Below are 57,671 nucleotides of genomic sequence, written 5' to 3'. Positions count from 1 at the left end.
CCTGGCATCATTCCGAACCAGCTGGCTGAACTGATCAAGGTGGATCGTACAACGGCAGCAAGAGCGATTAGTAAACTGGAATCTGACGGATTCATTGTCAAACAGCCGGCATTGGGTAATAAGAAGAATAAGGTGCTGTATCCAACCGAGGCTGGGCTTGAAGCATGGCAGTTCATTCGCAAAGAAGGTGTGCATTCAGATCAGGTAACGTTGGATGGTCTGACACAGGAAGAGATTGAGACAGCAATCCAGTTGCTGCGGAAGATGAGACATAACATTGAGGTCGATTGGAAATTTGTTAAAAAGGGCGGTCGCCGCCCATACATGGATATCCATGATTAAGCGCACACTGTGGATAAGGCCTACTTCCAAAAATGTAAGAAGTGGCTCAGTTGCTCCGTCATATATTCCCGTCAGGAGGAATGGTGTGAAGTTTATTTTCCGAAAAAAGCGTTCATGGTACATATTACTTGCGATTGTTGTATCTGTAGCGATTGTAGTGCTATGGAGGGAGCGGTTTGTGATGGAAAAGGTATCCCCTACAGTTGCCTTTGTTAAGGAACATATGACGAATCCGAATGGCACACTTGCAACCTATTTGCAGGAAGCGGCGTCGGAGAGAGCGGACATCGTTGCTGGCCGAGAGGCACTGTCGGAGTCGCTTGGATTGTGGATGCAGTATGCTTTGGCAAGTGATAACGAAGATATGTTCGAGCAGGCCTACAAGCAACTCCAGACATACTATGTGATCAGGCCCGACATCTATATCGCCTGGAAGCTTGATCCTCAAGGGAAATCCCATGTGGCAACCAACGCGCTGGGTGACGATCTGCGGATTATGGGGGCTCTGTTGCAAGCGGCAGACAGGTGGAATCAAGGCAGAGCAGACAAACTGGCGACCGCATCGGCCCTTTCCCGAACATTAACGCAGCGAACCGAGCAACAGGGGTACTTGGTTGATTTTTATGATTTCAAAAGTGGACATTCCACGGACACCTTAAGTCTGGTCTATGTGGATTTGCTCGCCTTGGAAGCGATGAGAGACCATCAGATGCTGGATCCGGAAGTTTACAGTAGGTATGAGGATATACTGCATAAAATGCCTGACGATGGATTATTCTATCCGAAGAGCATGAATGTCAATACCAAGGCTTACACCTACGATGAGAAAGTCAATCTGATTGATCAGCTCATCGTTGCCAATCATGTGATGGAGATGGGGCACAAACCCGACAAGCTGATTGCTTTTCTGAAAAAAGAGTTCGGCACTCGGGGTAAGCTCCCCGGACAGTATGATCGTAGAACACAGAAACCAGCCGTAGATTATGAATCGGCAGCGGTATATGGTCTATCCATCCTGCTTGCTGTTCGCTCAGGTGATCCAAATTGGGCAAAGCAGCTGTATCAACATATGATCACACTGCGAGGGCAAGACACACGATATCCGGGCGGTTACGTATTTGACGGAAACACCCACCTGTTTGATAACTTGTTTCCGTTGCTTGGCGAAACTTATTTATATAATTTTCTTAAAAAGTAAATTTTTATTTATATAATCCAAGATTATATGTTACTATATTATTGTCTTTAATTGTCGATTTTTGTTGAAGTTTCGGTTATAAAAAAAGAGGTGTTGGCACCGAGTCATTCTGAAATTCGATGCAGAGAAGGAGGACTATGAGAAATAACGCACCTACCCAGCGTCTGGCCTGGGGTTACGCAATCTTGATTAGTCTCGCCATCGTACAGCAGTTCTTTGTATATCTCCACTTGTACATGAATCAAAGCTACACCAAGCTGGATGTTGTACTTAGCATAGCGTCACTAGGGGCGCTAGCCGCGGGGCTTTTGCTTCCTGTTGGTGTATCCGTCGTACTGATATTTATATACTTGGTCACTTATTTTGTGTGGCTCGTGACTTTCGCAGAACCCAATGCGCTCGTGTTTTCATGGTGGCTACTTATTCCGGCGAACACGGCAATCGCTGCTTATATCAAAAGAAGACTTGTGCGTAGTGCACGGGTGATTGAACGTCTGGAGCAGATGAAGGATCACAATCCAGAGATCGATCTGGATACAACGCTGGGCAATAAGGAAGCACTTGGAGATACATTGGTTAAACAGAGCAACCTTGCCAGACGTTATTCAGACTGCTATGGGTTCAGCATCGCCATGTTTAAGATTGAATTTCTGCCGCTTGTGCAGGAGTCACTTGGTTCAGTTCGGTATTCACAATTCCTGCTTGAGATCTCACAGTCGATTCAGAAACAAATTCGATACGAGGATCACAAATTTTTTGTGGACCGCGGACGATTTGTCATTTTGTGTCCGATGGTCAATGTGGATTACTTACCGATGTTAACCCGCAGGATTAAAAAAAATATTATGGATATGGATGTGCTCGATAAAAAGGGGAACCAGCTCCAGACCATTATCAAATCAGGCGCACTGGTTTTTCAGAAGGAACAATTCAGCAAGTATGACAATCTGGACGCTGTCCTTGCCGCGTTGGAACGAAACACGGAGACGGATTTAATCGGGGAATATATTTAACCGAAAGGAGCGAGGCTTATGGATTATATGTCCTGGTTTATCCCGATCTGTATTGCCGTCAGTTGTATTTTTGTGGTGTTTACCATTGGATTAACGATCGCCACGCTCCGATTTCGCTCTAGGGTAATTCGAAGGTATGATCGGAGGAAAACGGATGGCTGATTTCATTCTGATCTTGTCGATATTCAGTATTTGGATCGCTGTGTTCGAATCGATCGTCATTATGGCCGGGGCTATTCGTTTTATCCACAAGCAGGAGAAGAAGGGCATTCAGATTCCGGAAAATATGGATCATTATCCGAACGTCACGGTTATGGTACCTGCTCATAACGAAGGTCTGGTCATCGTGGCAACAGTGGAGCATATTTTGCGACTGAACTATCCTGAGGATAAGGTGCAGGTGATTGTCATTGCAGATAATTGCACAGATGACACAGCCGATCGGTTAAAATCGTTCCTTGGACAGACCAGTTATGTGCACCGTAACGTCACGGTACTTGAACGCAAAGGTACGGGTGGAAAATCCGGTGCACTGAACGACGGACTGGAACTGGCCACCGGCGATTGGATCTGTATATTTGACGCAGACGCTGCTCCAGAGCGAAACTCACTGATGTTCCTCGCACAAAAATCACTGGAGAATCCTGAACAGTACGGGGTTGTATTTGGCCGAAACAAAGCGCGTAACCGTGGGCAGAACTTCCTCTCCAAATGTATTAATCTCGAAATTATAACGTCTCAGCGTGTCTACCACACCGGGCTGTGGGAGCTGTTCAAGCTGGGGACCATTCCGGGCACGAATTATATTATTAAGACAAGCCTAATCCGGGAAATCGGCGGCTGGGATGTGACCGCCATTACGGAAGATACGGCATTGTCGTTTGAAATTATGAACCGGGGTCAGTTGGTGGCCCTAGCGCCGCAAGCGGAAGCATATCAGCAGGAGCCAGAGCAGCTTGGTGTATACATGAAACAGCGTGAACGCTGGGCCAAGGGGAACTACCAGGTGGTTCTGGATAACATTCATAACCTGTTCAACCGTTCCAGCTGGCGCAATAAATTGCTTGTTCTCTACTATGCGGTCAGTTACTTCTGGTTTATGTTGGCTATTATTGTGTCGGACATTATCTTTGTGGTGAACCTTGTTTATCAGGTTATCGCAATATTCAAACCGGAGGTCAGTTCTCCATTCCAGTTTGCTGGGGACGCATATGTCTACCTGGTCATTGGTTGGGCACTGATGTATTTCATCTATGTTCTACAGATCAATCTGGCACTGGCAGCGGATATCGGGCAGAGCAACACCCGGAATTTTATCTACGCATGTGTATCCTATTTCACATATGCTCAGCTCTTTATTCTGATTTCGATCCGGGCCTTCTACAATCTGCTGATGGACAAGATTCGTAAACGCGAGAGCAAGTGGTACAAAACTGAGCGATTTGGCTAGGAATTAAACAACTCAAACCAAAGTAGAAGGCTGTTTGCGGAGTGGGCTCCGGCAAGCAGCTTTTTTTATGGTGAGAGATGCTTGAATCCGGTATACTTTTACAGAATATAGCCCGCAGCAGGGTGAACCACACTAGTGTATAACTCATAGAATGGGGGTCAGTGCAGATATGAGTGAAAGAGGTTCTGATTTTTACGATAATAATGAGGTATTTGAGACGTATATGGAACGTCGGCAAGGCCAGGATAACGCCAATGATACGTTGGAGAGACCGGTTATGCTGGAGTTGGTCGGGGATGTTACGGGTAAACATATTCTCGATCTCGGTTGTGGAGACGCAAAATTTGCGGTAGAACTACTTGGCGAGAGGTATAATGGCTTGTCTTATACAGGTATTGAAGGTTCAACGAATATGGTTCGGGCTGCCCGCAAGTCCGTTCAGGGATTGAATGCCCGGATTGAGCAATCTTATCTCGAAGAGTGGACGTATCCTGTACATTCATATGACCTTGCCATTTCAAGACTGGCGATCCACTACATCGAGGATGTTGAAAGCCTTTTTCGTAAAGTGTATGGGGCACTTAAAAAAGATGGAACCTTTGTTTTTTCGGTAGAGCACCCGGTGATTACTTCAACGCTGCAACCCTCCGGAACACGAACCAATTGGATCGTAGATCAATACTTCGTCGAGGGGTATCGGGAGCAGCAGTGGCTTGGGGGTTCCGTCCAAAAAATGCACCGTACCATTGAATCGTATTACATGGCCCTGCAAGAAGCTGGATTCCGAGTGGAGCAATTGCGTGAATCAGCACCTAAGCGTGCAGAATTCGTCAATGAAGAGACGTATCAGCGCAGACGGCGTATTCCGCTTTTTCTGTTTCTCTCCGCACGGAAGTAGGCTAAGGAAGAGGCAAACATAGAATCGAAGTTATACTCAGATTGGCGAAAGTTTTACACAGAAAACCGTGGATAACACAATATATAGGAGTAGAAAACCCAAAAACTATCCACATGTGGATAAGTCTTTGGGTTTTACTTATTGTTATGCCCATATTTGATGTGCTCTTTTTCATTGGTAGGGTGTTTTTAACCTTTAGATGCTGCTGCCCGTACATAAACTCGTTCACCATGCTGATCTACTTCTACTGGGGCTTCAAAGAAATCACTTAATACGTCCTGTGTCATGAGATCAGCGGTTAATCCACACCCAAAAACTTCACCCCGACGGAGTAAAAGGCTGTGCCTGAAGACGGGCAAAATTTCCTCGGTATGATGCGTTACATAGATCAGCGAAGGTGAGTCTGAACGTGCTGTCAGTTCACTGATGCTGTCCAGTAGACGCTCTCTGGAAAATAGATCAAGCCCATTACAAGGCTCATCCAAAATGAGCAGCTGTGGATTCGCCATCAGGGCACGGGCAATGAGCAATTTCTGCTTCTCCCCCTGCGAGCAAGTGCGATACTCACGATCCCACAGATGCTGGCAACCCAGCGTTTGCATCCAGTGCATTGCCTGATTCAAATCTTCGTCTGCCAGTTTGTCGTACAGACCGATCGTAGCGTGTTTCCCACTAATCACGACATATTGCGTGCGGTCAGAAGCGTATAGTTTCTCTTGCAAGGAGGAGCTCACCCAGCCAATCGACTTTCGAAGCTCCCTCAGGTCTACACTGCCATATTCATGACCGAGTACCGAGATGTTGCCTTCCGTAGGCCACAGGTAGCCGGTAATCATATTGAGGAGCGTTGTTTTGCCAGAGCCGTTCAGGCCAAGCAGCGCCCAGTGTTCGCCTTTGTTTACACGCCAGCTGACATCGTTCAGCAGGGTGAGGGATTCTCTTTTCCAAGTCACATGCTGTATATCAATGATCATTGAACCATTCCTTCTCTCTGATAAATATCGCGCCTCCGTTTCTCAACTTATTGTATTGGAACTGTTATGGAAGTATCAATAGCTTTCCAATGTGGGTACCATGCAATATTCACGTTTGCTCCTCGGGGCATGGCGTTATAAAAATTAAAGGGTATTCCTGATTTTGTTGTTGCTAAACATTCAAGACTCTGCTAAGATGAGAAAAAGTTTATGAAAGCGTATACATTTAAATTAAAATTACAACGTTGTAATTATGGGGGATGTAAGATTTGAAAAGGTATAGTTGAGGCATGAACGAGACTGAATAAATGCAATTTTTCTTGTGATTATGCGGTATAGTATAGGTCGTTACAAAATTGGAGTTAGCCTAATATCAGATGTATTACAGGGGAACAGATTTTTTTTATCAAAAAATTCAAACGTTGTAATTTTGGAACGAAGGGGAGTGTTTACGTTGAAAAAACGCATGTCCACGCTGTTCAGTCTGATTCGGCGGGATAAGTATTTGTTGCTGATGTTCTCACCAATCTTTCTGTATTATCTCATCTTCATGTATCTGCCCATGCCGGGTGTATTGCTTGCCTTTCGCAACTTTATACCGGGTCAAGGCATGTTCAGTGGCGAATGGGTGGGGCTGCGCTGGTTTGAGCAGTTCGTCAACTCGATATACTTCTGGCGGCTATTGCGTAATACCTTTTTACTGGCCTTTCTGCCACTCTTGTTCGGTTTCTCCATCCCCATTCTATTTGCAGTCTGCATCGTAGAGATTAAGAATCGAACCTTTAAACGCTTCGCGCAAACCGTAACTTATCTTCCTCACTTTATCTCCACCGTTGTGGTGGCCGGCATTATTATCAACTTCCTATCACCAACAGACGGTATCATCAACACTCTAATCGCAAGACTCGGTATGGAAAAAATAAACTTCATGATGGATGCCAGCTGGTTCCGTACCATTTTCACAAGTTCAGACATCTGGCAGAGCTTTGGTTTCAGCTCCATCATCTACATCGCAGCCATTATGGGCATTGACCCCGAGATGTATGACTCCGGCAAAATCGACGGTGTGAATAAATTCCAGGAATTGTGGCATCTAACCCTGCCAAGCATCAAACCAACCATTGTTATTCTGTTGCTACTGTCGCTCGGCGGTATCATGAGCGTAGGCTTTGAGAAAGTATACCTGCTCTATAACGGAGCCACATATGAAACGGCAGATGTACTGTCCACTTATGTGTACCGTATGGGGATCGAGGGTCAGAACTATGGCTTCGCCACAGCTATTGGACTATTCAACTCCATTATCACCTTTATCCTTGTTTTTGCAGCCAATACCCTGACTCGCCGCCTGACCAAAATGTCACTCTGGTAAGACACACACTGATCCAAAGGAGAGCCTGTATGCAAAAATCGAGAAGTGACCGATTATTCTATGTCTTCGTCTACCTGCTGACCATTCTGGCGGTTGTAGTCACCTTATATCCATTCCTGTACGTGGTCAGCATTTCCTTCAGCTCGGTGGATGCCATCGATAAACAAAAAGTGGTGCTCTGGCCTGTGGGGTTCACTCTCTCAGGATATAAGATGGTACTGCAGTACAAGGAACTGTGGGTTTCCTTCTATAACACGGTCTGGTATACCGTTGTGGGCACGTTGTTGAACATTGTAGCAACTTGCCTGGCTGCATTTCCTTTGTCGAGACAGCAGTTTTTTCTACGGCGCAAGCTGAACTTTTTTATCGCTTTCACCATGTATTTCTCAGGTGGACTCATTCCGGTCTACATGCTGATCACATCACTCGGTCTGTACAATACTCGCTGGGTGATGGTGCTACCTGTACTGGTGATTACGTTTAACGTAATGATCTGCCGCTCGGCCTTTGAAGGCATTCCGAATGAAATTTTTGAAAGCGCAAGCATTGATGGAGCGAATGAGATGACGATGCTGTATCGTCTCGCTGTTCCGATTATCAAGCCTACACTAGCCGTGCTGACGCTGTACTACGCCGTATTCCACTGGAACAATTTTTTCTCAGCCTTGCTGTATCTAGGCAAACAGGATATGCAGCCGCTCCAGATGTTCCTGCGAAGGGTGCTGATCATGGCTTCGCCAGAAGTTATGCAGAAGATGGGTGGTACGATGACATCCGGTGCACTGGCGGTTTCATCGCTGCAAGTTCGTTATGTATCTATTGTGGTCAGCATTCTGCCGATCGTAATGATCTACCCGTTTATCCAACGGTACTTCGTTAAGGGCATTACCCTCGGAGCCGTGAAAGGATAGAGTGCATTACCAAGCACCACAGTCATTCAAGCAAGTCATTCAAGGGAGTTCAAAAGGGTTCATACCAAGGAGGAATGATGGATGAAAGTCAAAGGGGCAGGAAGAAAAAGTGTAATTGCGGCGATACTTGCGATCAGTTTGGCGGGTTGTAGCGGGGGAACGGGTGCAGGAACCGATGCGGGGAAAACACCTGAGAGTACAGAAAAAGCCTTCAATTATACCGGTGCTGGGCCGGTAACGGATCAACCGGATGCGAAGCTGTCAGTCCTGGCAACGAACGCATGGACAACCAACGTGGATCTGTCCACCGCAGCCATCGTTAAGAAAATTGAGAGTAATGCGGGTGTGAAAGTAGATTGGGATCTGATCCCTCCTCAAAACTATGCGGATGCGGTCAATCCGAGGCTGGCTGCCGGCACGGGGCTCCCGGATATCGTGTACCTGCCGGATCAGGATCAATTAATGAAGTACATTAACAGCGGTCTGTTCATCCCGATTAATGACCTGGTAGAGAAGTATGGCGTTAATCTCAAAAAAATATATGAAAAGTCGCCATCCGTGAAAGCCAGTTTAACCACGCCAGATGGTAAAATGTATTATGTTCCACAACAAACGCTGACGCGTAACTACATGCCTGTATTCATGGTGAATGAGCGTTGGCTCAAAAAGCTGGGACTATCTGAACCAACTACGCTGGATGAGTTCACAGCGATGCTGCGCAAATTTAAAACAGATGACCCGAACGGCAACGGCAAAGCCGATGAGATTCCATTGTCGATGGAATCGAAGTTTGTGCCGATGGCCTTTGGCCCAGCCTTTGGACTTGATCTATCGAACAATTTCTATGCAGATGATCAAGGCAAAGTACACTTTAGCTATTATGAGCCTGCTTACAAGGAATACCTGACTTACTTGAATGGTCTGTACAAAGAAGGTCTGCTGGGGGTGGACTACGCGAGTACCACAAGCGACCAGGTTACTTCAAGGATCTCGCAAGACGTAACGGGAGCGACGTTTAATTTCAGCTGGTATATGTCGATGGTTTACAGCCCGCTCTTCAAGGATTACAAGCCCGAAGAGCCGATCATCAAAGGTATTCTACCATTAAAAGGGCCACATGGAGATCAGTTCTATATCGGACGTACACCGGTTAGTGGTATCTTCGGCATCAGTAAAGATAGCAAAAATCCAGAACTGGCTTTCCGCTTCCTGGATTATGCAGTCAGTGATGAAGCACAGACATATTACACTTGGGGCATCAAGGATGATACGTATACAGAAGAGAATGGCGTGAAGAAATTCACGGATAAAGGTAAAGACAATGAATATATCCAGAAGCTCGGAATTGGCCCGGTCAACCTGCCAAACATCCAGTCCACGGATTCAGCGGATTCGATCGTTGCACCATGGCACGCCAAGCTGGATAAAGAATTAGAGAAATATGTGCGTGAGCCGTTCCCGTTTGTGTATGCTTTGCCGGATGAAGCGAGCGTAGAGAGCATGTCCATGCCTGACATCACCACGTATGTGGAAGAGATGAACTTCAAGTTTATTAGCGGTGATGCAAGCCTCGATCAGTTCGACAAGTACATCGAGACGCTAAAAAGCATGAATGTTGAACAGGTGATCGCAGGCAGACAAGCACAATACGATCGCTATAAAGCTGCACAGAAATAAGAGACAGGTTTCAGGCATATGAGAGGTGTTGATTCAATTTGATTACCATTAAAGATATTGCCAAACTGGCGGGGGTGAGCTACAGCACGGTATCGAAAGCACTGAATGATGATCCCCGGATCAAATCGGCGACCAAGCAGAAGGTGCTCGCGGTAGCGGAAAAACACCAATACCGGAAAAATATGCTGGCCCGGCAACTCTCCACCGGCAGAAGCAATATCATCGGTTTTGTGCTGGACGAACTGAGCAATCCATTGTTCTCCAACATTTCGGGTAGCCTGCATACCGAGCTGAAGAAGCGAGGATATCAGATGATTCTGGTTGTTGCCGATGACGGGGTGGACGTGTTCAGCCAGCTGCGTGTCGATGGTTGTATTCTGTGGGACTATGCGCTGGACAACCGGGATGCATTTTGGAAAAAGTTTGCGACCCTGAACATGCCGTGTTTTGTACTCGGTACAGATGAAGCCCCGAATTCTCCTTACATCAAGATTGATCGTAAGGAGGGGCTGTACAAGGCCGTGGAGCATCTGAAATCCCTCGGTCACAGCCGAATTGGATTCATCGGTAACTCGCAGCATGTCAAGCTGGAGGGTTATCGGGAAGCCTTGCAGCGCACAGGACTGGTTTTCAATGAGGACGATGTGTTGCCCGCGCATTCTTCGTGGGAAGACGGGTATTTCGCGATCCGGAACTATACGTTTGGCGCGGAGTCTCCCACGGCATTTATCGGCTTGAACAACCTCGTGACACGGGGAGCACTTCGGGCGTTGCTCGAAGCGGGCTACAGCGTGCCGCGTGATATCTCGATTATCGGTTATGACGATCTGCCGGATATGCAGTATGCCGAAGTAGCATTGACCACTATTGGTCCACCGCTAGATGAACTGGCCGCTCAGGCGGCAGAGCTTATCGTATCCCTAATCCGTGACGAGCAGGTAGATGTGCCAGTTGTTATCCAGCCGAAGCTGAATCTGCGTAATTCAACAGCAACGTGCCGGCAGTAATGCCGGCTTTAATAGAAAAGCGAGTGTAGCGAGTAACAATAGAAGTGCAGATAGAAAACAAGTTAATCCTAGAAAGATAGAAATTTGGATGTATGAACAAATGTAGAGCTGTCATAGAACGAACGGATGAGTGAGAGCAGTGGCTAGTAAAAGATTCGATGCATGTATTGCACTGAAACAAATACAAACTTCTAGGAGGTACCGCGATGCAGGTACAGACGCAGTTATCCTGGTCTGAGCGAATTGCAGCTACAATTATGCAGCAATGTAACGAGGACGGATTCCATGCATTCCCTTCCGGACGATGGGCATATGTGGAAGGTATGACGTTGATGGCTATGGCACGAACAGGAGAAGAATACGGCAAGCAGGAATATATCGATTTTATGAAAAGACATATGGATCTGTATGTGCATCCAGACGGCTCCATCGGTACCTACTCCCTGGAAGAATATAATCTGGATCAGATTAATCAAGGGAAGAACCTGTTTGCATTACTGGATGATGCCAAGGATGGGCGTTACGCAGAAGCTGCTCATCTGCTCGCAGCGCAGCTTGCAGGGCAGCCTCGTACATCCGAGGGTGGTTTCTGGCACAAAAAAATCTATCCGTTCCAGATGTGGCTGGATGGACTGTACATGTCTTCTCCTTTTCTCTCCCAATATGCGAAGACGTTTCAGCGGCCAGAGTTATTTGACGAAGTAGCTCATCAAATTCTGCTGGTCGAGCGCCAGACACGTGATCCACGTACCGGATTGTTATACCATGGCTGGGATGAATCGAAGGAGCAGATCTGGGCAGACTCCCTGACCGGATGTTCCCCGCACTTCTGGAGCCGAGCTATGGGTTGGTATGCCATGGCCATCGTGGATAGTGTCGAACATTTCCCGCTGAATCATCCTAAACGAGGGACGATTATTGGTATCTTTGAGCGGATGTGTAACGCTTTGGTACGAGTACAAGAGCAGGAGAGCGGACTATGGTTTCAGGTGCTGGATCAAGGGTTCCGCAAAGGAAACTATCTGGAAGCTTCAGGCTCAAGCATGTTTGTGTATGCACTTGCGAAAGGTGTTCGTTTGCGTTATCTGGAACCTCACTTCAGAACTGCAGCCGAAAAAGGGTGGCAAGGGCTTACGTCCAAGTTAATGGAGGAGACCACTGAAGGTGTTCGGTTGAACGGCATCTGCCACGGTGCAGGATTGAGTCTGGATCGTGATGGATCGTACGGCTACTATGTCAGTGAGGCCATTGTAAGCGATTCCTTCATGGGTGTTGCTCCGTTGTTGCTGGCCGCACTGGAAATGGAGCGTTTGCCATGACGGAGCAACGCTCGGCAGCGGATCTCGTGTTGGAGTCATCTGCTCCCTGTATTACGGTTGCTTCTGACGGATCAGGAGATTATACAACCATTCAGGCGGCAGTGGATGCTCATCCAGATCATGGTACTCACGGCCTTCCGATTCGAGTGAAGGCAGGCGTGTATTATGAGAAGCTGCACATGGATAAGCCGGGCATCCATCTGATTGGTGAGGGCGCCGAGCAGACGATCATCACCTATGATGACCATGCACTCAAGCGATTTCCCGACGGTTCACAGTATCATACATTCCATTCGTACACAGCGTTTATCGGGGCTGATGATTTCAAGGCGGAAGGCATCTCTTTCGTGAATTCGGCTGGGCCAGGTAGCGAGGTAGGACAGGCGCTAGCAGTCTATGTGGATGGGGATCGTGCTGTGTTCCGCGGATGCCGTTTTATCGGTCATCAGGATACGATCTTTACCGGACCATTGCCTGAGCAACCGCTGGACCGCAGTTATTTCGGCGGGCCTCGTGACGGTGCCGAGCGCAGGAAGTTAAGACAGTACTTCGAGGATTGTTATATCGAAGGGGATATCGACTTTATTTTTGGCTCGGCTACGGTTGTGTTCAAGGGTTGCGAGATCTTCACGAAGAGTCGCTTGACGGAAGCGGAGGTTGCAGAAGGACATGTTAATGGCTGGATTACAGCAGCTTCTACACCAGAGGATGTTCGTTACGGATATGTGTTTGTCGAATGTGATCTGACCAGTAATGCCCCTCCGCAATCGGTGTATCTGGGCAGGCCGTGGCGTAATCATTCCAAAGTCTGTTTCCTGAACTGCTGGCTGGGTGCTCATGTGAAACAGGAAGGCTGGCATAACTGGAACAAGATCGAAGCGGAAACCACGGTTAATTATGCCGAATATAAAAGTGCCGGGCCAGGAGCCGGACGTGCAGATATGCGTGTGCCTTGGTGCAACATATTGAAGGACGAAGAAGCAGCCGAGTATGCGTTGTCACTCGTTCTGTCAGGGGAGGATGGCTGGAAGCCATTTGAATAAGCCGAGGCTGTGTCTAAATTTCGAATCGAATTTAGGTACAGCCTCTTTGGTGCTTTTTTACGTGCTGGATAATATTTGGACCCATGAATGATTCTTAATTGGTATAGTTATGTACAGGGGATTCAACCCATTACTTGTACGTTTGTGGAGGTGTGAATGATGGAGTGTACAAATTCAATTCGAGAAAGATTGATGCAGTACATACAGGATAATCATATTAAACATTCACACTTTGCTGTGACATCAGGCATAAATTCAGGGACGCTCAGCCGTATATTACAAGGCAATAAGCCCATATCTATGAATCAACTTATAGCGATTACCGCGGGTATGGGATTACCTGAAGATTATTTTTTTGATGATTATATAGACGAGTGTTTTTCAACCCTGATCTCCATCAGACGTATACGGCCGTTTATATTTCGTTGCGCTGATTTGAATCGAGTGGATTGTATCCAGCATATCACAAACCGTATTTTAGAAGACCTTGCTTATGTTCCCGTATTATTTGAGATGGCTGAGGAGTTATTTGACAATAACAAAAAAATGGCTGCAGCAGTTTTATACCGAGGGGTATGTGAAGCGGAAAAGTATCAGCATTCTGAGCGTCTTGCACGTTGCCAATATCGTTTGTTTCTAATTGATCAAGGGGACAATATGGAAAAAAATATACGAGCGGCGACTCAGTTTGAGACATACGTGAACCGGCTGGATGAAACCGATCAGCTTGAAGCATTAAAGCAATTATCACATGCATTCGGAATGGCCCATAAATGGGAGAAAGTGAATACACTTGCCAAAGAGATGCAACGAATCGCAACGATACAATATGAATTGCAACACCGTTCTGTTCGTTCGGAAGAAGTAAAGAAGGAGACAGAAAGACCGCTTTATTATTATATTTTATACGCCTATCTGGCCCAAGCTACAGCAAGTGAGAAGTGCGGTGATTACAAAAGAGCACTGGAACTTGTAGGTCTATATGATAATGGGGAACGCTGGGTTCGAGAGAAAGACGAGCAAGCTCAGCAGATTATTGGACAATTCTCAGAATGGGCTATTGCGAATACCTACCTGTATCGTCTGATGTCAGGAGAAGTGCAGATTATAAATGAATATGCTGATTATATAGCAACTCGCGAAGGTGAGATATTCATTGCTCTATGGCACATGATCCAGGCAGCGAATATATATCATTTCAATATTGACACGATTTTGGAACGATTTGCAGGATATATACCTTATCAATCGGGAAAAGCTGAATTCGGGGAGTATAAACCGACGATAATAAAAGAAAAATACGTCCAGTTTTTAGGGGATTTGGCCGTGTATCGCTTCGTTGAAAGTAAGGATAATCACTCTGCCACAGAGCTTATGTTAGAGGGCTTGAATCTATCTATAGCTATGGGGAGTAGCACAATTCTTAATTCCTGCTTAGCTATTTTCGAAAAAATTAGAGATCGTTCAGAGTTTTATGAAGCTAAGCAAGGCTAGAGATGGCCGTGTATTCGGTCAAATTTCATATAATAGTACTCTTTTTGTGCCTTTAAATTAATAATCTATATTCTGACATCAGATTCTACAATGTTTCAGAGAGGCTAATTTGATGAGAAAAAGTGTGCTTATACATTTGAAAATGGAGCGGGCTAGAAGCCACCTGCACGAACTTGCGAAGAAATATAACGGATTTCTGCATCCTGAAGTAATCAAGCAGTCGGTGATTCTGGATAAACTCGTTGACCAGTTTAATCATAAAGAAGAAAGCAAAAACAAAGCCGATGGATGAATAATCGACTTTGTTTGATAGGTTAATGGTCTTAATTTAAAGAATTGAATTAAAAATCAAAGTTATCCGGGTCCGGACCTACGCGCACATTCTCGTTCAACGAGTTGATCCGTTCCATCTCCTTAGTGGACAGCTCAAAGTCGAATATGTCAGCATTTTCGATAATCCGATGTTCTTTGGTTGATTTCGGGATGGTCACGACACCATTTTGCAGATCCCAGCGTAGGATGACTTGAGCGACAGACTTGTTCTTGGATGTAGCAATCTCCGTGAGTACCGCGTTGTCCAGCAATTCGCCTTGCATTAACGGTGACCAGGCCTCGAGCTGAATGCCATGCTGCTTACAAAATGATTTTAAATCCTCCTGCGTTAGACGCGGGTGGTACTCCACTTGGTTGACCATCGGTTTCACTTGTGCATCCTGCATCAGATCTTGCAGGTGATGAATTTGAAAATTACTTACGCCAATTGCACGGATTCGGCCTGCTGCGTACAATTCCTCCATGGCTTTCCATGCACCCTTGTATTTGCCGGCTTTGGGCCAGTGAATCAGGTATAGATCGAGAACTTCCAGTCCCAGCTTGTTCATCGTGGTATCAAATGCGGCAAGTGTTTCCGTATATCCAAGATCAGCATTCCATACCTTAGAGGTAATAAAGAGGTCTTCGCGCTTTAACCCGTTTTCTTGCAATGCCTCAGCGATGGCCTGTCCAACTCCTGCTTCATTGCCGTAGATCGCTGCTGTGTCGATACTGCGGTAACCGTGTTTGATTGCACTTTTCACCGCCTCAATCAGTTCTGATCCCTCTTCGACCTTGAATACGCCTAGGCCAAACCAAGGCATGTGAACACCGTTATGCAATGTTGTAGTCGATTGTAGATTTTTTGCTATTGTCATGAGAAATCCTCCTTGAAATCTGTTTATATTTCTATTTAAAGTGATATTGCCAACAATTCATGATACAAAATTAAATCATACTAGATCAAATAACGTCCAACCTATATAGTAACGTATATAGTCTGTCGATATATAATATGAGGCCGGATACGGATTCGAGCGGTCTCTGATCTATAACGAGAAAGGTGCTTTTCTTCCAGATCAAACCTTAACAGGGTTTGGTTCCAACCTGTCTGAGTTTGTCGTAACTTGCTGTTCAAGATGTTGCGCCCATATCGTCAGGATTGCCGCAATAAGCACCATTAATGCACCGACCCATGTGGTATGGATCAAACCGATGGAGTCATTCACGACTCCGCCCAGATAGGCACCTATAGCAATTCCCCCGTTAAACGCAGCAATATTAAAAGCTGACGCGACATCTTTGGCTTGCGGTGCAAACTTTTCTGCGAGTGTAACCACAACGACTTGAAGGCCAGGTACATTCATGAAAGCAAGCAAGCCCATGCCCATAATGGTCACCAGTGCAGCCCATTTGAATGGAACGGTGAAATACAGGATGCCAAGGATGATCGTTTGCACAATGAACATGACAAGAAGTGACTTCAATGGCTTGCGGTTGGCTGCTTTACCGCCAATCATATTACCAATGGCAATGGCCACACCGTACAACAGCAGAATGATAGCGATCGTTTGATCCGAATAACCGCTGATGTCATGCAATAGCGGAGACAAGTATGTGAACACGACAAATGTGCCTCCATAGCCTACAGCCGTGATGATAAAAGCAAGCATCAGACGACCGCGTGTTACGAGTCTCACCTGATCCCGAAAGGGTGTACGTGTACCACGTTGTAACGTTGAGGGCACAAGCAAGAGGTTAGCGATCAGGGCAAGGATGCCAACAGCTACAATCAGAATAAAGGCTGCCCGCCAGCCAAGATTTTGGCCTACGAATGTACCAATAGGCACACCGGTTACCGTTGCAATGGTCAGTCCCGAGAACATCGTGGCAATAGCACTTGCTCTGCGGCCTTCTGGTACCAGATCAGCTGCTATGGTGGAGCCAATCGACATGAACAAGCCATGTGCGAGAGCGGATATCACCCGTGCGATAAGAAGTACAGTAATCCCGGTGGATAATGATGCCAGGGTGTTACCGGCAATAAAAACCAACATGATCGCGAGCAGCAACGTTTTGCGTGATATAGCCGATGTAAGTGATGTTAGAATCGGTGCACCGAACATCACACCCAGAGCATATATGGTAACGGTTAGCCCTGCTGAAGATACACTAATATGAAGATCATTTGCGATCAGTGGCAAGAGTCCTACACTGATAAACTCCGTCGTACCGATTGCGAAAGCGCTGATTGCTAATGCCAGTAGCGCCCAAGTGCTGTGTTTTGTCTCATGATGCATGTCCTGTTCAACTCCTAGAATGTAGATTTGCTTACCGGCAAATGCTATTATGAATTATTCGGTATGACATGAACAGTACGTACTTTTTAGTACCCTACGTACTTTTTGGTGCCTGCACATTAGCATGAACGGAAGCAAATCATAGATGCATCAGGGAGGAAGACAACGATGGAGCGCAAAAAATATAATATATCTGTTGAAGCAACGCTGGAGGTTATTGGCGGCAAATGGAAATGTGTTATTCTCTGTCACCTGACACATGGAAAGAAACGAACCAGTGATCTGAAGCGTATCATGCCCGCAATCACCCAAAAGATGTTAACGCAGCAACTGCGGGAGCTGGAGAATGACGGCATTGTAAAAAGAATCGTGTACAATCAGGTGCCACCCAAGGTAGAGTATGAATTGAGTGAATACGGCCGGAGTTTAGAGCCCATTCTGACCGCACTATGTAATTGGGGTGACCAGCATATCATCAAGGAATATGGCGACAAAGCAGCCGTGCTGGAGGATAATGGACTCAATGACTTTACTACCGACAATGACAGGGAGCTGATGAAACCGTGAAATACGAAATTCTATACGACGGCGCATTTGCTATGCTTAAGGTAGATTTACAGCGTGGAGAGCGTTTCAAGGCTGAAAGTGGAGCCATGGTGTCCATGTCGCCTACCGTTGAACTCAAAGGATCAGCAGAAGGCGGTGTGCTCGCCGGATTTGGCCGTATGCTGAGTGGAGAGAAATTTTTCTTTCAGGAATTGACGGCCGCCGGGGGAAGCGCGGAGATTTTGTTATCTCCATCAACTCTGGGCAGTGTGGAGGCTGTAGAACTGGATGGCTCGTACTCTCTCTATGTACAGAAAGACGGATTTCTGGCAGGAACAGAAGGCATTCAGGTGAATACCAAAATGCAGAATCTGAAAAAAGGTCTTTTTTCCGGAGAAGGCTTCTTTATAATTGAAATCAGTGGACGAGGCACTGTGTTTCTGTCCTCATATGGTGCGATACATCCTATACAATTGGCTGCTGGCGAAGAGATTATTGTCGATAATGCTCACTTGGTGGCTTGGCCTCATTACGTTGATTATCGCATCGAAAAAGCATCCCAAGGCTGGTTGTCCAGTGTGACGAGTGGGGAAGGGTTGGTTTGCCGTTTTCGAGGAGAGGGCACCATCTTGATTCAGAGTCGAAATCCGCAGGGATTTGGTCAATGGATAAAACAGTTTATTCCTACACGATAAATCGTTATATTATTTCATAGATGAATGAATAGAGATGCAACGGAAGTGTATTTCGAAGCGTTATTATAACAGATTCGTTATACCATGTATGATATATACATACATCTCTGTTGCACAAGATCGTACATCACGGAGGTAGAACAATGAAAAGCTCACGATACACGAATCCGCAAGATAGTCCCGGATACCTGTTATGGCAGGTAACAACGATGTGGCAGAAGGAAGTGCGCAGGGTATTAGAACCCCTTGATCTGACACAGCCCCAATTTATTTTACTGCATACTTGTTTATGGCTTAATGAGCGTGACTTGGAAGGCAAGGGAGTTACCCAGGTACAGATTGCTCATTTTGCCAATGTAGACGTTAATGTTACCTCCCAAGTGTTACGAGCCCTCGAAAAAAGAGGTTACGTTAAGCGTGAGCGTCATCAGACGGACACACGGGCTAATATCATTACGACAACGCCTGAAGGCACAAGGCTGGCGATTGAAGGCATGAATCTCGTGGAGGAATCGGATAAAAACTTCTTCGAACTTCTCGCGGATCGTAAAGAGGGTTATATGGAAATCATGCAGGAGTTTATTCGGAATAGAGCAGAACATTAATACGGATTACATTTTGATTCATCAGCGGCTTTCGTTTACATGAGTGAATTCATGATATATTTTGCGCGAAAAATGACGAAAAATGGATAAACCTCCCTAACCATGTAAGGTTGGAAGGTTTATTTGTCATTAAAATCTAATCCAGTCTGTAGGATGCGAATGGCTGGCCATAACGGAAATCCTCGCTCAGCTGATCCAGTTCAGTCAGCAATTGATCTGAAAGCTTTAGGTCAAGGCTAGCCAGATTATGCTCTAGCTGCTCCGTCTGCGTGGCTCCTACAATTACGGTGGATACGGCCGGGCGAGTTAATAGCCATGCGAGGGATAGTGTACTTGGAGAGCAACCGGCGGCCTCTGCCTTGGCACTTACCTGCTCGCTTAGCCGAATATTATGCTCCAGCAAGAAGCGGTTGAACGACGGGTCGGTATCTGCTCTGGAGCCAGACGGAATACTGGCTTGTCCATTGTATTTTCCCGTCAGGATACCTCCAGCCAGAGGGAAATACGGGATAATGCCTACACTTTGATCGAGACACAGCGGAACGAGTTCGTTCTCAGGTGTTCGATCGGCGAGCGAGTAACTGGTTTGCGTGGAGATATACCGCGCATATCCACGCATCTCGCTAATGCCGAGGGCTTTCATTAGCTCCCAGGCGGCGTAATTGGAGGCGCCGATGTAGCGCACTTTGCCGGACGTAATCATGTCGTCGAGCGTGCGCAGGGTTTCATCCAGCGGGGTATGCGGGTCAAAGGTATGGATCTGGTACAGATCAACATAATCCGTCTGCAGACGCCGCAGGCTATGTTCCAGCTCTTGCTGTAGATGGTAGCGCGAGGAACCGCGCCCATGGGGACCATCATGCCGGGGCAAACCGGCTTTGGTTGCAAGCACAGCGTTTTCCCGCCGACCGGCCAGTGCCTGTCCAATGATTCGTTCCGATTCGGTGCCAGCATAGATGTTGGCGGTGTCAATAAAGTTGATGCCACGGTCCAGCGCTGCATGAAGAATGCGGGTCGAGGCGGCCTGATCTGCTCTTTTGCCAAATGCATTTGTGCCCAGTCCCAGTGCCGATACGCGCAGACCGCTGTTGCCTAAACGTCGATATTCCATCTCTCATCGCTCCTTTGGTGTCCAGTATTTGTATAGCCGATTATATCGTAATCTATTGAAAACGTGTTATTAATATAGTTAAATGAATGAAGAAACCGCAACTAAAGGAGATATGATGGAAAACAGTGCTGCACATTTAACTAGACGGAAGCCGAAGAAACCGAAGAAAAAATGGAAGAAGCCCCTTATCATCATACTGAGTTTATTGATTGTGCTCGGAGGCATCGGATTCATCTATCAGAAACAACTCGTTGTGCTGGCATTTAACCTGTTCGCCTCAGGTACGGTGAAGGAAGCTTTGGATGATTCGTATAAAGCCGCAGGGGATAAGGATGCGCCTGTTGTTCAACATACCGATCCTTTTTCATTGTTGCTGTTGGGCATTGACCAGCGGGATAATGAGCCAAGCCGTTCGGACACGATCATCTATTCTGTCGTGCGTCCAGAGGATAATAAAGTGTTATTGTTGTCTATTCCGCGTGACTCCTACACTGAAATTGTGGGTCGTGATGTGAAGTCCAAGATTAACTCGGCTTATGCCCACGGCGAAGCTAAAATGGCGATGGATACGGTGGAGAAGCTGCTGGAGAACAAAGTGGATTTCTATGCGGCGATTAACTTTCACGGTTTGAAAGACATTGTCGATGCGGTGGGCGGCGTGGAGCTGCCGATTAAGAAAGATATTGAGAATAAAAGTAAAGCGCATGAGAAGCTGTTCGTGCAAGCTAACAAACCGATCTATAACGGCGAAGAGGCGCTGGGATATGTGCGTTATCGAGAGGATTCCGATTTCAACCGTACGATGCGTCACCGGATTTTCCTAAGTGCGTTCATGAATCGTGCGATGGAGGTCAAAAATCTGACCAAAATTCCAGACATCATCAAGATTGCCGGATCGAATTTTACAACAAATATGAAATCGGACTTTATTGTGAATTTTGCCGAGTCTCTATATATGAAGGACAGCATTCCAACCATCAGCAATTACATGCTGAAAGGCGATGGGAAAATGCGTAGCGGCACGTGGTATTATGATCTGTCTGATGAAGATCTAACCTATGTGCGAGGTATGATTACGAGCTGGCTTGACCCGAATACAACGCAATTGATTGAGCCGGAATCGGATGACAAGAAAGAGGGCACGGAGTCGTCAACACAAGATTCAACAACGCAGACGGGGAATTAAAGGGTTTAGTTATAAGTATGAACATGTACGTGGTAGTAGTGTGGGTAAATGGATATAAAACAAGCAAATAGTCTGGAAGCATAAAAGAAGCCTTGGGCAACTTTATGCTTCCAGGCTTTTTTGTGCTCTATTCGTTCAAGTGGTCAGGAGAAGCGGGATGAGTTGGGGCACCCGGCAAAGTGTTGGTAAGGTATCAGCAAAGTATCTGTTCTGTAAACCCTTTTTTGATCTATCTATAGTAAAATATAGGAAAACATCTTATGACAACCAATGGAGGAAGTCCATGAAGGAATTTAAGGAGCGGCTTAGGCAGGTTCAGGAGCAGCAGAGGCAACTCGCTAAGGACTATCAAGCCTTACTACAGGAGTATCAGTCCGATGACCTTACGGTTCGCAACGAACAGTTGCTGGAGCAGACGGAAACGCAGCAACTTAAACTGCAACAACTGGAACGTCGTGCACGCCAGATGGAAGAAGAGAATGCGCGTCTTCGCATGGCATTGTCCGAGCAGATGCTGGACGAGAAGCTGAATCTGATCCGGGTATCGCGGGAGAAGATGGAGACCTATTTTCAAGGCAAAACGGCAGTACATAACGACCATATCAGCGAATTGGAGCATCGAACCAAAGCTAATCTGAATACTATCTTCAATCAGGCTTCCCAGCATCTGCAAGAGGATGCGGCTGAAATGAAGGAACGGATTGCCTACCTGGCAAACGAGGTGAAATCACGGATCGAATCGCACAAGCAGGCTGTGTGGGAGAGAGCTGAGGCAGTTCGCGGCCAGATGCAGCATGGTTATGAGCAGATGGCAGAGGAGGAGCTGAGCGAGGAAACGATCCAACGCCGAATCAAGCAAAATCGGATGGAGATGCGGATCGGGCTGAGCTGGATTAACAAGGTAGCGATACTGCTCCTGATTCTGGGAGTCGGCGCAGCCTTTCGATACTCCTATTCAACGTGGTTTAGCGATGAGATGAAGGGTGCGGGCTTTTTCCTGCTTGGCGCACTGATGCTAGCAGGTGGGGAGTGGCTGTTCCGCCGGAAACAAAAAACATTTGCCATGGGACTGCTTGGCGGAGGCATATCTGTGTTATTTGGTTCGATATTCTACAGTTATTTCCTGCTGCATATTATCGGGCTGTACACAGGTTTGGGTTTATCTGTGCTGGTGTCAGCTGTGTCCGTCTTGTTGTCTTTAAGGTATCAGTCCAAGACGATCTGTTCCTTTGGTCTTGTGGGTGGATATTTGCCATTCTTCTCTTACCTGTTCACGTTTGGGCTGGAAGGCACAGCGGTCTATACCGCAATGATCTATCTGTTGCTGCTGAACGGCATCATTGTGTTTATTTCCTTTGGGCAGCGTTGGCCGGTAGTGCACTACATCAGCTTCCTGTTCCACACGCCGTCCATGCTGATTCTGTTGTGGCTGTCGCCGAGTGAACAGGTGGGGATGCTGTATTCTGTGGTGACTTTTGCCCTGTATCTGGGTATTACGCTTGCGTATCCGTTTAAACATCGGGTGAAGCTGACTTGGTTGGATTTTGCCTTGTTAGCAATGAATACGAGCTTGAGTTGTCTTGTTTTATATGTATTGCTTGATGCGGCGGGCTGGAATGGTGCGCAGGGCTTGCTTGCTGTTATTTTTGCACTCGTCTATCTCGGACTTGCGAGGTTTGTTCAGCGGCATATGGCGCAGGAGAAGCAGACCATTTTACTGTTCTATCTTACGTCGCTCACCTTTACCATTCTGTTTGTTCCGTTCCAGTTTGGTTCGAAATGGCTGTCGATGGGCTGGCTGATTGAAGGCGTGTTACTGGTTACGTTTGGACATTTCAGAAAATTTAAGGCAGTCGAGCGTGCGGGCTGGGGCATCGTGCTTCTATGTATTACATTCTTTGTGCAGTATGATTTGTTATCATTATTCTTTGTGGGGGAACAGTCGTATTTTATGTTAAAATACTCCAGTCTTACGCTGGGAACTCTGCTCATTACGCTTTATTATGCTTGGGCAGTACGCGGAAACGCCACCGAAGGAAGGGGAAGGAGCCTCAGCTATGCCCCGTGGGAGCGTGGTTTCCTGGAAGGTTTCAGGTACGTGACCCTTGTAAATGTATGGTTATACGTGCTCTATGAATCGAATGAACTGTATGTCAGAGCTATGGATGAAACGTTCTTCTTATATATGTTCTACAAGTTGCTTATGTTTGCGGCGTTGACTATTGCTTTGGCGTATGGACTGGGCAAAGTGAAGTTGCTTCGTGATCCGTTCCTACGGGGATACACACTCTTCCTGCATGGCGTTGGGTGCTGTATTGCACTGGCTGTTACCTTGACGATGCCGGCATTGCAGGCAGGTGTAGAACAGCATACGGCAGCCGAAATTGTCGGACTGGTTGTCCTGATTATTTTCAACGTGGGTGTATTCTTCGCGGGGCGAGACTTACTCATCGCGGGTATCCGTGGTCAGTTCAAAAGTGTCGAGTGGTATCCCGTTATTGCGGGCATCTACTTGCTCGGCGTCATCACCGTGTTCCTGACCATTCAGTTCCAGTGGGGTGACATAGGACTGATGTTCAGCTTGATCTACCTTGTGCTGGCTATTCTCTATATTGCGTACGGGTTCCGTAGAAAATATGTCATGATCCGGCGTCTCGGTCTGGGCCTGACGTTGTTCGCAACTGGCAAGATGGTGTTCTACGATGTCAGTCTGTTGACGGCAGGCAGCAAAATCATCGCGTATTTCAGCTTTGGTCTGCTGCTACTGGGTATCTCGTATCTGTATCAGAAGGTGTCCAGCCGGATGGAGGAGATTCAGGCGAAGGTTGAGGGTGAAGTTCAGAACATATCCACTACAGCGGATACAATAAATCCAACAAATCAATCAACGCGATCCAATGAATCTGAGAAAAGTACCTCAGGTACATCCGAAGAAACAGATAATGAACAACATTGATGTAGGCTTATAACGTCGTCAAAGGACTCTGGAATTAAAGTGATTTCAGAGTCCTTTTTAGTGCAAAAAATGCTATGGGATATCTTCGTATAGCTCAGTCATGAGGTCTGCCACTTCGCCCTGTGGCTCGATTGGCTGATGATTTATATTGGTAGGTGTCATATAAAATACGACGGTGTCCTGTTTGAACATGGTCATATGAAATAACACACCTGTTGTGTCTTCTGCGTCTGGATGCTCGACAATTTTTACATGTCGAATCTTTTCAATCCAGTCATGGATCAACTTGGGATTGGTCGTTCTTTTTGTAGAACCGTCACTGCCACTCATGATTTCAATTGAATCTACTTCAGTGATGTTATCTGGATAGAAAGACCCCAGCTCTCGTGGAGTTTTATTTAATTCCGCTGGATTGGGCAGATCAGAGCTTTGACAACTGCTAAGGATCAAAGCAGCAAAAAGAGCGCATGTGATTGCGTGAATGGTATTTCTTTTCACTGTAATTCCTCCCCTTATATTGTGGAACGAAGGACGTGCTACAAATGTTTCGTATAGATGACATTCGTGAAACGTTTTGTACAGGAGTCGCGTTTATAATAGAGTAGCTGCCACATTTAAGGTTGATTGTTCATTCGAAGCCATGAGATTTCGGAGGCCGATGTCCCCTCTGGTGATACACCGCCATCGTCACTCACGCGTGACAGCACGGTTAGGGTGATCGATAAAGCGAAGGCAAGCAGCACGTATATCAAAATGGTTTTTTTCTTCATGGGAAATACCTCTCTTGTTGAATAAGCTAAAGCGTCCGTCAGGGCGTTATGAGAAAAAATGCACAACGTCTGGTATAGTTATAGAATGAGTAAAGAATGTTTAAGCCTGTTTAAGTCTATGGTGTTCCTGTATATCACTATATGAAATGGCAGACATGCAAACAATGGAACAAATCTGATGAATTTATCAGTACTCGAATGAAAAGATAGAGATCGAGTGACATTAAAGGTGGGGAATAACATGCGGGAGACGGCAAAAATCGTCATTCGTACGCCGGGACAGGAGAGCGATGGTTCATTCGCCTATGTGAGCCAGGGCCGCTCGATTACGGTGGGGCGTTACACAGGTGTCAGTGAACTGGACTTGTCCATCTATAATCAGATGATATCGAAGCGGCATTGCCGCATTCATTATGACACGAAAGAACAGCTCTGGATCGAGGATCTGGATAGCAAAAATGGAACCGAACTTAATGGGCAACGCCTCGTCCCATATGAGAAATATCCGTTTGGCGAAGGCGACAGCCTGACACTGGTCAACGGTTTGATTCACCTTCGGGTGGAAGGTGATCTCGGGGAGACGAGAGAATATCGTATATCAGACTTGCTCGGCGAGGGTGTGCGTTTACAGGATCATCTGCAGACGGTGCAGGTAAACGAAGATGAAATTCCGCTGTCCAAGAAGGAATACCAATTGTTCAAGCTGCTGTATAGTGAGCTGGATCATTTTGTAACGAGGGAGCAAATTATTGCTCAGGTGTGGCCGGAACGAAGTATGTTGGAGAGTGATCCGGTGGGTATCGACGAGATTAACTCGCTCATCTACCGCACGAATCGCAAGCTGGGCATTCATTTTACGATTAAATCCGTTTACAAAAAAGGGGTATACATGAAATCTCATGTCGGGGAAACTGGCGAATAGTCACATCACTTCCTCTAGACAGAATTACCAAGTAATATTAAGTAATGATGATCAGGTCTTTTAAAAGAATATAGACATAGGAGAGGGAAGCTTCTGCGCGGTCATAGACCGCCGAAGCTTCCCTTTGTTATGATGAGTTCATGATGATTATTCAATTAATTCCATGGCTGATTGCCGTGTTAACTTTGATTGCCGTTGTATGGATCGTAATCGTAAGTTGGAAAAATGGAATCTCGCCCATGCCGACATCCCGCCCGGTCAGGCAGGTAGTGATACAGGAGGTCAATCGAATAACGGGTTATGCAGATATTATGGAGGCGGGTTCGGGATGGGGAACACTTGGCATGGATGTGGTGAAGCATTGTCCTGGCAAAAGACTGACGGGCATTGAAAACTCACTTATCCCACTGTGGACTTCTCAATGGCTGACATGGCTAAGTATATGGCTCCACCGCGCTAGAGGACAACAGCATTCGTTCAAGGGACGTCTGCGCTTCATCCGCGGCAACATCTATACATGTTCCTATGCTCATGCCGATGGTGTGATCTGTTATCTGTTTCCGGGTGCGATGACTCGGCTCGTGGACAAGTTCCAACGCGAGCTGCCGCCGGGGGCGAAGGTAATTAGCATCTGTTTTGCATTGCCAGGCAAAGAACCGTTACGCACCATCACCTGCCGCGATGCGTTGCGAACCAAGGTGTATGTGTATGCTTTTTGAGAGTAGGGCAGGTTGGAATTCTCTATAGCTGTAAAATGGTTCCCTCCTTATCCTTGATTTCGTCTCAGCTAACTTCTAACGATCACCAGAGACGTTATTTGGCTGGATTTAACCATTCTTAAAATCTAACGATCCCCAGCGACGCTATTTCGGTAGAAAAGCTATATTTTGGCCGTTTTCTGGCATGTTTCTTGGAAATAAGCTTTGTGGAGATCGTTAGAAAACCTTTAGAATATATATCCATATTCGCGTTAGGCTTACAGGTTCCTGTTGGATGACCTATCTTCCCCATGTGAAAAACAAGCAAAGTCCGGCTCTGATTTCACCTTGATTGTGAAATCAGAGCCGGACTTTTTAAATTTGTGTAGGTCAGGGCAGGCTTGCCCTTTCGGCTCACAAGTACATCATCAGTTACTTTGCCGAATCCGTAGTTCCAGTTGTGCTTGTCGTACCCGTTGTATTTGTAGATGTACCGGATTGTGAACGATTTCTTCCACCGCCGAATCCGCCTTGTCCATTGCCACCGCCAAAACCACCCATGCCGGAGCGCGCTGTTGTTACGCCTGATTCATTCACCCAAGTCACATTACTTGTGGATTGGAAGGCAACGATTTGGGTTCCGCCGCTATACGTACCATCGGTATAAAGTCCATCTACCGCTTTGTCTGTCGATGTTCCGCCAGAGTAAATGACGTAAGAGCCATCTTTTTTCAGGTCTGGTGAGCTAACGACTACGTTTTGGTAGTCTTTGGCTGGTGCAAACGTCAGAATATTATTTCCTTTGCTGTCCTGAACATGAACCAGTGTTCCAGCTTTTTGTGTCTCAGGGAATGTCATCACGATTGCATTTTGCGTTGAATCATCGGAAGTGCCTTGCGCCATGCCAGAGCTTCCCGCAGCCACCAGATATCCGCCACTGATTACAAATGTGCCGTCATAATCCAGTGCCCCATTACCGTTATTCGTTGGGCCATTCACGATAACCGTTCCGCCCGTCATTGTGATGGAGCCATTGGAATCCAGACCATCACCACCAGCATTTACGGTAAGGGTTCCGCCGTTGATGTGAAGCTCGTTATTGCCTGATGATTCGCCTGCCATACCGCCAGGGCCACGGGTTTGCTGGCTTGCGTCCGAACCTTGTGCCGACTGATCTGACGTGGATGTGGTACCCGTCGTTCCAGTGGAGTTAGCAGTGTCTGTATCTGCTGATTTGTTTGTGTCGATAGCAGAACTGCTGTTATTTGTAGCTTTTCCCGTTGTAGTTGCTGTTGTGCTGCTCGTTGTTGCCTCACCACCAGCGGCATTCACCCCATCATCTGACGCCGTTACGTCTACATCCCCATCATTCAGGGTGATAATTGCCCCTTCGAGCCCTTCATAACTTTTCGTAATTTTGATTGTTCCGCCGTTAATCGTCAGCGCCTGATCGGCGTGAATGCCATCATCTCCAGACTGAATGTTGAAAGTCCCATCGTTTACTGTCACATTGCTATTGCTGTGCAAGGCATCATCCATAGAATCAATGGTGTATGTTCCACCATTCACCGTGAGATCAGTTCCTGCTTTAAGTGCTTTGGCGCTTATAGATTCTTCCTCTGTTGTCGTCGTTGCATTGTCTGCATCAGCGTTGGATTCAGATGATGTTGCTGTAGTGCTAGCCGCACCGGTATTTGCCGCCTTCGTGGAGTTCGTTGTTGTACCGCTGTTTGCATTGCCATTTGGCATCGCTGGCATATCGGCAGGTGGTTCACCATCCGGTGGGGTGCCCATATCGGTTGGAGGTGTGCCGCCATTCATTGCACCATCACCACCGAAGCTACCGCGGCCTCCGCCAAAGCCGCCACCGCCGGGGCCTTCTTCGACCTTGGCAGGTGCATTTGTACTGCCGCCAGCCGTCACGATGTTATACGTACCGCCATCGGTGACAAGTGCGGTTTCCGCCTGAATGCCGTCGTTGCCGCTCTGAATGTTAAAGGTACCGTCTGCAATCGCGACAAACCCTTTGCTGGCATCCGTATCATTGGTTGATTTAATTCCGTCACCTGTTGCATCAACAGTAATGGTACCCGACTGAATGGCAACCATATCTTTGCCTTTAATGCCGTCGTCGGCTGCCTTGACGTTAATGGAGCCGCTGATGATTTTCAGATCATCTTTGCTTGTAATTCCTTCATTATAGTTGCCTGTGACGGTCAACTGACCTGCACCGTTAAACGTAAGATCGGCTTTGCTAAAGATGGCCGCATCCGGCTCATCGGTGCTGCTGTCTGCATATACGTATGTTTTACCATCGGAAACGGCGTTTTGGGTTCCTTTTTCAAGCGTAATCACCGCTTTGCCTGCCTTTTGAATGTAGATTCCTGCACTGTCATTGTCATGAATAGTTGCGCCGTTCAACACGAGATGTACCACACCTTTATCGGCAACATTGACCACGATCTGGCCGTCGGTTAGCTCACCGCTCAGCACATAAGTGCCTGCTTCCGAGATGGTAACTGAACCGCTCGCTGCCTTTGCACCCGAACCTGTAATTGTTGCTGACGTACTGTTCAGCTTGATCATGGTTGAATCCGCTTCAGTCCAGCTGACATTCGTATCATCGGCATCCAGGGAGACCAGATCGGCATACTTCACGGACGTAGACTCGCTGACGGATACGATTTTGGTTGTTCCTGTTGTGGAGACGGCTGCATTGGCTGTGTTGCTTGTCGTTGCCGGAGTACTGCATGCCGCGAGCAAGCTGGTAATCATGGCGATGGACCACAGTTTGCTGCCTGTAATGATGTTTTTACGTTTCTGAGTATTTTTCTTCATATATATCGTTCCTCTCCAAATCATAATGGTGGGTAATCGAACAAGCGAGCGAACTATTCTTCCAAATTTTAATATTCTGTCGTTGGACTCATCGTTAACGAGATATCCAGATTGCCGTTCCGTGTACGGATGGCATCGAGGAATTGCTTCTGATTCACGCTCTCGTGAATCGTGACGTTATAGACCAGTTCGTACAGGCTACCGAGTTCGGTCGTTCTGATTTTTTTCAGATCAAATGGGATATTAAAGGTATGGAATACTTCGTTCAGAGCTTCTTCATAACTCAAATTCTCGGGAATGGTAACCTTGAGCGTCTTCTGTTGACTCTTTTTCCCGCCAAAGTTAAATCGGTTCAGTACAAACATCAGCACGCACAGGATAACGGTGAACAGAACAGCGTAACCAAAAGCCCCTACACCACAAGCTAGACCGGATGCCATCGTGAACAAAACGTAAGCAATGTCTTTCGGATCACCAGGAGCACTGCGGAAACGAATGATGGAGAAGGCTCCTGCCAAGCTGAAGGCCCGGGCGATATTGCTACCGATCAGCAGAATGATGATGGCAACGATCACGGGAAGCACAACCATAGTCAGCGTAAAACTCTGTGAATAAGTGGCCTGATTGGTTTTCATATAGGTAAGGCTGATGATAAGCCCCAGGAGAATGGCAAGTCCAATCGTGATGACAGCACTGCTGAAACTCAAGGTTGAATCGTCTAGGGCGGAACTGAAAAGGGCATCAAGCATAGAGTACACGCTCTCTTTCTCTAATTAATTTCTCTTGTGAAGTAACCGGGGCCGCATCGTTAGGATTAAAATCAGTACCCGGGATAAGTTCTCGTTCGTTCTGATAATTCAGATTGGTGGTTCTCACCAGATGTCTGTATTCATTGCCGTATTTGGAAAATCCGGTCCGGTACAACCTGTGCTCCGAAAGTAATTGGGACAGCCACATCGGAACGGTTTTCTCGGCTTTGACTTCCATCAGCCAGCGCCCGTCTTTCACGAGCGGTTCACCGTAGTCTCCCTGTTCCAGCTTCAGATCATATCTGCGGCTGCGGATGTTGGTGTCAAAGGTAATGCGAAGATCGCGGCTGTTCTTATCGAACAGTGCCTTACGTTCATAGGCCAGATACACTTTGGGCTCAAGGTCATAGAGCCTGAGAAAATATTTGATCTCTTCCAGCACCTGCGGGTTCATGTAGTCGGCCAGCTCTGGCGCTTGTCCCGAGCGGACAAAATCGTAAGCTTCATCCAGCTTCAGCGCAGTTCTGCGTTTGTTGACGAGGCCGAACACTTTCTTTTTGATCTCCAGATATACTTTCGCATTCTCTTCAGGTACACCATAAGCTCGCAAACGCAGCTTTTCCTTGTATTTCGGTTTGGACAAACTCGCTCGAATCAGTGAATCCTGCGGTGTATCGAAGTACAGATTACTGATGGAGTAAAACTCATGTTTTTTGTTGTAGGCATCCAGTTCCATGTAGTGGAGCAGATCGTTGTAAAAGTGTTGGTATTGCTCATCGGTCAGCAGGTACTTGCTCTCATATCGGTTGAATACTTCAATCGCCACGACGGTTCAGTCCTTTCGGGTATGGATAAGTTGGTGTATGTTTTAATTATGTTTGGTTTGTTGTGTGTTGCTGTCATGTCTGTATCTTAGCGAAGCAACCTTGAATGAATCTTAAATCGTTTTACATTGCGTTAACATTTCTTTTCCTTCATCTATATCGTGAGGGTGTTCCAATTATTAAGGTTGATTCAAGGTTTAATTGATAGAATGAGAACATACAAACCATCGTGAGCAGAGGATGAATAGAGGATGAGAATTTTAATTGCGGAAGATGAGGTTCATTTGGCAGAGGCCGTATCTCAGATTTTGAAAAAAAATAACTACTCCGTGGACATGGTCCACGACGGCAGGTCAGGACTGGATTATGCGCAGAGCGGCATCTACGACCTGTTACTGCTGGACATTATGATGCCGGAGATGGACGGCATAACGGTGCTTAAAACGCTCCGCGGTGAAGGAAACCATACTCCGGTTATTTTACTCACAGCCAAAGGAGAACTGTCGGACAAAGTATCCGGCCTCGATTACGGTGCCGATGACTATATTGCAAAGCCTTTTGCCACGGAAGAATTGCTTGCCCGGATTCGGGCGGCCTTAAGACGTAAAGGAGAAGTGATCCCCGAGGATGGGGTGAAGTTTGGTGATATCGAACTGAATACCACTCAGTTGAAGCTGAGTGCACAGGGCAAAGAGATCAAATTAAATCTAAAGGAGAACGAGCTGCTGGAGCTGCTGATTACCCGCAAACAGGCGATCACCTCCAAAGAGCAGATCATTGAGAAGTTATGGGGATTCGACTCAGATGTCGAGTACAACAACGTGGAGGTCTACATCTCTTTTTTACGCAAAAAACTAACCTTCCTGAATTCGGCTGTCCGCATTAATACGATTCGGGGCGTGGGGTATGTACTTGAGGTGATGAGCTAATGTTCAAGAAACTCCGTAATCGGTTCCTGATTGTCAATCTGGTATCGATCTCGATTATGATGCTGGTGGCTTTTGTAACGATTTACACGATTACGTACCAGAATGTGCAACGCGAGACGAATATGGAGCTGTATAAGGTATCTGATTTCTACCATAACCCGTTTGGTTTGGGTGCTCAGCAGTCACGAGGTGAAGGGCAGAGTGGGGGAGCAGGAGTAGGGACAGGAACGGGAACGAATTCCGGATCGGCAACTGTACCCTCTTCTCCGAGTAGGGGCGGGGGCAACAACAGTAACGGCATGAACGGTGGAAACTTTGGTGGGTATCGAGGACCGGGTGGAGATCTCGGCGCACCTCCTGCCCGATCGGTTTCTTTTATGATCCAGACCGATAAGCAGTGGAAGATTACCGATACCCATTCGCGGTTTGATATGGAGGACTCGTTTTACACACAGGCTCTGCAAAAAGTAGATCAGGAGAAAACCGGTCAAGGTGACAGTAGTCGGTGGACTGGACAATTTGCACTGGATGGCACGGACTGGGCCTATGTGGTTGATCCAAGCGGGGACGGGCACATGATCGTATTCATGGATGTGACTGCGCAGCAGGGTATCCTGACCAATCTGATTTACACTTTTACAGTGGTTGGACTGATTATGTTGATCGTCATCTACTTCCTAAGCCGTTATTTTGCCAACCGTTCCATTGCGCCTGTGCGTGAAGCGTTTGAGAAACAGAAACAGTTTATTGCCGATGCCTCCCATGAATTGAAAACACCTCTGGCAATCATTAATACGAACACGGATGTCTTGCTGGCGAATCAGGATGAGACCATTGAGAGTCAGGCCAAATGGCTTCACTATATCAAATCAGAAACCGAGCGGATGTCTGGACTAACGAATGATCTGTTGTATCTGACTCAGATGGAGGACTCACGTTCCACCCTGATCCATACCAGGTTTAATATGAGTGAAGCAGTGGAAAGTATTATTTTACCGATGGAAGCTGTGATTTTTGAAAAAAATATCTCCCTTGATTACAGCATTGATCCTGATCTGATGGTTCATGGAAACCCGGAGCAGATCAAACAGGTGGTTCTGATCTTGCTCGATAACGCCGTGAAATATTCCGGGCCAACAGGGGCTGTGAACATTATACTTCAGAAGCAAAACCATGATGTGATGCTGACCATCTCCAATACGGGTGAGGGGATCGCGCCAGAGCATCTGGAACGGATCTTCGACCGCTTCTATCGCACGGACGTATCAAGAGCGCGTAAACACGGCGGACATGGCCTCGGTCTGGCGATTGCCAAATCTATTGTAGAGCAACATAAGGGAGAGATTTACGCCAAAAGTGTGGTGGGTGAGGGGGCTACATTTTATGTGCGGTTGTCGTAGGGTCGATGCTAAAGTAGCGAATGGCGAAATTGAGTACCTTATCATAAAGGTGCCGCAAAAGGCTGGGCATAAGTTCTGCCCGTAATGGGATAACCTATGCTACAATGACAGCAAGATGTATAACCAAGGAGATGAACATACGTGGCAGACAACAACGCAATTAATGAGCAGGAAATGATGCAATATATCGCTGACAAAACAAAGGCTAGCCAAGCAAATATCGAACTTGTATTGAAGCATGAGCAAGCTTACATCAACAAGGCACATGAGAATGCTAAAGGTAAAGACGTCGATATTGACGGCGACGATCTGTCTGACTACATTCTAAGCCGCAAAGATGTGAAGCTTGACGAGCTGACTGTCGAAAGTATTTTGGATGCGGAAATGGATTATTTGATGGACAAAGGTCACGCGGGATACGTGGATTAAAAATTCTAACGATCACCAGCGACACTATTCAGGTGTTTATACCGAAATAGTGTTCATGTTGATCGTTAGTTTAGTGGAGTAGCACAATAGCAAAGGTAGCCCTGATGGATATACGTTAGTGCATAAGAGAAAAAAGACCTCAACATCACACAAGGGAAGTGCCCTTCATGGTGGTGTCGAGGTCTTTAGTTTTATGCACTATTACTGACCCATCATACCGCCGTCTACAGTGTAGAGGGATGCGGTAACGTAAGATGCATCTTCGGACAACAGGAAGTTCATCACGGCTGCGACTTCTTCCGGTTCACCGTAACGGCCCATTGGAATGGCAGATACTGTAGCGGATTGGTAATCTTCCACGTTGCCTGAGTTAGCTTCGATCTGACGCATCATACGCGTGTTGATTGTACCTGGCAATACGGCGTTAACGCGAATGTTGAAAGGTGCCAGCTCGTTAGCAGCGGTACGTGTGAGACCAACAACGGCATGTTTGGACATAATATATGGAGATACCGCCGGAGCGCCCATCAGACCAGCAAGGGAAGAGGTATTCAGAATCGCACCGGATTTTTGTTTTTTCATCACAGGAATGACGTTTTGCAGACCAAGGAATACCCCGCGAATATTTACGTTGTATACTGTATCAAGTGCTTCAACGCTCAGGTCTTCAATTAGACCCGTTGGCCCTTCAATACCGGCATTATTCGCAAAATAATCGATACGTCCAAATGCATCCATTGCTTTTTGTACGTAATTTTTAACATCTGCTTCATCGGATACATTGGCTTTGACCGCAATGGTATGCTCTTGATCGAGATTCAATTCTGCAATCGTTTTGGCAATCGCTTCTTCGTTCAAATCAACCAAGACCAGATTGATTTTACGTTCAGCCAAGCGACGTGCAAGCTCTTTACCAATTCCTCCGGCAGCTCCTGTAATGACAGCGGTTTGTGTGTAGGATGTACTCATGATTGAATCGTCTCCTTATAATATATAATGGGCAGGTAATCTCCATAGGAATTAAATAATAAATTCAGTGGGTGAAAACCTGTCGTCTTTAGTTCCTGTCTTAATGTTAAGATATACATAAATATGTGACAATAATCATTGACAGCGCAAATGTCAGCTACTGAACACAGATGTAAGCGTTGTTCATTTAGGTTACAATAATGGACAAAGGAGGCGGAAGTGTTGATTATTGAACACCCTCAGGATCGGAGAGCACGAAGAACGCAGGATGCGATCATCGCTGCGGCGGTATCTTTAATATTGGAAAAGGGGGCTGACGCCCTGACCATCCGGGATATTACGGAACGAGCCGATTATAATCGGGGGACCTTTTATTTGCATTTTCCCGGCAAACCGGAGCTACTGCAATTTCTTCTGGAAGACTTCCTGCAAGGATTAGGACAGGCTTACGCCTCACCGTATGCTAACCTTACAGAAGTAGATATGACCGGACTGTTACCGTCGACTATGCCTGTGTTTGAATATATTGAAAATCACCAGGATCAATTCAAGGCGCTCATGACAATGCATGGGGATATGGCGCTCAGGATCAACAATGTGTTCCGGGATTACCTTACTCAGGACTTCATTTTGGTAACTGAAGACAGTGAGCAAGTGATCAATTATGACATTATGTTAAGTTATCTCGTATCCGCAACCGTGGGGGTTATTATGCATTGGGCAGAGGTGGGGTTCAAATATTCCGCCCATTATATGGGAGAACAGCTGACAGCTCTTATTAACATCAAACCGACCCGTCTGCTGATTGAACCAGGGCAGAAGGGTCGGATGATGAATGAGCGTATGTTTTCGGACTAAATACATGCAAATACATGCTTATTATACTATGTGAATGCGTTCCGCTGCGGGATCTGCGTACAACTGAAGGTTAACCCGTCATTGAAGCAGATGCAGCATGCTGCATCTGGAGCAATTGTTCGCGGATGAGTACGGACTCTCCAACCATAATTAAAGCTGGATTACAGATGTGATGCATATTAGCTAATGTCTGCAGTTCGGCAAGTGTGCCTGTGACAATTCGTTCTTCACTTGTTGTTCCTCGTTCAATTAGTGCGGCTGGTGTATGCCCGGCTTTGCCATGACGAAGCAACTCTTGCTGTATCTGTGATAACTGGCTTATCCCCATGTAAATCACAAGCGTATCTACGCTATGCGCAAGCAGGTCCCAGCGAACAGAGGATACACTTCCGTCGCTGCCGGTTCCCGTTACGCAGGCAAAAGAAGAAGCGACCCCGCGATGGGTTAGTGGAATGAGCGAAGAAGCGGAAGTACCCACAGCCGAAGTGATGCCTGGGATAATCTCATACGGGATACCAGAATCCGCCAGCACCAGCGCTTCTTCACCTCCACGGCCGAAGATGAACGGGTCACCACCTTTAAGCCTGACAACGTGTTTGCCTTCTGCTGCATGAGAAGCCAGCATACGTCCGATCATCTCCTGGCTCATAGAGTGAAGCCCGGGAGCTTTGCCACAGTAAATACGGAGAGCACCATCCCGCGCCTCAGCAAGTAATTCATCCGTGACAAGTCGATCGTACATAATAACATCAGCAGACTGAATCCGTTTCAGGGCTTTGACTGTAATCAGTTCGGGATCACCAGGACCAGCACCGATGATACTTACCAACCCTCTGCTCATGACCGTGTCCCCCATTTCGAAGTTGTATTGGGAGCTGTTAGCCCTGATCTGCCACCTTGAATGGTCGCTAGCGGAGATGATAGCTTAAGCGAGCTTCCCCAGTGATGCGCAAAATACAGACCAAGACCTGTAAATACAGCGCCGCCCAAAAAATTACCTGCCAGCACCGGAATCTGATTCCACAGCAACCAGTCTGTAATCGTGACATGAGCGCCAAGCATCATGCCGGCCGGGATCACAAACATATTCACAACGGCGTGTTCAAAGCCTTGGGCAAAAAAGATCGTAATGGGCAGCCACATCGCCACGATTTTCCCCAGTGTAGATGTAGAGGTCATCGCCATCACGGCTCCGAGCGCAACCATCCAGTTACATAGAATGGCCTTTATGATGACAAGCACGATGCCTGCCCCGCCCAGATGCTGATATCCCAGTGTTTTCGTTTCGCTGGTTTGAATCAGTGTTTGAACGAGTGGGTTACTCATATCTGTACCCATCTTGGTTATCGTCAGGCCGTATAATAGTGCGTAAAATGCACATCCGATCAGGTGACCGATAATTACCCAAAAGTAATTACGAAGCATATCGATAAGTTTGACTCTGCGCTTCATCACTGCGAGCGGAATCAAGGCGAAGTTTCCTGTCACCAGTTCAAGACCGAGCAGAATAATGATTGCGAATCCTGCCGGGAAGATAAGTGCACCCGCCAAACCAAGCGAAGTTTGAGACACGGCAGTATACGCCAGCGTAGTGGCAAAGGCAAGGATGGCCCCAGCCAGAAAACCGCGGATCAACATCTGTACCCGATTCATTTTGGCTTTATGTTCACCAACGTCAACCATGGCTTGCAATACTTCTGCAGGTTTAACAAAATCCATCGTGCACCCCTCCTTCTGTCAGCATTGTCTTGTAACACTAATCAATTGGTTAACCTGCAATCGTAATATAGATATCCCCGCTATCTCCGTCCACTTCTGTTTGGTACGTGTTCAAGCAACCATCGTCCGGTTCATGGACCTTGCCGCTTCGCAGATCAATCTTCCAGTCATGTAATGGACAGTGAACGGCTGTGCCGCAGACCATGCCCTCCGATAGCTTGCCGCCCTTGTGAGGGCAGCGGTTTTCTACGGCATGCAGGCTGCCGTCGCTCAGTTTGAAAACGGCAATTTCGGTATCCTCGACCAGAAAGGTACGAGCCCCTTTTTCATCAATATCGGCCAGATGCCCAATGCGAAATCTACTCATCGCTGATCCTCCTCTTCTAGTGAGCTACCGGTTCTGCACCGGACAGTGGGGTGAAGTTTTTACGCAATTTCTCATCTTCAATAATCTCTTTCCAAGGATCTACCGTGTGACCCAGTGTCACTTCCAGACGTTCAACCAGTGCGAGACGTACGTCTCGATCTGCTAGAGCCTCCTTCACGTGATCCAGACCTACCCGTTCAATCCAGGCCGCTGTTCTCTCATTCCATCTTGCGTTCTCTCTATAGTATTGCAGGTAAGCATAAGTCCACTCTTCGACTTCAGCATCTGTTTTCACCGTACATAACAGCTCGGCTGCGCGAACCTTCACACCGCCGTTGCCTCCAACATGAAGCTCCCATGCGCCATCGATGGCTACAACGCCCAGATCTTTAATCGTTGCTTCGGCACAGTTCCGCGGGCATCCGGAGACCGCCAATTTTACTTTTGCTGGAGCGACCATCTTGTCGAGTTTCTTCTCCAGACGAATGCCCATTTCTATGGAATCCTGTGTACCGAAGCGGCAGAACGTATTACCTACACATGTTTTTACTGTCCGTAAAGCTTTGCCGTAACCAAAGCCGGAAGGCATGTCGAGTTCTTCCCATATCTTCGGCAGGTTTTCCTTCTGTACTCCAAGTAGATCGAGTCGTTGTCCACCCGTAAATTTGACCATAGGTACGTCGTATTTCTCTGCAACTGTTGCGATCTTGATCAGTTCTGCCGGGGACGTTACGCCACCGTAAATTCGTGGAATAACGGAATACGTACCGTCCTTCTGAATATTGGCGTGGTACCGCTCATTCGTGAATTTGGATACTCGCTCATCCTCATACTCTGTCGGCCAGATCATACCGAGGTAGTAGTTGAGGGAAGGGCGACATTTGGAGCAGCCTTCTGGCTCATCCCAGCCCAGCACGTTCATGACTTCTTTGACGGTTTTCAGGCCCATTTCCTTGATTTGAGCCACAATTTCATCCCGGTCATAGGAAGTACAGCCGCAGATGCCTTCTTTAGTCTGCTCGCCAACATTGTCCCCTGCATAATACGTGAGCAGTGATTCCACGATTGGTTTACATCCTCCACAGGAAGCGGAAGCTTTCGTGCAGGATTTGATAGCACCGACAGTGTTACATCCTTTATTGAGAACAGCATCACCGATGGCAGCTTTCGTTACACCGTTACAGCCACAGATGATCTCATCATCTGGCATGGCAGCCATGCGCTCGGCTACAGACGGGCCGGAACCGGAACCGCCAGAAGGCACGCCGAGCAAAATTTCTTTTTCACGACCGCTGATGTCCTCACCGCTTTTAATTAAGGAAAAGAGGGATGCGCCATCGGTCGTATCACCAAATAACACTGCACCGACGAGCTTGCCGTCCTTGATCACCATTTTTTTGTAAACACCGTCTACATCATCCTGAATGCGAATGCTGCGTGTGTCTGGCGAGTCCTTGAATTGTCCGGCAGAGAATACGTCGACTCCCGAAACCTTCAGCTTGGTTGAAGTGACCGACCCTGCGTATCCTTCGGTTGCTGCACCAGCGAGCCGTTTGGCAAGAACCATACCTTGTTCATATAACGGAGCTACGAGTCCATAGGCAATACCGCGATGCTCCGCACATTCTCCTACAGCAGAGATTCCAGGGATATTGGTATGCATATAGTCATCCACGATGACCCCGCGATTAACGTCCAGACCGCTGTTTCGAGCCAGTTCGATCTGCGGGCGAATACCGACCGCCATCACAACGAGGTCTGCCTCAAGCACCGTTTGATCGGTGAAGCGAAGTGCTTTAACCCGGCCTTTGCCTGTAATCTCTTCCGTATGTTTGTTCAAAAGGAACTTCATTCCCTGCTCCTCAAGCTCTCGCTGAAGCATTAATCCAGCAGGCAGATCCAGATTTCGATCCATCAAGTGTCCGTTAATATGAATGACGGTTACGTCCATACCCAGATTCAATAGTCCGCGGGCAGCTTCCAGACCGAGTAGTCCACCGCCGATGACAGCCGCCTTGCGGTACTTTTGGGATGCTTGCATCATCGTTTCACAGTCTTTAATGTCACGGAAGCCGATGACCCCTTCTTTATTCGCGCCTGGAAGAGGCAGGATGAAAGCCTGTGAACCTGTCGCCATAATCAGCTCGTCATAGGATGCGTGGACCCCATTCTGAGATACAACTTCCTTGCGTACCGTATCGATCTGCACGACAGGGTCACCCGGATAGACATGGACACCGTTATCTTCGTACCAGCTCCAATCATTAATCACGATATCTTCAATGGATGTTCCGCCTGCGAGAACGGAAGATAGCATGATTCGGTTGTAGTTTGGATGCGGCTCTGCGCCAAAGACGGTAATGTCATATGCATGTGGTGCGAGTTTCAGAATATGCTCAATTGTACGAATTCCCGCCATACCATTGCCGACCAGCACCAGTTTTTTCGTTGTACTCATTGTGGTTAGCCCCCTCAGATCCATTTCTGTATTCTGTTTACTACGCTACCTTCGTCTGTTCCTAAAAATCGAAAAAGCCTGTCATGCCTCGGAGGACTGCGCATATACATACGCATCCCTTATCTCCGAATTTGCAAAACAGGCTTCATTGCCGTTTCAACCAGCTACGTCGTTGTAACTGTGAGTGATCCTTCAGTTATGGAGTTCTTATGGGTTAACTATAAAAGAATGATTTGTTCATGTCAATATAGTTAACATAAAAAAGTATTTGAAATTTGAAGTTAATTATGTTTACATGAGTTTAAAGAAAAGCTGAATCGGCTACGTAAAATATGCTTTAAATTACAAAAAATAAGAAAATAAATCCATGTATCACTTCGTAAACGCCATATAATGTAGGAAATGTGCCATAGTACTCATGATTAACCCATTATTTGTTCCATTTTAATTCATTAGGATCAGACCGAGGATCAGAATGCATCTCATGATGCTACTTACGAATACTTCAGAGCACCTGGAATTTTGAAATATAGATGTTTATTCCTTGATTTTTGTTAGGTAACATGACATTATAGCGCTTTCATGTGGTAATGTATTAAAAGTGAGCGTGGGTACTGTATATCAATATAAGGAGGGATTGATCCATCATGCGATCCATATTGGTCATCCGTGTACATCCCATTCAGGCCGGCTCGTCCGAAGCAATCCCTCTAACACCGGAGAAGCTGCTGGGAGCAGTTGGCTATCATGTTAAGGTCTCGGACAGTGAGGATGAGGTGATGAAGCTTGCTCGTGAAGTCGATGCCTCCATCCTGCATTTGTCTCTTGCGGACGTGGCTTATTGGGTAAAGCGGCTGGGTGAGGAGAAGTCGAATGCTCCGCTGCTCTGGTGGTGTGCTCCGGATACAGCATCTTCCTCTGTAGAAGACTGCGAGGTTGATACCTCGTTTGATGGCATTCTTACACCGTCTATGGCTGGGCCGGAGATTCATTGGACGCTGCACTTTGCTGCGCGGCGTTATATGGAACGCAAGCAATGGGAGCAAGAGCGAAAGCAACTGCAGTCCAGATTGGAAGATCGGAAATGGATTGATATGGCGAAGGCGATCTTGTGTGATTTAAAGCAGATCTCCGAATCGGAAGCCTATGATCTGTTACGCAAAAAAGCGATGGATGAACGCAAACGGATGGTCGATGTAGCTACAGCGATTGTGAAAGCACATCAACTGCTCCAGTCATAATTGGAAGGAGGATGCTCTATGGATATGTCTCAGATCCTCAGAGAGGTAGGGCGTGGCAAACGAGGCTCACGTGATCTGAATTATGCAGAGGCATTGAACGTTGCCGAGAATATATTGAAACAGCAAGTTTCTCCTGCCCAGACGGCCGCATTTCTTATGGCTGAGCGGATGAAGATGGAGAATGTCGAGGAAATGGAAGCCTTTGTCCATGCGTGCCGGAACAGTGCGGAGCGTTTCTCCGTATTTCAGGATAGCTTGGATTGTGCGGGTCCTTACGACGGACGAACCAAGTCATTTATGGCGACATACCCTGTGGCATTTGTACTGGCGGCAGCGGGTTTACCGGTTACGCTACACGGTAGTGAACCTTTACCACCTAAATGGGGAGTTACGCTGTCTGTTGTATTGAGAGAGGCAGGGATTGATACACGGAAGATCGACCGGGAAAATGCCCGGAGTGCTGCTCTCCATACAGGTGTAATGTATGTTTCTGCGGAAGACTGGTGTGAGCCGTTACGCAGACTTCGTCCATTACGGGAAGAACTAGGTTTTCGAACGGTACTGAATACAGCCGAGAAGCTGATTGATTATAATCATTCGCCTTATCTTGTTTTTGGAGTGTTTCATAATACGTTTCTGGATCGAATAGCCAAGCTTCTTACTCGTTTTCAGTATCAACGTGCTTATGTTATTCAAGGTATGGAAGGATCGGAGGATCTCTATATTGATCGTCCTACACGTGTATATGCTGTGGAGGATGGTGAGATGAAGCTTGAACTTGTAGATCCTTCAATCTACGATCTGGATATGCCTGTGCCGGATATGATCTGGACCGCGGCGAGGCAAGTTGAGGTGGCGGAGAGTGTACTACGCGGGGATGGCCATCTTACGTTTGTAAATCAGGTGCTGTTAAATGCGGGCTTTCGACTATATGTTGCAGGACGTGTCCCTTCCATAGAGCAGGGTATATACATGTCTAAGCAGTATATCGAAAGTGGAGCTGCGTTCCGGCTCTATCAACAGTGGTGTGTTTCTATGGGAGGAGAGTTGCCGGATAGCAGAACGATATCGATCTATCCGGCATCCTCCGGTTAAACTGTTCTGTGCTTATTCCCAAGGATATGTTACGGTCAGGAAGTCAGCGAACTTTTTGCTCTCTTCCCGCCGTTGTTTCCGCATAGCTGCGCGGTCAGGCGCAGTCTCGTACAGCTTTTTCTCCTCTTCAGTCTCCGGAATAATACGGGGCACGATCAGTTTGCGGTTATTTTCATCCAGGGCCACAAAGGTCAGGAAGGCTGTTGCCGCAATTTTTTTCTCCCCTGTTATCAGATCCTCACGAATAACCTTCACGAAAATTTCCATGGAACTGCGGCCAGTCCACGTAGCGAACGATTCAAGTGTTACGGAGTCCGTAGGATTAATCGGGTACAGAAAATCGACAGAGTCGGTTGATGCAGTAACGGTATTTACCCTGCACAACTTGGAGGCAGCGATAGAGGCAATATCGTCAATGTAGGACATCAACTTGCCGCCAAACAAGGTGTTATGATTGTTGACATCTGTCGGGAATACCCGTGCCGTTTTGAAGCAGCGCGTTTCACGTACATACTTTCTCTCCGTTTGATCCATCTCCGTTGGTTTCGGTATCTCTCTCATGTTTCTTCCTCCTTACAGTATGGCTGTTATGATTGTATTTCTAAATGCAGCATTTCTTGTGGGCTCTTCTTTGTTCAAAAGGTTTGCTATTTATATAAGTTGAAACATTCATTTACACTCTAACGGAGAAGAGAGAAAAAACCTGAAAAAGCGAAGCTACAAGCTTTCTGTAAGAAAGCTGCATCGGAAGCACAGGCTGCGCCTTTATCACCGGATTTCACCTTTGGAAAAGGGAATCAAAAAATCTGGGGATAACAGCGATTGTAAGGTTATTCTCTCATCGGAGTGGGCTGTGTAAAATCTTTGAGTCCAACTTATATAGTATAGGTGTCGGTTAGGAACATATTCAAATGTAGAGGTACGAGACGAGGTAATACGAAAAAACCGCCAGGCGCGGACCGGCGCGCAGGCGGTGGGACTTCAATCTGTATATTAAGCCTTAGGTCTGAAAATACCGGACGGTTTGCCGATCGGCAGGAAAGTATAACCGAAGTGAGCATTCAGAACCGAAGCACCTGTACCATACAGGGACACAATGCCAATCGCCATCTCAGCGTATGCAGCGATCGTATGGAAGATATGTGGTGCTACGCCGAAAGCGTCAAAGGTCAGACCAAGGAACAAGAAATCGATCAGAATGAAAATGATAAGCAATACTTTATTGGCTTCAACAGCGCCAATCGTCATGAACAAGGTGAAGATCAGGTATCCGGCAAAAGCGAATCCAAGCTGCTTGCCATCGGTTTGCTCAGCGAGTGTAGAGCCGAACACACCCATTTTAATCATCCAGTTGGCACCCATGGCGAACCAGAAGAAGGCATAAGCGCCGAAAGCGGTGGTGCCGAAAGTGTTATTGCGTTTGGAATCCTGAATACATGCGAATAGTTGGGCGAAAGCACCCAGGAAGATCGCCCACGGAATAGCGTAGCTAAGTCCATCGGTAATGCCGAGTTTTTGGGAAGAAGCGACAAGGGTTACAATCGCAAGCCCAAATAATCCCATCGCGCTGGGATCGGCGTTTATGATTTTGACTTTAGTCTGTGACTCGGTTTGCATGGTGTTGATAAGCCTCCAATTAATATCAAATCTGAATCATAGGCCTGCGTAGGCCATTCTCGAAACTGCATGTTGGCATCCGCCGGACCCGGACACACATATCGCCCTATTGTAACCGAATGACCCGGTTATGGAAAGGGATATTATTACCTGAAACATCGGAAAACGGTTGCTTATGTGACAGTCAGTTGAATGGGGGGATAATATATCGGGTTTGTGGTGAAAAAAGACGGATAATTACATGTTATTTCCAGGACATTAACGTTAGTATCGAGGGGAAATCAAATCTGCAGTTCGGTGTGAGCCTGGAAGCGGCGGCATAAACTGCGGTGGGAAAGGGGGAGGTGGACGTGGAGTCAGAGAGGAACAGGGAGAGTTGTAAGAATCGTAGGAGGGTTGTACATCAACAAAATGCAAGCGCTTACTTTATTTAATTCAGCAGAAAAACATGTTGAAGAAACGAAAGGGTGGGTGTAGATGATTGCAAAACGGACGCGGCAACTCGGTTTAATTGTGCTGATATTCATATTTACGATTTCCAGCTTGGGATGGGGTGCATTCTATGGTACGACAGCAGTAAGTGCGGCAGCACCGGATTCAGCTGTTGATACTGGGGAAACAACCGTTTATCGATATGATTTTGGATCAGGAGTCGTGGCGGAGGGGTATACGGGTGTGGGAGCGGATGCCGTTTACACCTCGGAACGGGGATATGGTTTTGCGGATGCATCCAAGGTGACGGTGCAGGATCGTGGAACGAGTGATCCAATCAAGTCTGATTTTGCAACATTTGCTACAGGTGGACAATTCAACGTGGATTTGCCGAACGGTGACTATACTGTTTCGCTTGTTGCCGGGGATGCAGCCGGAGCTACAGAGATCGCCATCGATGTAGAAAGCATGAACAAGGTACAACTGAACAGCAAGGCGGCAGGCGAGTATCTGGAGATGAACTTTGACATCGCGATGGTGGATGGTCAGATGAATCTGGTATTCTCCGGTACCGCTGCGAATCTGAATGCATTGGTTATTACCAAGCAAGCTGAGCGTGATGCGGGAAGCAAACCTGTTCTGTATCTGGCAGGAGATTCCACGATGCAGACCTACAATCCGTATTGGGAGCCGCAAGCGGGCTGGGGGCAGATGTTTCCTTCCTTTTTTAACGATACCGTGGAGATCAAAAATCATTCCATTGGTGGACGCAGTTCCAAGTCGTTTATTTTCCAAGGGCGGCTGGATGAAATTCTGAGAGTAATCCGTCCAGGAGACTATCTATTTGTACAGTTCGGACATAATGATGCGACCATCAGTGTGCCTGACCGCTACGCTTCCCCGGCCGATTACAAAATCTATCTGAAAACCTACATAGACGGTGTGCGGCAACGGGGGGCAACGCCGATTCTGGTAACGCCGATGGGACGCAGGGACTTCAATGCAAGTACGGGTAAATTCAATGTTTCCTTCCCTGAATATGTTCAGGCAGCCAAAGAAGTAGCGTCCGAAAACAATGTGCTACTAATTGATCTGAGCAAACTCAGCATCGAATATTATGACTCGATTGGGCCTGAGGCTACACTGTCGGTGTTCCTGCATGTTGCACCGGGTATTTATCAGGCGTTCCCTAACGGAGTTGCTGACAATACGCATTTTCAGGAGTACGGTGCCATTCAGATCGCAAGAATGGTTGCTGGTGCGGTGCGTGAACTTGATATTCCACTGGCCGATGCCGTGAAAGATGCTGAAGTGCCTGCCGAGGTTCCAGTGAAGCCAAACGATCTGAAAGCTGGCAGTATCAGTAATGCCGGTGCTGTATTGAAATGGACAGCAGATGATGCAGCAGATATCTATAAAATCTATCGCAAGCTGTCTTCCGAGCCAGCATCTGCGTATACGCTAGCCGGAACAGCAACGGTTCCAACCATGAACTTATCTGGCCTTACCGAAGGTGAAACCTATACGGTACGTGTCACTGCCGTGAATGGTCGAGGCGAATCCGAGCCTTCGGACGAGGTGAGCTTCACCACGAAGTCGGCTGCATATCGATACGATTTTGGCCCCGTTGGCTCTCCAGTCGCGGAAGGTTATAACGAGGTGACAAGGAATACCTTATACACGCCGGAGCGGGGCTACGGCCTGACCTCTTCGGCGAATATGGCGGATCGGGATCGTGGCAATGCCACGGATGCGCTGCGCCGCGATTTTGTCATTTATTTTGGCGGAAGTTATGAATTCAAGGTGGATTTACCTAACGGCAGTTATTCCGTTAAGGCTTACATTGGAGACTGGATCGGCTCCGCACGAACGAATATCAATATCGAGGGCAAGGACCACGGGACCGTATCCTCGGGTGCCCAAAATATAGCTGAGAAGGTTATCAACGATGTTCAAGTGCAGGATGGCCAGATGAATCTGGTGTTCAGTGGACAGACCGCACATCTCAATGGATTGGAGATCACACCAACCTTTATGTCTCCATCCGGGCTTCAACTGAATGAACTCGATCTGAACAGTGATCCGATCCGTGCAGTGTTGTCGTGGGAGGCGGCTGCTGGAGATGTTCAGTACAAGGTCTATCGGCAATCTGCGGGAGCAACTAAATCAGAATTGCTCTCCACAGTTGATGAGCCAGCCTATACGGATAATCAGATTGAACTTGGCATGGATTATGTATACACGGTAACAGCGGTGGATCAGACGGGAACGGAATCGCTCGCGTCCAATGCGCTGAATGTATCTACGATTGATCCAAGTGTAACGAAAGCAGAAGCACCTACCGGGCTGGCGTTACAAGAGATCCGGAAAAACGATGTTTCTTTCACATGGCATGAAGCTGCTGGTGCACGATTTTACCAAATTTACCGTTCCAAAAGCCAGAATGGGCCTTATGAGATGATTGGTCGGACCAAGGAAACTTCGTTTAAGGATTCCACCATTCTCAGTACGGTTCCTTATTACTATAAAGTGGCCTCAGTGAATGCAGGTGGCGTATCCGAGCTGTCCAGCGTGCTTGAAACTCCGGTAGCTACAACGCTGAACCGGGCAATGGAGTATTTGGATCGTGCACCGGTTGCGGTGAAAACGGAGAAGGGAAACTACATTGGCTGGCGCATGCTGGGGCTGGATACGGATTCGATTGCTTTCAATCTGTATCGTGATGATGTGAAGCTGAACGCAGAGCCGCTGACGGGCAGCACGAACTATACGGATGCCGAAGGTACGGACAGTTCTAAATACCGTGTTACGACGGTAGAAAATGGAATAGAGAAGCCGGCGACGAAAGAGTTCGGTGTATGGCAGGAGCAATACCTGTCTGTGCCGCTGCAGAAACCTGCCGATGCGTATACCAAAGACGGGCAGCCGTATTCCTACTATGCAGGAGATGCCAGTGTCGGGGATGTCGATGGGGATGGCGAGTACGAGATCGTGCTCATGTGGTCGCCGAATAACGGTAAGGATAATTCTCAGGCCGGAATTACCGGCATTGTATATATGGATGCCTACAAGCTGGACGGAACCCGTCTCTGGCGGATCAATATGGGGCCGAATATTCGGGCAGGGGCACATTACTCACCGTTTCTGGTCTATGATTTTGATGGAGATGGCCGGGCTGAACTGATGATGAAGACCGCAGACGGAACCGTTGACGGACAAGGGAAAGTCATCGGGGATGCGAATGCAGATCATCGTAACAGCTCCGGTTATGTACTTCTGGGTGATGAGTTTCTAACCGTATTTGATGGAGAGACCGGGGCGGCACTGGATACAGTGAAGTATGATCCGCCACGCGGAGACGTTGCTGCATGGGGGGATGGATACGGAAACCGTGTAGACCGCTTCCTTGCGGCTGTTGCCTATCTGGACGGAGAGCATCCGAGTGCGATGTTTAGCCGCGGGTATTACACGCGTACAGTACTTGCTTCTTACAATTTTCAGGATGGTAAGCTCAGTCAGGTATGGCGTTTTGACTCGAACGATGAGGGTTACGGTTCCTATGCAGGTCAAGGGAATCACAACCTATCCGTAGGTGATGTGGACGGTGATGGCAAAGATGAGATTACATTCGGAGCAATGGCAATTGATGACGACGGTAAGCCACTTTACAACACAAGACTGGGACATGGAGATGCGATGCATCTGAGTGACCTTGATCCAACCCGTCCGGGGATGGAGGTATTCGGGGTACATGAGGACCGAAGCTCGAAATATGGCATGGAGATGAGAGATGCAGCCACAGGTGAAGTGCTTTGGGGAGTGTTTACGGGGATGGACACGGGGCGCGGTATGGCAGCTGATATCGATCCAAACTATCCGGGAGCTGAGGTATGGGCGGCTACGATTACCAATGAACAGCATATTCCGATTACCGGGCTGTATAGTGCCAAGGGAGAATTGATCACAACGAAGATTCCTTCCTCCACAAACTTTGGAATTTGGTGGGACGGCGATCTGTTGCGTGAACTGCAGGATGGTATTCGAATCGACAAGTGGGACTACGAGAATCAGACTACGGTTAACCTGCTGACAGCAACAGGAGCTGCTTCCAACAATGGAACCAAAGCCAATCCAAGCTTACAAGCTGATTTATTTGGCGACTGGCGTGAGGAAGTGATTTGGCGCAGTCAAGACAGCTCCGAGCTGCGGATCTATATCACAACCGATGAGACCGATGTTCGTCTTCGTACGTTGATGCATGATCCAGTCTATCGTCTTGGCGTAGCATGGCAAAATGTTGCTTATAACCAGCCTCCACACACAAGCTTTTATCTCGGTGCAGGCATGGAACAGCCGAAGGCTCCGAATATTCGCTATGTGGGTGGCCCGCAAGAGCCGGAAGACACCACACCTCCAGTCATTACAGGCATGCCAGCGGAGCAGATGAGCGAGGATGATGTGCTTCAAGTGAAGGTGAAGGCTGAAGACCCTGAATCGGGTATTACACATCTGGAGCTGACTTGGGATGGCGAGACTGTGCAGTCAGGGGATGAGATTGTGCTGGCTGGGCTTGTTGGTAAGCATATCTTTACAGCTCGTGCGGAGAATGGTGCGGGACTGATTGCTGAGACAACCGTTGAGATAACGGTGGTGGCTGGGGATCAGGTTACTGGTGCACCTGGAGTGCCTGTTCTATCTGACAATAACGGTCACGGAAACGGGCTTAGTGATGGAACCTACACGGTGACGATGAACATGTGGTGGGGGAACAATGGTACGGAGTATAAGCTGTATGAGAACGGAGAACTGCTAGATCGTCAGAAGTTATCTGCATCTACCCCTGCAGCGCAGAAGGCATCCACTTCCATTCAAGGTCGGGCCAATGGTACCTATATATATACGTGTGAGCTAACGAACGCAAAAGGTAAAACGGAATGTCAACCGCTCACGATAACCGTTCGCAATGCTGAACCATCTCAGCCGGAGCTATCCCACGACAATTGGGATGGAGATGGCAACTATACAATCACAATGAATATGTGGTGGGGCACGAATGCCACATCATACCGATTGTATGAGAATGGTACGGAGATTGACAGCCAGCCGTTGACGGCATCTTCTCCTCATGCGCAGACAGCCAAGGTTGAGATCAAAGATCGTGCCGTCGGTGATTATGAATATGTAGTGGAATGGGTCAATGATCATGGGAAGACAACAAGTGAAACAATACAAGTGAAAGTTACGAACTAATATTCCAAATTTAATAACAGATATCCAATGTATAAATATACGTCAGCATAACAGACAGGACAGCTTCATCCGACATGAATAAGAGATAACCGAGAGCATCTCTCCATTCTCAGAAGGACACCAACCATGGGGTTCGAGATTGGAGGGGTGCATTTTGGTTTATTTTTATAAAATACACAATTATGACACAAAGCCTTTTCGGGCGTGAAGAGTATAAACAAATGCTGCGTATAGAGTGGGAAGAATGTGACAACATGGCGTTACATCTGGTATTTTTCACCAATCTCTATTAGAATGAAATTAGCCCTTTCAAATTTTGGAGAAGCATACAAAACATCCATGTCTCCTATGCCATATGTTAATCCAACTATAGATTGACAGGAAACACTACAATGGAACACAAATGAAGGAGGTATCAGGGGCCATGGTTATGAGTTTGGATTTGAAAAACAAAATAGAAAAAGCCAGGCATAACCTTCATAAACTGGTGGAGCATAATAAGGGAAGGCTTGGACATCCTGAAGTCATTCGGCAGTCGATGGCACTAGATGAATTGATTAATGAGTATAATCGAGTATCCCGGAATCAGACACGCACGTGAAAGTGAACAGAACGGGAATGCAACTATATATTGCAACAATGTATCATGATATGAACTTGTATGGTTTGGGCGAACAGAGTAACACATCAACCCCAATCAAGGAAGGGCATGAAGATCGCCGTCAGGGCTAACCTCACATTACCGTGAGGGAGCTTTGGAGGTGGATCATTCATGCCCTTTTTGGTTTAATGAAGCATGCGCTTGGCTTCCAGGTACAACACCTGCACGAATTTTTTCGTATTGATGCGGGTTTGGGAAAGCGAGGGCTCCACGTTGTTTTGCAGTTCGAGCATTTTTTTGCGAATCTCTGTAAAATCAAAAAATTTAGAGGCGTAGTTCTCGAATTTTGGATGGGTATAGTCTGTCAATCCAAGAGACACCACATGACTTAGTGTCTGAAAAATGGCTCTGCGCACCCGCTGTTCCGATGCTTTCACCTCTTTGGTAATGTCTGCAGCCGATGCAGTCTCTCCTAGTTTACGCTGAGCTACTTGCTGGAAGATGTCTTTGAGCGAAGGGAAGGTGTAAGGTGATAGCTTATGTTCCTCCGTCTCTAGTTGTTCGAGATATTCCAGCATGTCCAGTAGATCTCGGCTGCCAGCCTCCCCGATCATGCCCATCTCGGACAACAGAAAATGACCTGTGGTAGTAATGGTTTTGTCCGGAGCCTGCACCTGCTTGCGCTCACCTGTCTGTAGACCCGTCAGTCCTTGCAGTGTACGCTGAATATCCGCTATAGACTGCTGCATCCGCAATCTCTCTTCCACAAGGCGAAGCACGGATAGAATCTCCAGCCGGTTAATCGGTTTCGTAATATAATACTCAATGCCTAAGGAGTAGGCTTCTCCAATCATATTTTTGGACTCAATCTGGGAGATCATCACGATCTTGCCTTTGAACTTTCCTTCAAGTGCACGTACGGTCTGTATCCCGTCTTGATGCGGCATCAGCAGATCGATTAGCAGGACATCCACCTTATGTAGTTCCAGCAATTCGGCATGAATATGGGCTCCATCCTCGGCTTCCCCGGCAATGTCACCCAATCCTTCATCTTCAATAATGTCCATTAGCATGGAACGCACGCTTGGATCATCATCCACGATAAAATAACGCAAATTGTTCACGTCCTTTCCAATTCATCACGGTATTTCCCTAAAAAAGCTTTATTTAAACGGCCGTTTGTCTCGCCATAAAATCCTGTTTTATTTTCATCATGCTTATCTCCGTATCCTGAGACATCTCTCCTATCATACTTCCCAAACGCAAATCTGCATAGAAGCTCACATGTAAGGTTAGATGACAATGACTGGATGAGAGAGGCGCATTTTCAAAAAAAATGTCCAGAAATCATGTAGGTATTTGTCTATTTCGGTAGATGCACTTGTAGTATAAGTAACATGCATCAGTCTGAACCTGTCGTTGTGTAAAATGTTGCAAATTTTCAGTTGTTTTAAGCACGGCACTCGGTCAGACACAGGGCTGGGATAAGAAACGAATGTAGTAGTCTTTTTTAATAATACATCATAATAAGGGGCGTATCGATGGAGCAAACAATACAAGATGTTGTCGTTCTTTTCAATGATTTTCTCTGGTCTAAACTGTTAATCATTCTGCTGGTCGTCTGCGGAGTCTATTTCACAACAAAAACGAAATTCATGCAATTCCGTATGATCGGTGATATGGTCAAGGTGCTCAGAGAGCCAAAGAGCAAGGAACCGGGTAAAATCTCCCCATTTCAAGCCTTCTGTATCAGTATGGCCGCACGTGTGGGTACGGGAAACATTACAGGGATCGCACTAGCTATAGCCCTTGGTGGACCTGGTGCTGTTTTCTGGATGTGGGTTATTGCGATCATCGGATCGGCTTCGAGCTTCGTCGAGAGCACACTGGCTCAGATCTACAAAGTTAAAGATAAAGGCGGATTCCGCGGAGGACCGGCCTATTATATGGAACGTGGGCTTGGAAAACGATGGATGGGGGTTCTTTTTGCTATCCTGATCACCCTTTCGTTCGGCTTAGTCTTTAACGCTGTACAGTCCAACACCATTACAGTGGCCTTCCAAAACTCCTTTGGAACAGATCGCTTAACGGTTGGCATTATTATGGCAGTTGTTTTTGCAGGTATCATTATGGGCGGGGTTAAACGGATCGCGAAAGCATCAGAATATATCGTGGTTGTGCTCGCAGTGCTGTATATTGGGGTGGCTGCATTTATCGTGCTCGCAAACATCACAGAACTTCCAGCCATGATTGCGTTGATTGTGAAAAATGCCTTCGGCGTCGAACAGGTCGCTGGCGGGACACTGGGTGCTGCGCTGATGAATGGTGTTAAACGTGGACTATTCTCGAATGAAGCCGGTATGGGTAGTGCGCCGAATGCTGCGGCAACGGCAGATACATCCCATCCGGTCAAACAAGGTCTGATCCAAGCCTTTGGTGTTTTGACAGATACACTAGTTATATGTACAAGTACGGCTATGATTATTTTGTTATCCGGGGTATATCAGGGTTCGGATCTAGGTGGTATTGAGCTGACTCAAGCTGCGCTCAGTGTACACATCGGTTCGTGGGCTTCAGGCTTCCTGGCGGTGATGGTATTTTTGTTTGCCTTCAGCACGTTGATTGGTAATTATTATTACGGTGAAACAAACATTGAATTCATTAAGTCTAACAAAGTTTGGCTCTGGGTGTATCGCGTTGCTGTCATTAGCATGGTGGTATTTGGTGCGGTAGCGAAGGTGCAACTAGTGTGGGATTTGGCTGACCTGTTCATGGGTCTGATGGTTGTCGTGAACTTGATTGCCATCTTGATGTTGTCCAAAGTCACCTTCGAAGCCTTGAAGGATTACAAGCGGCAGAAGGCAGAGGGACGTGATCCTGTATTCACTCGTGACCGGATACATATTCCGGGCGAGATTGAATGCTGGGAGTCGGAAGAGGAAGTAACAGGTGCAGGAAAGCTGGATGCAACAGGATAAGATTGTTTATGATTTAGATTGATGTCATCCTTGGCGCGTCCAAAGTGTCAACAAACGAATAAAGCTTGTTATAACGCACTATAAAACAGGACTTGGACTACCATGATGGCATTCCAAGTCCTGTTTATTACATACCTCAATCTATCAGTAAGGTTTTTATGCGGATCGTTCGTGTATGATTTGCTCTTATTTCTTATGTTACTTTTGGACGGAATAGCTGATCAGTTGTTCGGATAGAGCTTTCATGCGTGCACCCGTATCATTGAGCTTCTCGATGACATCGGTGAAGGATGCAACCAGATTTGCCTGTTCTTGCGAGGAGGCAGCGATCTGGGATACTTCAACCTCCATCTGCTGAATCACTTGTTGTACGTCTTTCAAGCTGGCATCAATATCGGTCGTTGCTTGTTTCGCATCAACGGAGAGTTTACGTACTTCGGATGCCACGACACCAAATCCGGCACCGGCTTCGCCTACACGGGCAGCTTCGATTGCAGCGTTCAAGCCAAGCAGGTTGGTTTGTTCGGAGATTTCACGAATGAAACCAGCAACCTTGTTAATTTGGGATGAGTTCTGTACAGCCAGTCGTGTGTTCTCCAAAATCTGCTCACTGGTAGCCTGCAATTCTTCGGCATGAGCTGCGACATGCTGCACCATGTCAACAAGGTTTGCATTGATGTCTTGATTCTCTTGGATGATATCCTCCAGTTGGTTCTGATTGGATTGGTCATAGGATACACAGAATACAGCCACAACGTTATTATTATCATCAAAGATGGGAACGTTCAGCGTATCCAGTTCTACTCCAAACACTTCTTTGGGCAATGTAGAGAGTGTGGCTTCCCGACCATTTTTCAGAACAGCGAAGTTTTGATAGGAATCGATAAGTTTCATGCCTTTTTCAAATCCAAGATTGAACTTCTCTGTCATAATCACATCTAATACTTTCTCGTGGTCATACACGGTCAAGCTTGCTGGCTCCCGCAGGATCAGGCTAATGTAAGGCAAGGATTTTAACAGTGCGTCAACAATGTTTATGTTACTCATGGAACTCAATCATCCTCTCAATATTTAAATGTAAAGTGAATTGGAAAATTTGCAGAACCTCTATTGTTCATCGGACAAAAATCGGATATCCTGAATGCTTGATTGCATGAAAATCGAACTATTTTCCAAATGATAATCCAACTTTTTCCCATGTGGTGCGTTTTCTTGGATATTAGTTCTAGTTGTAACTGTTTTTATGCCAATTATTCGTTGCTAATTTGATTGAAATATAGGACATGTGTCCACTTTGTATAGCAAGGAGATCACATTGGAGGTGGTTTGGATGAAGGAAGTGTTGAACTTTGAGCTTATGCGACAACTTGTCCGGGAGCATGGATTGGATCAGGTGTTGGACGAAACGTTAATTGCCGAGCTGCGTCTGCTTGAGGCGGAGAAGGGCGAGATTATTTGTGAAAAAGGAGAACGTCCTGAACGTTTATATTTTCTCGTTGAAGGTAAGCTAAAAATCTTCACAACACTGCCGAATGGCAAGTCACTGTTGCTCAGATTCAGTACACCACTCGCCCTTGTGGGTGACTTGGAGCTTGTGAATGGAAAAGAAGCGAACAATATCGTGCAGTCCGTGAATCGCAGTTTGTTACTCGCCATCAGCTACCGTGTCATTCAGAATACGTATGCCGAGAATCCGAAATTCCTCCATTTTATGCTGAGTCAGGTGACACACAAGCTGTACACGTTCTCGAATCTGTCGAGCCTGAACATGCTCTATCCTGTTGAAAGCAGATTTGCCAGCTATATGTTATCTACGGCTGATCAGGATACAGCTGCATCAGAGGAGATTCAGACATCCAAATTGACGGAACTTGCTGATTTGCTGGGTACCAGCTACAGGCATCTCAATCGGGTTATTCAGGACTTGTGCAGACGAGATATTATTCGCAAAGTGGGGCGTAAAATCGTCATTCAGAACGTGGAAGAACTACGAGAGATTGCAGGAGGGAATGTGTACGAGTGAAGTGATACTACAAAGAGCACCCTTCAACGAAGAAGGTGCTCTTTTGCGTTCTGTCTATTCTGTATGAATCAACCTTGATCCCGTCTGCTTCGATCAGACATTCCCGTGTTGCTCAAATAATTGTGCAATCTCCACAATAACCTGTGTGGCCTTGACCATATTATCTACCGATACATATTCGAACTTGCCGTGATAGTTTTCCCCACCTGTGAAGATATTCGGTGTTGGCATGCCCATGTAGGAGAGCTGGGAGCCGTCTGTTCCTCCCCGAATTGGACGAATGATAGGCTCGATACCCAGCTTGGTCATGGCTTCGTGCGCGATATCCACGATCTGGCGAACGGGCTCAATCTTTTCACGCATATTGTAGTACTGGTCGTTCATCTCCACCGTAACGCTTTTATCTCCATACTTCGCTTTCAGTTCGCCCGTAATGTTTAACAGGTTGGTTTTGCGTGCTTCAAACTTCTCCCGATCAAAATCACGAATAATATAGTGCATCTTCGTCAGCTCTACATCACCTTCCATCGCCAGCAAGTGGTAGAAGCCTTCGTAACCTTCGGTAGATTCCGGTGCTTCCTCTACAGGTAGCCGTCCGTTTAACTCCATTGCAATTTTGAGTGAATTCACCATTTTGCCTTTTGCCGTACCGGGATGCACATTCGTACCGCGTACCGTAATCTTGGCCCCTGCTGCGTTGAAACTCTCATACTCCAGTTCCCCCAGCGGCCCGCCGTCTACAGTGTAGGCGTATTTAGCACCAAAGGCAGCGACATCAAACTTGTGCGGCCCACGGCCGATCTCTTCATCGGGAGTAAAAGCAACCCGAATCTTGCCGTGTTTCACTTCCGGGTGCTCGATCAGGTATGCCATCGCCGTCATGATCTCGGCAATCCCTGCTTTATTATCTGCACCGAGCAACGTTGTACCATCGGTGGTAATCAGCGTATGTCCTTTGTACTCATGGAGTTCAGGGAAGTCCTTAGTGGACAAAATAACGTCCAGCTCCTGGTTCAGCACGAGATCAGAGCCATCATAGTTCTCGACAACCTGTGGTTTTACATTTTTACCGGTAAAGTCAGTAGCAGTGTCGAGATGGGCGAGGAATCCAATGACAGGCACATCCTTGTCCGTATTGGACGGAAGTGTTGCCATGACATAGCCATTCTCATCCATCGTGACTTCTTGCAGTCCGATGGAGGTACATTCTTCGACAAGAAGCTTGCCCAGCGCCAGTTGTCCGGGCGTGGATGGACAGGTGTCACTATTTTCATCGGATTGGGTATCCATTTGTACATATGTGCTGAGTCTCTGAATCAATATATCTTTCAAGTGAAATCGCTCCTTTATGGGTAATATATAGGTTGAATATGATCTGCCAGACTGTACAAGTGTAACGTTATCATTGGATCACATCACATTCAGGATATCAGGCACTCCAGAATGTCTTTGTGCTTTGCGGGATGGTGACATCTCCTTCAGCCTTTCAAAATGGAATCTTATTGGTAGGATATCCCTTTTGATGAGTTTGTAACGATATCATACCATGTTTTGATCTTATTTCGAGAAGGGTATTCTGCTGACGGGATGGAAGGGCACCAAAAAGTGCGTACTTGAATTTTTGAACCTCAGGTTCATAATAGCTATGAAGAAAGGATGTGTGTAGATCATGCCATTTATTACAGTGAAGATGCTGGAAGGCAAAACGAAGGAGCAGAAGCGCCAGTTGATCGAACGAATGACCGAGGTTGCTTGCGATACGCTGGGTTTGGAAGCGAGTAAGGTCTTTATTTTCATAGAGGATTTGGAGAAAGATAACTACGGTAAAAACGGGAAAATGTTCTCGGATCTGGAACCAAACTAATTAAGTTCAAGGAAAAGCAACGCAATGGTAGGGGTGTGCGTGATGTGAATGCTGCGACGAGCGCTAACGATCAGGAGGAGCCTTATTTAGGCGGATTTAGCCATTCCAATTTTCTAACGATCACCAGAAACGTTATTTGGCTTATTTTGCTTCAATGAGGACTGTTTTTTAGGTTTTTCGATGAAATAAGCTCACTGGAGATCGTTGCTATGAACGTTTTAGTCAAGCCCA

General features: G+C 46.9%; 50 protein-coding genes (1 of these 50 running past the window's edge). 31 read left to right on the top strand and 19 right to left on the bottom strand.

Annotation, left to right across the window (positions count from 1 at the left end; all coding sequences use genetic code 11):
- The 5 genes from H7T88_RS20310 to H7T88_RS20290 all read left to right on the top strand — a co-directional run.
- Positions 1-342: the 3' portion of a MarR family winged helix-turn-helix transcriptional regulator gene (locus tag H7T88_RS20310; RefSeq protein ID WP_154984489.1), read on the top strand. Its footprint begins 99 nt before the window's first position; only the last 342 of its 441 coding nucleotides appear in the window; the start codon falls outside the window, past its left edge; its stop codon occupies positions 340-342.
- A gap of 85 nt (positions 343-427) precedes the next feature.
- Positions 428-1,540: a glycosyl hydrolase gene (locus tag H7T88_RS20305; RefSeq protein ID WP_312027645.1), complete on the top strand. Its 1,113-nt coding sequence runs from the start codon at positions 428-430 to the stop codon at positions 1,538-1,540.
- 137 nt (positions 1,541-1,677) lie between these two features.
- Complete coding sequence (locus H7T88_RS20300; protein ID WP_154959555.1) at positions 1,678-2,553, top strand: diguanylate cyclase domain-containing protein; 876 nt, start codon at positions 1,678-1,680, stop codon at positions 2,551-2,553.
- A gap of 154 nt (positions 2,554-2,707) precedes the next feature.
- Positions 2,708-4,003 (top strand): glycosyltransferase family 2 protein, encoded by a 1,296-nt coding sequence (locus tag H7T88_RS20295; RefSeq protein WP_090921414.1) that lies wholly within the window; start codon positions 2,708-2,710, stop codon positions 4,001-4,003.
- A gap of 169 nt (positions 4,004-4,172) precedes the next feature.
- Positions 4,173-4,901: a class I SAM-dependent methyltransferase gene (locus H7T88_RS20290; protein WP_090921416.1), complete on the top strand. Its 729-nt coding sequence runs from the start codon at positions 4,173-4,175 to the stop codon at positions 4,899-4,901.
- A gap of 188 nt (positions 4,902-5,089) precedes the next feature.
- Here the strand turns inward: H7T88_RS20290 and H7T88_RS20285 are convergent, their stop codons facing one another.
- Positions 5,090-5,875, bottom strand: a complete 786-nt coding sequence (locus H7T88_RS20285; protein WP_154889948.1) for an ABC transporter ATP-binding protein — start codon at positions 5,873-5,875, stop codon at positions 5,090-5,092.
- Positions 5,876-6,329: 454 nt separating this feature from the next.
- Between H7T88_RS20285 and H7T88_RS20280 the strand changes: the two genes are divergently transcribed.
- From H7T88_RS20280 to H7T88_RS20245, 8 genes are all read left to right on the top strand, one after another.
- On the top strand, positions 6,330-7,247 hold the full coding sequence (locus H7T88_RS20280; RefSeq protein WP_418792713.1) for an ABC transporter permease: 918 nt from the start codon (positions 6,330-6,332) through the stop codon (positions 7,245-7,247).
- 29 nt (positions 7,248-7,276) lie between these two features.
- A complete protein-coding gene (locus H7T88_RS20275) occupies positions 7,277-8,158 on the top strand; it encodes a carbohydrate ABC transporter permease (protein ID WP_090921438.1) in 882 nt (293 codons plus the stop codon).
- Between the two features lie 81 nt (positions 8,159-8,239).
- Positions 8,240-9,835 carry an extracellular solute-binding protein gene (locus H7T88_RS20270; RefSeq protein ID WP_154889952.1) on the top strand — a complete coding sequence of 532 codons (1,596 nt, stop codon included), beginning with the start codon at positions 8,240-8,242 and terminating at the stop codon, positions 9,833-9,835.
- A gap of 38 nt (positions 9,836-9,873) precedes the next feature.
- On the top strand, positions 9,874-10,842 hold the full coding sequence (locus H7T88_RS20265; protein WP_221790042.1) for a LacI family DNA-binding transcriptional regulator: 969 nt from the start codon (positions 9,874-9,876) through the stop codon (positions 10,840-10,842).
- A gap of 206 nt (positions 10,843-11,048) precedes the next feature.
- Complete coding sequence (locus H7T88_RS20260; protein WP_221790040.1) at positions 11,049-12,161, top strand: glycoside hydrolase family 88/105 protein; 1,113 nt, start codon at positions 11,049-11,051, stop codon at positions 12,159-12,161.
- On the top strand, positions 12,158-13,204 hold the full coding sequence (locus H7T88_RS20255; protein ID WP_221790038.1) for a pectinesterase family protein: 1,047 nt from the start codon (positions 12,158-12,160) through the stop codon (positions 13,202-13,204). The genes H7T88_RS20260 and H7T88_RS20255 overlap by 4 nt, the downstream gene beginning before the upstream one ends.
- Positions 13,205-13,360: 156 nt before the next feature.
- Positions 13,361-14,698: a helix-turn-helix domain-containing protein gene (locus H7T88_RS20250; RefSeq protein ID WP_221790036.1), complete on the top strand. Its 1,338-nt coding sequence runs from the start codon at positions 13,361-13,363 to the stop codon at positions 14,696-14,698.
- 112 nt (positions 14,699-14,810) lie between these two features.
- The gene (locus H7T88_RS20245; protein WP_221790034.1) at positions 14,811-14,990 is read left to right on the top strand and encodes an aspartyl-phosphate phosphatase Spo0E family protein; all 180 of its coding nucleotides are present in this window, start codon (positions 14,811-14,813) and stop codon (positions 14,988-14,990) included.
- A 49-nt stretch (positions 14,991-15,039) separates the two neighbouring features.
- Here the strand turns inward: H7T88_RS20245 and H7T88_RS20240 are convergent, their stop codons facing one another.
- Both H7T88_RS20240 and H7T88_RS20235 read right to left on the bottom strand, forming a co-directional pair.
- Positions 15,040-15,882, bottom strand: a complete 843-nt coding sequence (locus H7T88_RS20240; RefSeq protein ID WP_221790061.1) for an aldo/keto reductase — start codon at positions 15,880-15,882, stop codon at positions 15,040-15,042.
- Between the two features lie 207 nt (positions 15,883-16,089).
- On the bottom strand, positions 16,090-17,310 hold the full coding sequence (locus H7T88_RS20235) for an MFS transporter (RefSeq protein WP_154889964.1): 1,221 nt from the start codon (positions 17,308-17,310) through the stop codon (positions 16,090-16,092).
- Positions 17,311-17,478: 168 nt separating this feature from the next.
- Here H7T88_RS20235 and H7T88_RS20230 point away from each other — a divergent pair, with 168 nt between their 5' ends.
- From H7T88_RS20230 to H7T88_RS20220, 3 genes are all read left to right on the top strand, one after another.
- On the top strand, positions 17,479-17,877 hold the full coding sequence (locus tag H7T88_RS20230; protein WP_090921468.1) for a winged helix-turn-helix transcriptional regulator: 399 nt from the start codon (positions 17,479-17,481) through the stop codon (positions 17,875-17,877).
- Positions 17,874-18,551 carry a TIGR00266 family protein gene (locus H7T88_RS20225; protein WP_221790033.1) on the top strand — a complete coding sequence of 226 codons (678 nt, stop codon included), beginning with the start codon at positions 17,874-17,876 and terminating at the stop codon, positions 18,549-18,551. The genes H7T88_RS20230 and H7T88_RS20225 overlap by 4 nt, the downstream gene beginning before the upstream one ends.
- Positions 18,552-18,694: 143 nt before the next feature.
- Positions 18,695-19,156 carry a MarR family winged helix-turn-helix transcriptional regulator gene (locus H7T88_RS20220; protein WP_154889966.1) on the top strand — a complete coding sequence of 154 codons (462 nt, stop codon included), beginning with the start codon at positions 18,695-18,697 and terminating at the stop codon, positions 19,154-19,156.
- Between the two features lie 136 nt (positions 19,157-19,292).
- Here H7T88_RS20220 and H7T88_RS20215 read toward each other — a convergent pair whose 3' ends face one another.
- Complete coding sequence (locus H7T88_RS20215) at positions 19,293-20,267, bottom strand: aldo/keto reductase (RefSeq protein WP_221790031.1); 975 nt, start codon at positions 20,265-20,267, stop codon at positions 19,293-19,295.
- A gap of 112 nt (positions 20,268-20,379) precedes the next feature.
- Between H7T88_RS20215 and H7T88_RS20210 the strand changes: the two genes are divergently transcribed.
- Entirely contained in the window at positions 20,380-21,453 is a 1,074-nt protein-coding gene (locus tag H7T88_RS20210; RefSeq protein WP_312027644.1) for an LCP family protein, read from the top strand.
- Between the two features lie 283 nt (positions 21,454-21,736).
- Positions 21,737-24,409, top strand: a complete 2,673-nt coding sequence (locus H7T88_RS20205) for a DUF2339 domain-containing protein (protein WP_221790029.1) — start codon at positions 21,737-21,739, stop codon at positions 24,407-24,409.
- A gap of 72 nt (positions 24,410-24,481) precedes the next feature.
- Here the strand turns inward: H7T88_RS20205 and H7T88_RS20200 are convergent, their stop codons facing one another.
- Both H7T88_RS20200 and H7T88_RS20195 read right to left on the bottom strand, forming a co-directional pair.
- Entirely contained in the window at positions 24,482-24,907 is a 426-nt protein-coding gene (locus H7T88_RS20200; RefSeq protein WP_221790027.1) for a hypothetical protein, read from the bottom strand.
- A 116-nt stretch (positions 24,908-25,023) separates the two neighbouring features.
- Positions 25,024-25,179, bottom strand: a complete 156-nt coding sequence (locus H7T88_RS20195; RefSeq protein ID WP_161556899.1) for a hypothetical protein — start codon at positions 25,177-25,179, stop codon at positions 25,024-25,026.
- Positions 25,180-25,420: 241 nt separating this feature from the next.
- Here H7T88_RS20195 and H7T88_RS20190 point away from each other — a divergent pair, with 241 nt between their 5' ends.
- Together H7T88_RS20190 and H7T88_RS20185 are read left to right on the top strand one after the other, a co-directional pair.
- On the top strand, positions 25,421-26,101 hold the full coding sequence (locus H7T88_RS20190) for an FHA domain-containing protein (protein WP_123063975.1): 681 nt from the start codon (positions 25,421-25,423) through the stop codon (positions 26,099-26,101).
- A gap of 140 nt (positions 26,102-26,241) precedes the next feature.
- Positions 26,242-26,820, top strand: a complete 579-nt coding sequence (locus H7T88_RS20185) for a class I SAM-dependent methyltransferase (protein ID WP_221790025.1) — start codon at positions 26,242-26,244, stop codon at positions 26,818-26,820.
- A gap of 411 nt (positions 26,821-27,231) precedes the next feature.
- On the opposite strand, the gene H7T88_RS20180 is transcribed toward H7T88_RS20185, so the two are convergent.
- From H7T88_RS20180 to H7T88_RS20170, 3 genes are all read right to left on the bottom strand, one after another.
- The gene (locus H7T88_RS20180; RefSeq protein ID WP_221790023.1) at positions 27,232-29,637 is read right to left on the bottom strand and encodes a carbohydrate-binding domain-containing protein; all 2,406 of its coding nucleotides are present in this window, start codon (positions 29,635-29,637) and stop codon (positions 27,232-27,234) included.
- 68 nt (positions 29,638-29,705) lie between these two features.
- Positions 29,706-30,386: a DUF4956 domain-containing protein gene (locus H7T88_RS20175; RefSeq protein ID WP_090921491.1), complete on the bottom strand. Its 681-nt coding sequence runs from the start codon at positions 30,384-30,386 to the stop codon at positions 29,706-29,708.
- Complete coding sequence (locus H7T88_RS20170) at positions 30,379-31,212, bottom strand: polyphosphate polymerase domain-containing protein (protein ID WP_154889985.1); 834 nt, start codon at positions 31,210-31,212, stop codon at positions 30,379-30,381. The genes H7T88_RS20175 and H7T88_RS20170 overlap by 8 nt, the downstream gene beginning before the upstream one ends.
- A gap of 249 nt (positions 31,213-31,461) precedes the next feature.
- Between H7T88_RS20170 and H7T88_RS20165 the strand changes: the two genes are divergently transcribed.
- The 3 genes from H7T88_RS20165 to H7T88_RS20155 all read left to right on the top strand — a co-directional run bounded on the left by H7T88_RS20165 (position 31,462) and on the right by H7T88_RS20155 (position 33,968).
- On the top strand, positions 31,462-32,139 hold the full coding sequence (locus H7T88_RS20165; RefSeq protein ID WP_221790020.1) for a response regulator transcription factor: 678 nt from the start codon (positions 31,462-31,464) through the stop codon (positions 32,137-32,139).
- Positions 32,139-33,539: a sensor histidine kinase gene (locus H7T88_RS20160; RefSeq protein ID WP_221790018.1), complete on the top strand. Its 1,401-nt coding sequence runs from the start codon at positions 32,139-32,141 to the stop codon at positions 33,537-33,539. The genes H7T88_RS20165 and H7T88_RS20160 overlap by 1 nt, the downstream gene beginning before the upstream one ends.
- Before the next feature lie 174 nt (positions 33,540-33,713).
- On the top strand, positions 33,714-33,968 hold the full coding sequence (locus tag H7T88_RS20155) for a hypothetical protein (RefSeq protein ID WP_221790057.1): 255 nt from the start codon (positions 33,714-33,716) through the stop codon (positions 33,966-33,968).
- Positions 33,969-34,169: 201 nt separating this feature from the next.
- Here H7T88_RS20155 and H7T88_RS20150 read toward each other — a convergent pair whose 3' ends face one another.
- Entirely contained in the window at positions 34,170-34,937 is a 768-nt protein-coding gene (locus H7T88_RS20150; protein ID WP_154889991.1) for an SDR family NAD(P)-dependent oxidoreductase, read from the bottom strand.
- 222 nt (positions 34,938-35,159) lie between these two features.
- On the opposite strand from H7T88_RS20150, the gene H7T88_RS20145 reads away from it, so the two are divergent.
- Positions 35,160-35,795, top strand: a complete 636-nt coding sequence (locus H7T88_RS20145; RefSeq protein WP_167375745.1) for a TetR/AcrR family transcriptional regulator — start codon at positions 35,160-35,162, stop codon at positions 35,793-35,795.
- A gap of 70 nt (positions 35,796-35,865) precedes the next feature.
- Here the strand turns inward: H7T88_RS20145 and cobA are convergent, their stop codons facing one another.
- Genes cobA through nirB form a run of 4 tightly spaced genes read right to left on the bottom strand, consistent with a single transcriptional unit; the run spans position 35,866 to position 40,339 of the window.
- Positions 35,866-36,636 (bottom strand): uroporphyrinogen-III C-methyltransferase, encoded by a 771-nt coding sequence (cobA, locus tag H7T88_RS20140; protein ID WP_221790016.1) that lies wholly within the window; start codon positions 36,634-36,636, stop codon positions 35,866-35,868.
- Positions 36,633-37,514: a formate/nitrite transporter family protein gene (locus H7T88_RS20135; RefSeq protein ID WP_221790014.1), complete on the bottom strand. Its 882-nt coding sequence runs from the start codon at positions 37,512-37,514 to the stop codon at positions 36,633-36,635. The genes cobA and H7T88_RS20135 overlap by 4 nt, the downstream gene beginning before the upstream one ends.
- Before the next feature lie 49 nt (positions 37,515-37,563).
- A complete protein-coding gene (gene nirD, locus H7T88_RS20130) occupies positions 37,564-37,881 on the bottom strand; it encodes a nitrite reductase small subunit NirD (protein WP_154959575.1) in 318 nt (105 codons plus the stop codon).
- A 16-nt stretch (positions 37,882-37,897) separates the two neighbouring features.
- Positions 37,898-40,339, bottom strand: a complete 2,442-nt coding sequence (gene nirB, locus H7T88_RS20125; protein WP_221790013.1) for a nitrite reductase large subunit NirB — start codon at positions 40,337-40,339, stop codon at positions 37,898-37,900.
- A 647-nt stretch (positions 40,340-40,986) separates the two neighbouring features.
- Between nirB and H7T88_RS20120 the strand changes: the two genes are divergently transcribed.
- Both H7T88_RS20120 and H7T88_RS20115 read left to right on the top strand, forming a co-directional pair.
- On the top strand, positions 40,987-41,580 hold the full coding sequence (locus H7T88_RS20120) for an ANTAR domain-containing response regulator (protein WP_221790012.1): 594 nt from the start codon (positions 40,987-40,989) through the stop codon (positions 41,578-41,580).
- A gap of 18 nt (positions 41,581-41,598) precedes the next feature.
- Positions 41,599-42,675, top strand: a complete 1,077-nt coding sequence (locus tag H7T88_RS20115; RefSeq protein ID WP_090921517.1) for an anthranilate phosphoribosyltransferase — start codon at positions 41,599-41,601, stop codon at positions 42,673-42,675.
- A 12-nt stretch (positions 42,676-42,687) separates the two neighbouring features.
- Here the strand turns inward: H7T88_RS20115 and H7T88_RS20110 are convergent, their stop codons facing one another.
- Positions 42,688-43,236, bottom strand: coding sequence for an acyl-CoA thioesterase (locus H7T88_RS20110; RefSeq protein ID WP_186809692.1), 549 nt, complete (start codon positions 43,234-43,236; stop codon positions 42,688-42,690).
- 432 nt (positions 43,237-43,668) lie between these two features.
- Positions 43,669-44,292 (bottom strand): acetate uptake transporter, encoded by a 624-nt coding sequence (locus H7T88_RS20105; protein ID WP_090921519.1) that lies wholly within the window; start codon positions 44,290-44,292, stop codon positions 43,669-43,671.
- Between the two features lie 477 nt (positions 44,293-44,769).
- Between H7T88_RS20105 and H7T88_RS29070 the strand changes: the two genes are divergently transcribed.
- Entirely contained in the window at positions 44,770-49,974 is a 5,205-nt protein-coding gene (locus H7T88_RS29070) for a rhamnogalacturonan lyase family protein (RefSeq protein ID WP_221790011.1), read from the top strand.
- A gap of 424 nt (positions 49,975-50,398) precedes the next feature.
- Positions 50,399-50,575: an aspartyl-phosphate phosphatase Spo0E family protein gene (locus tag H7T88_RS20095; protein ID WP_090921523.1), complete on the top strand. Its 177-nt coding sequence runs from the start codon at positions 50,399-50,401 to the stop codon at positions 50,573-50,575.
- Positions 50,576-50,760: 185 nt separating this feature from the next.
- Here the strand turns inward: H7T88_RS20095 and H7T88_RS20090 are convergent, their stop codons facing one another.
- Positions 50,761-51,690 carry a response regulator gene (locus tag H7T88_RS20090; RefSeq protein ID WP_090921525.1) on the bottom strand — a complete coding sequence of 310 codons (930 nt, stop codon included), beginning with the start codon at positions 51,688-51,690 and terminating at the stop codon, positions 50,761-50,763.
- A 426-nt stretch (positions 51,691-52,116) separates the two neighbouring features.
- Between H7T88_RS20090 and H7T88_RS20085 the strand changes: the two genes are divergently transcribed.
- The gene (locus H7T88_RS20085) at positions 52,117-53,553 is read left to right on the top strand and encodes an alanine/glycine:cation symporter family protein (RefSeq protein WP_221790010.1); all 1,437 of its coding nucleotides are present in this window, start codon (positions 52,117-52,119) and stop codon (positions 53,551-53,553) included.
- Positions 53,554-53,751: 198 nt separating this feature from the next.
- Here the strand turns inward: H7T88_RS20085 and H7T88_RS29065 are convergent, their stop codons facing one another.
- Positions 53,752-54,591 (bottom strand): methyl-accepting chemotaxis protein, encoded by an 840-nt coding sequence (locus tag H7T88_RS29065; protein ID WP_423246149.1) that lies wholly within the window; start codon positions 54,589-54,591, stop codon positions 53,752-53,754.
- Between the two features lie 292 nt (positions 54,592-54,883).
- Between H7T88_RS29065 and H7T88_RS20075 the strand changes: the two genes are divergently transcribed.
- On the top strand, positions 54,884-55,576 hold the full coding sequence (locus H7T88_RS20075) for a Crp/Fnr family transcriptional regulator (protein ID WP_090921529.1): 693 nt from the start codon (positions 54,884-54,886) through the stop codon (positions 55,574-55,576).
- A gap of 93 nt (positions 55,577-55,669) precedes the next feature.
- Here H7T88_RS20075 and pepT read toward each other — a convergent pair whose 3' ends face one another.
- On the bottom strand, positions 55,670-56,908 hold the full coding sequence (gene pepT, locus H7T88_RS20070; protein WP_221790008.1) for a peptidase T: 1,239 nt from the start codon (positions 56,906-56,908) through the stop codon (positions 55,670-55,672).
- 337 nt (positions 56,909-57,245) lie between these two features.
- On the opposite strand from pepT, the gene thmT reads away from it, so the two are divergent.
- Positions 57,246-57,440 carry a 2-hydroxymuconate tautomerase gene (thmT, locus tag H7T88_RS20065; RefSeq protein WP_221790007.1) on the top strand — a complete coding sequence of 65 codons (195 nt, stop codon included), beginning with the start codon at positions 57,246-57,248 and terminating at the stop codon, positions 57,438-57,440.
- Positions 57,441-57,671 lie beyond the last annotated feature (231 nt).

The organism is Paenibacillus cucumis (ex Kampfer et al. 2016) (genome assembly GCF_019748695.1).
GTDB classification, from domain to species: Bacteria; Bacillota; Bacilli; order Paenibacillales; family Paenibacillaceae; genus Paenibacillus; species Paenibacillus polysaccharolyticus.
This window is presented reverse-complemented; position numbering and strand designations above follow the sequence as displayed.

Bases quoted from the DNA above. Each gene is read 5' to 3' on its own strand.
- H7T88_RS20300 (WP_154959555.1), top strand. From the start codon at position 1,678: ATGAGAAATAACGCACCTACCCAGCGTCTGGCCTGGGGTTACGCAATC.
- H7T88_RS20295 (WP_090921414.1), top strand. From the start codon at position 2,708: ATGGCTGATTTCATTCTGATCTTGTCGATATTCAGTATTTGGATCGCT.
- H7T88_RS20290 (WP_090921416.1), top strand. From the start codon at position 4,173: ATGAGTGAAAGAGGTTCTGATTTTTACGATAATAATGAGGTATTTGAG.
- H7T88_RS20285 (WP_154889948.1), bottom strand. From the start codon at position 5,875: ATGATCATTGATATACAGCATGTGACTTGGAAAAGAGAATCCCTCACC.
- H7T88_RS20275 (WP_090921438.1), top strand. From the start codon at position 7,277: ATGCAAAAATCGAGAAGTGACCGATTATTCTATGTCTTCGTCTACCTG.
- H7T88_RS20270 (WP_154889952.1), top strand. From the start codon at position 8,240: ATGAAAGTCAAAGGGGCAGGAAGAAAAAGTGTAATTGCGGCGATACTT.
- H7T88_RS20260 (WP_221790040.1), top strand. From the start codon at position 11,049: ATGCAGGTACAGACGCAGTTATCCTGGTCTGAGCGAATTGCAGCTACA.
- H7T88_RS20255 (WP_221790038.1), top strand. From the start codon at position 12,158: ATGACGGAGCAACGCTCGGCAGCGGATCTCGTGTTGGAGTCATCTGCT.
- H7T88_RS20250 (WP_221790036.1), top strand. From the start codon at position 13,361: ATGATGGAGTGTACAAATTCAATTCGAGAAAGATTGATGCAGTACATA.
- H7T88_RS20245 (WP_221790034.1), top strand. From the start codon at position 14,811: ATGAGAAAAAGTGTGCTTATACATTTGAAAATGGAGCGGGCTAGAAGC.
- H7T88_RS20235 (WP_154889964.1), bottom strand. From the start codon at position 17,310: ATGCATCATGAGACAAAACACAGCACTTGGGCGCTACTGGCATTAGCA.
- H7T88_RS20230 (WP_090921468.1), top strand. From the start codon at position 17,479: ATGGAGCGCAAAAAATATAATATATCTGTTGAAGCAACGCTGGAGGTT.
- H7T88_RS20220 (WP_154889966.1), top strand. From the start codon at position 18,695: ATGAAAAGCTCACGATACACGAATCCGCAAGATAGTCCCGGATACCTG.
- H7T88_RS20215 (WP_221790031.1), bottom strand. From the start codon at position 20,267: ATGGAATATCGACGTTTAGGCAACAGCGGTCTGCGCGTATCGGCACTG.
- H7T88_RS20210 (WP_312027644.1), top strand. From the start codon at position 20,380: ATGATGGAAAACAGTGCTGCACATTTAACTAGACGGAAGCCGAAGAAA.
- H7T88_RS20205 (WP_221790029.1), top strand. From the start codon at position 21,737: ATGAAGGAATTTAAGGAGCGGCTTAGGCAGGTTCAGGAGCAGCAGAGG.
- H7T88_RS20195 (WP_161556899.1), bottom strand. From the start codon at position 25,179: ATGAAGAAAAAAACCATTTTGATATACGTGCTGCTTGCCTTCGCTTTA.
- H7T88_RS20190 (WP_123063975.1), top strand. From the start codon at position 25,421: ATGCGGGAGACGGCAAAAATCGTCATTCGTACGCCGGGACAGGAGAGC.
- H7T88_RS20185 (WP_221790025.1), top strand. From the start codon at position 26,242: ATGATGATTATTCAATTAATTCCATGGCTGATTGCCGTGTTAACTTTG.
- H7T88_RS20180 (WP_221790023.1), bottom strand. From the start codon at position 29,637: ATGAAGAAAAATACTCAGAAACGTAAAAACATCATTACAGGCAGCAAA.
- H7T88_RS20175 (WP_090921491.1), bottom strand. From the start codon at position 30,386: ATGCTTGATGCCCTTTTCAGTTCCGCCCTAGACGATTCAACCTTGAGT.
- H7T88_RS20165 (WP_221790020.1), top strand. From the start codon at position 31,462: ATGAGAATTTTAATTGCGGAAGATGAGGTTCATTTGGCAGAGGCCGTA.
- H7T88_RS20160 (WP_221790018.1), top strand. From the start codon at position 32,139: ATGTTCAAGAAACTCCGTAATCGGTTCCTGATTGTCAATCTGGTATCG.
- H7T88_RS20155 (WP_221790057.1), top strand. From the start codon at position 33,714: ATGATGCAATATATCGCTGACAAAACAAAGGCTAGCCAAGCAAATATC.
- H7T88_RS20150 (WP_154889991.1), bottom strand. From the start codon at position 34,937: ATGAGTACATCCTACACACAAACCGCTGTCATTACAGGAGCTGCCGGA.
- cobA (WP_221790016.1), bottom strand. From the start codon at position 36,636: ATGAGCAGAGGGTTGGTAAGTATCATCGGTGCTGGTCCTGGTGATCCC.
- H7T88_RS20135 (WP_221790014.1), bottom strand. From the start codon at position 37,514: ATGGATTTTGTTAAACCTGCAGAAGTATTGCAAGCCATGGTTGACGTT.
- nirD (WP_154959575.1), bottom strand. From the start codon at position 37,881: ATGAGTAGATTTCGCATTGGGCATCTGGCCGATATTGATGAAAAAGGG.
- nirB (WP_221790013.1), bottom strand. From the start codon at position 40,339: ATGAGTACAACGAAAAAACTGGTGCTGGTCGGCAATGGTATGGCGGGA.
- H7T88_RS20120 (WP_221790012.1), top strand. From the start codon at position 40,987: ATGCGATCCATATTGGTCATCCGTGTACATCCCATTCAGGCCGGCTCG.
- H7T88_RS20115 (WP_090921517.1), top strand. From the start codon at position 41,599: ATGGATATGTCTCAGATCCTCAGAGAGGTAGGGCGTGGCAAACGAGGC.
- H7T88_RS20110 (WP_186809692.1), bottom strand. From the start codon at position 43,236: ATGAGAGAGATACCGAAACCAACGGAGATGGATCAAACGGAGAGAAAG.
- H7T88_RS20105 (WP_090921519.1), bottom strand. From the start codon at position 44,292: ATGCAAACCGAGTCACAGACTAAAGTCAAAATCATAAACGCCGATCCC.
- H7T88_RS29070 (WP_221790011.1), top strand. From the start codon at position 44,770: ATGATTGCAAAACGGACGCGGCAACTCGGTTTAATTGTGCTGATATTC.
- H7T88_RS20095 (WP_090921523.1), top strand. From the start codon at position 50,399: ATGGTTATGAGTTTGGATTTGAAAAACAAAATAGAAAAAGCCAGGCAT.
- H7T88_RS20085 (WP_221790010.1), top strand. From the start codon at position 52,117: ATGGAGCAAACAATACAAGATGTTGTCGTTCTTTTCAATGATTTTCTC.
- H7T88_RS20075 (WP_090921529.1), top strand. From the start codon at position 54,884: ATGAAGGAAGTGTTGAACTTTGAGCTTATGCGACAACTTGTCCGGGAG.
- thmT (WP_221790007.1), top strand. From the start codon at position 57,246: ATGCCATTTATTACAGTGAAGATGCTGGAAGGCAAAACGAAGGAGCAG.